The sequence below is a fragment of the Paenibacillus sp. Root52 genome (assembly GCF_001426865.1).
In the GTDB taxonomy this organism is placed as follows: domain Bacteria; phylum Bacillota; class Bacilli; order Paenibacillales; family Paenibacillaceae; genus Paenibacillus.
Window position 1 is genome coordinate 57,672 of record NZ_LMFO01000005.1, and the last position, 57,671, is coordinate 115,342.

At 45.9% G+C, this 57,671-nt stretch carries 57 protein-coding genes (2 of these 57 cut by a window edge); 37 read left to right on the forward strand and 20 right to left on the reverse strand.

The features are described 5' to 3' along the window. Positions 1–1,337: the 5' portion of an ABC transporter ATP-binding protein gene (locus ASD24_RS07780; RefSeq protein WP_235540461.1), read on the reverse strand. It extends 409 nt beyond the left edge of the window; the window shows 1,337 of its 1,746 coding nt (coding positions 1–1,337); its start codon is at positions 1,335–1,337; the stop codon falls past the left edge of the window. A gap of 85 nt (positions 1,338–1,422) precedes the next feature. Beyond that, the gene (locus tag ASD24_RS07785) at positions 1,423–3,165 is read right to left on the reverse strand and encodes an ABC transporter ATP-binding protein (RefSeq protein ID WP_056694046.1); all 1,743 of its coding nucleotides are present in this window, start codon (positions 3,163–3,165) and stop codon (positions 1,423–1,425) included. A gap of 378 nt (positions 3,166–3,543) precedes the next feature. Between ASD24_RS07785 and ASD24_RS07790 the strand changes: the two genes are divergently transcribed. The 3 genes from ASD24_RS07790 (at position 3,544) to ASD24_RS07800 (ending at position 7,008) form a co-directional block, all read left to right on the forward strand. Then, positions 3,544–4,470: an S-layer homology domain-containing protein gene (locus tag ASD24_RS07790; RefSeq protein WP_056694049.1), complete on the forward strand. Its 927-nt coding sequence runs from the start codon at positions 3,544–3,546 to the stop codon at positions 4,468–4,470. A gap of 202 nt (positions 4,471–4,672) precedes the next feature. Next, positions 4,673–5,002: an ArsR/SmtB family transcription factor gene (locus ASD24_RS07795; protein WP_056694052.1), complete on the forward strand. Its 330-nt coding sequence runs from the start codon at positions 4,673–4,675 to the stop codon at positions 5,000–5,002. A gap of 197 nt (positions 5,003–5,199) precedes the next feature. Continuing rightward, positions 5,200–7,008 (forward strand): SulP family inorganic anion transporter, encoded by a 1,809-nt coding sequence (locus tag ASD24_RS07800; RefSeq protein ID WP_056694057.1) that lies wholly within the window; start codon positions 5,200–5,202, stop codon positions 7,006–7,008. A gap of 75 nt (positions 7,009–7,083) precedes the next feature. Here ASD24_RS07800 and ASD24_RS07805 read toward each other — a convergent pair whose 3' ends face one another. After that, complete coding sequence (locus ASD24_RS07805; RefSeq protein ID WP_056694061.1) at positions 7,084–8,604, reverse strand: glycoside hydrolase family 43 protein; 1,521 nt, start codon at positions 8,602–8,604, stop codon at positions 7,084–7,086. A 204-nt stretch (positions 8,605–8,808) separates the two neighbouring features. Between ASD24_RS07805 and ASD24_RS07810 the strand changes: the two genes are divergently transcribed. Continuing rightward, a complete protein-coding gene (locus tag ASD24_RS07810) occupies positions 8,809–9,675 on the forward strand; it encodes a helix-turn-helix domain-containing protein (protein WP_056694064.1) in 867 nt (288 codons plus the stop codon). A gap of 76 nt (positions 9,676–9,751) precedes the next feature. Here ASD24_RS07810 and ASD24_RS07815 read toward each other — a convergent pair whose 3' ends face one another. From ASD24_RS07815 to ASD24_RS07830, 4 genes are all read right to left on the reverse strand, one after another. After that, positions 9,752–10,354 (reverse strand): YdeI/OmpD-associated family protein, encoded by a 603-nt coding sequence (locus ASD24_RS07815; RefSeq protein ID WP_056694066.1) that lies wholly within the window; start codon positions 10,352–10,354, stop codon positions 9,752–9,754. A gap of 18 nt (positions 10,355–10,372) precedes the next feature. Then, on the reverse strand, positions 10,373–10,882 hold the full coding sequence (locus ASD24_RS07820; RefSeq protein WP_056694070.1) for a DinB family protein: 510 nt from the start codon (positions 10,880–10,882) through the stop codon (positions 10,373–10,375). Between the two features lie 91 nt (positions 10,883–10,973). Further along, a complete protein-coding gene (locus tag ASD24_RS07825; protein ID WP_056694408.1) occupies positions 10,974–11,894 on the reverse strand; it encodes a helix-turn-helix transcriptional regulator in 921 nt (306 codons plus the stop codon). A 290-nt stretch (positions 11,895–12,184) separates the two neighbouring features. Next, complete coding sequence (locus tag ASD24_RS07830; RefSeq protein ID WP_056694073.1) at positions 12,185–13,102, reverse strand: ArsR/SmtB family transcription factor; 918 nt, start codon at positions 13,100–13,102, stop codon at positions 12,185–12,187. A gap of 548 nt (positions 13,103–13,650) precedes the next feature. Between ASD24_RS07830 and ASD24_RS07835 the strand changes: the two genes are divergently transcribed. The 9 genes from ASD24_RS07835 to ASD24_RS07875 all read left to right on the forward strand — a co-directional run bounded on the left by ASD24_RS07835 (position 13,651) and on the right by ASD24_RS07875 (position 21,695). Next, on the forward strand, positions 13,651–14,994 hold the full coding sequence (locus ASD24_RS07835; protein WP_056694076.1) for an ABC transporter substrate-binding protein: 1,344 nt from the start codon (positions 13,651–13,653) through the stop codon (positions 14,992–14,994). A gap of 176 nt (positions 14,995–15,170) precedes the next feature. Next, positions 15,171–16,061, forward strand: coding sequence for a carbohydrate ABC transporter permease (locus tag ASD24_RS07840; protein ID WP_056694078.1), 891 nt, complete (start codon positions 15,171–15,173; stop codon positions 16,059–16,061). A 27-nt stretch (positions 16,062–16,088) separates the two neighbouring features. Beyond that, positions 16,089–16,931: a carbohydrate ABC transporter permease gene (locus tag ASD24_RS07845; RefSeq protein WP_056694081.1), complete on the forward strand. Its 843-nt coding sequence runs from the start codon at positions 16,089–16,091 to the stop codon at positions 16,929–16,931. 53 nt (positions 16,932–16,984) lie between these two features. Beyond that, positions 16,985–18,406: an arabinan endo-1,5-alpha-L-arabinosidase gene (locus tag ASD24_RS07850; protein ID WP_056694410.1), complete on the forward strand. Its 1,422-nt coding sequence runs from the start codon at positions 16,985–16,987 to the stop codon at positions 18,404–18,406. Between the two features lie 59 nt (positions 18,407–18,465). Then, positions 18,466–18,732: a hypothetical protein gene (locus ASD24_RS30555; protein ID WP_056694083.1), complete on the forward strand. Its 267-nt coding sequence runs from the start codon at positions 18,466–18,468 to the stop codon at positions 18,730–18,732. A gap of 103 nt (positions 18,733–18,835) precedes the next feature. Further along, a complete protein-coding gene (locus ASD24_RS07860; RefSeq protein WP_056694086.1) occupies positions 18,836–19,111 on the forward strand; it encodes a hypothetical protein in 276 nt (91 codons plus the stop codon). Between the two features lie 14 nt (positions 19,112–19,125). Then, the gene (locus tag ASD24_RS07865; protein ID WP_056694089.1) at positions 19,126–20,109 is read left to right on the forward strand and encodes a glycoside hydrolase family 43 protein; all 984 of its coding nucleotides are present in this window, start codon (positions 19,126–19,128) and stop codon (positions 20,107–20,109) included. A 214-nt stretch (positions 20,110–20,323) separates the two neighbouring features. Further along, positions 20,324–21,169 (forward strand): EcsC family protein, encoded by an 846-nt coding sequence (locus ASD24_RS07870; protein WP_082560326.1) that lies wholly within the window; start codon positions 20,324–20,326, stop codon positions 21,167–21,169. Positions 21,170–21,206: 37 nt separating this feature from the next. Next, positions 21,207–21,695, forward strand: coding sequence for a prolyl-tRNA synthetase associated domain-containing protein (locus ASD24_RS07875; RefSeq protein WP_056694097.1), 489 nt, complete (start codon positions 21,207–21,209; stop codon positions 21,693–21,695). 480 nt (positions 21,696–22,175) lie between these two features. Here the strand turns inward: ASD24_RS07875 and ASD24_RS07880 are convergent, their stop codons facing one another. From ASD24_RS07880 to ASD24_RS07915, 8 genes are all read right to left on the reverse strand, one after another. Further along, positions 22,176–23,444, reverse strand: a complete 1,269-nt coding sequence (locus ASD24_RS07880; protein ID WP_442952585.1) for an MFS transporter — start codon at positions 23,442–23,444, stop codon at positions 22,176–22,178. A 745-nt stretch (positions 23,445–24,189) separates the two neighbouring features. Continuing rightward, complete coding sequence (gene queF, locus ASD24_RS07890) at positions 24,190–24,681, reverse strand: preQ(1) synthase (RefSeq protein ID WP_056694106.1); 492 nt, start codon at positions 24,679–24,681, stop codon at positions 24,190–24,192. A gap of 151 nt (positions 24,682–24,832) precedes the next feature. Continuing rightward, positions 24,833–25,582, reverse strand: coding sequence for a 7-carboxy-7-deazaguanine synthase QueE (queE, locus tag ASD24_RS07895; protein WP_056694108.1), 750 nt, complete (start codon positions 25,580–25,582; stop codon positions 24,833–24,835). Further along, a complete protein-coding gene (gene queD / locus ASD24_RS07900) occupies positions 25,575–26,066 on the reverse strand; it encodes a 6-carboxytetrahydropterin synthase QueD (RefSeq protein WP_056694111.1) in 492 nt (163 codons plus the stop codon). The genes queE and queD overlap by 8 nt, the downstream gene beginning before the upstream one ends. Next, positions 26,063–26,743 carry a 7-cyano-7-deazaguanine synthase QueC gene (queC, locus tag ASD24_RS07905; protein WP_056694411.1) on the reverse strand — a complete coding sequence of 227 codons (681 nt, stop codon included), beginning with the start codon at positions 26,741–26,743 and terminating at the stop codon, positions 26,063–26,065. The genes queD and queC overlap by 4 nt, the downstream gene beginning before the upstream one ends. A gap of 158 nt (positions 26,744–26,901) precedes the next feature. Next, positions 26,902–27,084, reverse strand: a complete 183-nt coding sequence (locus ASD24_RS30945; protein WP_156395374.1) for a hypothetical protein — start codon at positions 27,082–27,084, stop codon at positions 26,902–26,904. A 93-nt stretch (positions 27,085–27,177) separates the two neighbouring features. Continuing rightward, positions 27,178–27,882, reverse strand: a complete 705-nt coding sequence (locus ASD24_RS07910; RefSeq protein ID WP_056694113.1) for an AIM24 family protein — start codon at positions 27,880–27,882, stop codon at positions 27,178–27,180. 21 nt (positions 27,883–27,903) lie between these two features. Continuing rightward, on the reverse strand, positions 27,904–28,359 hold the full coding sequence (locus ASD24_RS07915) for a hypothetical protein (RefSeq protein WP_056694116.1): 456 nt from the start codon (positions 28,357–28,359) through the stop codon (positions 27,904–27,906). A gap of 318 nt (positions 28,360–28,677) precedes the next feature. On the opposite strand from ASD24_RS07915, the gene ASD24_RS30710 reads away from it, so the two are divergent. From ASD24_RS30710 to ASD24_RS07925, 3 genes are all read left to right on the forward strand, one after another. After that, on the forward strand, positions 28,678–28,845 hold the full coding sequence (locus ASD24_RS30710; RefSeq protein WP_200956140.1) for a hypothetical protein: 168 nt from the start codon (positions 28,678–28,680) through the stop codon (positions 28,843–28,845). A gap of 218 nt (positions 28,846–29,063) precedes the next feature. Next, complete coding sequence (locus ASD24_RS07920; protein ID WP_156395375.1) at positions 29,064–29,768, forward strand: hypothetical protein; 705 nt, start codon at positions 29,064–29,066, stop codon at positions 29,766–29,768. A gap of 217 nt (positions 29,769–29,985) precedes the next feature. Beyond that, positions 29,986–30,960: a helix-turn-helix transcriptional regulator gene (locus ASD24_RS07925; RefSeq protein ID WP_056694127.1), complete on the forward strand. Its 975-nt coding sequence runs from the start codon at positions 29,986–29,988 to the stop codon at positions 30,958–30,960. A gap of 194 nt (positions 30,961–31,154) precedes the next feature. Here ASD24_RS07925 and ASD24_RS07930 read toward each other — a convergent pair whose 3' ends face one another. Beyond that, positions 31,155–31,823: a 3'-5' exonuclease gene (locus tag ASD24_RS07930; RefSeq protein WP_056694128.1), complete on the reverse strand. Its 669-nt coding sequence runs from the start codon at positions 31,821–31,823 to the stop codon at positions 31,155–31,157. Positions 31,824–32,207: 384 nt separating this feature from the next. On the opposite strand from ASD24_RS07930, the gene ASD24_RS07935 reads away from it, so the two are divergent. After that, positions 32,208–34,157, forward strand: coding sequence for an FAD-dependent oxidoreductase (locus tag ASD24_RS07935; protein ID WP_056694131.1), 1,950 nt, complete (start codon positions 32,208–32,210; stop codon positions 34,155–34,157). Positions 34,158–34,595: 438 nt separating this feature from the next. Continuing rightward, on the forward strand, positions 34,596–36,368 hold the full coding sequence (locus ASD24_RS07940) for a proline--tRNA ligase (RefSeq protein ID WP_056694132.1): 1,773 nt from the start codon (positions 34,596–34,598) through the stop codon (positions 36,366–36,368). Between the two features lie 658 nt (positions 36,369–37,026). Here ASD24_RS07940 and ASD24_RS07945 read toward each other — a convergent pair. The 3 genes from ASD24_RS07945 to ASD24_RS07955 form a co-directional block, all read right to left on the reverse strand. Continuing rightward, positions 37,027–38,838 (reverse strand): 5'-nucleotidase C-terminal domain-containing protein, encoded by a 1,812-nt coding sequence (locus ASD24_RS07945; RefSeq protein WP_056694136.1) that lies wholly within the window; start codon positions 38,836–38,838, stop codon positions 37,027–37,029. Between the two features lie 179 nt (positions 38,839–39,017). Next, positions 39,018–39,434 (reverse strand): ImmA/IrrE family metallo-endopeptidase, encoded by a 417-nt coding sequence (locus tag ASD24_RS07950; protein ID WP_056694138.1) that lies wholly within the window; start codon positions 39,432–39,434, stop codon positions 39,018–39,020. 43 nt (positions 39,435–39,477) lie between these two features. Then, a complete protein-coding gene (locus ASD24_RS07955; RefSeq protein ID WP_056694141.1) occupies positions 39,478–39,924 on the reverse strand; it encodes a helix-turn-helix domain-containing protein in 447 nt (148 codons plus the stop codon). Between the two features lie 415 nt (positions 39,925–40,339). Between ASD24_RS07955 and ASD24_RS07960 the strand changes: the two genes are divergently transcribed. From ASD24_RS07960 to ASD24_RS07990, 7 genes are all read left to right on the forward strand, one after another. Then, entirely contained in the window at positions 40,340–40,822 is a 483-nt protein-coding gene (locus ASD24_RS07960; protein ID WP_056694413.1) for an ArpU family phage packaging/lysis transcriptional regulator, read from the forward strand. A 133-nt stretch (positions 40,823–40,955) separates the two neighbouring features. Further along, positions 40,956–42,635 (forward strand): GAF domain-containing sensor histidine kinase, encoded by a 1,680-nt coding sequence (locus tag ASD24_RS07965; RefSeq protein ID WP_056694144.1) that lies wholly within the window; start codon positions 40,956–40,958, stop codon positions 42,633–42,635. Between the two features lie 12 nt (positions 42,636–42,647). Further along, entirely contained in the window at positions 42,648–43,376 is a 729-nt protein-coding gene (locus tag ASD24_RS07970; RefSeq protein WP_056694148.1) for a response regulator, read from the forward strand. A 164-nt stretch (positions 43,377–43,540) separates the two neighbouring features. Beyond that, positions 43,541–44,104, forward strand: a complete 564-nt coding sequence (locus ASD24_RS07975) for an NADPH-dependent FMN reductase (RefSeq protein ID WP_056694150.1) — start codon at positions 43,541–43,543, stop codon at positions 44,102–44,104. A 25-nt stretch (positions 44,105–44,129) separates the two neighbouring features. Then, entirely contained in the window at positions 44,130–44,585 is a 456-nt protein-coding gene (locus ASD24_RS07980) for a VOC family protein (RefSeq protein ID WP_056694153.1), read from the forward strand. A 153-nt stretch (positions 44,586–44,738) separates the two neighbouring features. Continuing rightward, the gene (locus tag ASD24_RS07985) at positions 44,739–45,371 is read left to right on the forward strand and encodes a VOC family protein (protein ID WP_056694157.1); all 633 of its coding nucleotides are present in this window, start codon (positions 44,739–44,741) and stop codon (positions 45,369–45,371) included. 142 nt (positions 45,372–45,513) lie between these two features. Continuing rightward, complete coding sequence (locus tag ASD24_RS07990; protein ID WP_056694159.1) at positions 45,514–46,464, forward strand: hypothetical protein; 951 nt, start codon at positions 45,514–45,516, stop codon at positions 46,462–46,464. Positions 46,465–46,631: 167 nt separating this feature from the next. Here ASD24_RS07990 and ASD24_RS07995 read toward each other — a convergent pair whose 3' ends face one another. Further along, a complete protein-coding gene (locus tag ASD24_RS07995; protein ID WP_056694162.1) occupies positions 46,632–47,117 on the reverse strand; it encodes a hypothetical protein in 486 nt (161 codons plus the stop codon). 326 nt (positions 47,118–47,443) lie between these two features. On the opposite strand from ASD24_RS07995, the gene ASD24_RS08000 reads away from it, so the two are divergent. The 12 genes from ASD24_RS08000 to ASD24_RS08050 all read left to right on the forward strand — a co-directional run. Beyond that, complete coding sequence (locus ASD24_RS08000; RefSeq protein WP_056694165.1) at positions 47,444–49,291, forward strand: DUF4127 family protein; 1,848 nt, start codon at positions 47,444–47,446, stop codon at positions 49,289–49,291. 332 nt (positions 49,292–49,623) lie between these two features. Beyond that, positions 49,624–50,550, forward strand: coding sequence for a hypothetical protein (locus ASD24_RS08005; RefSeq protein ID WP_156395376.1), 927 nt, complete (start codon positions 49,624–49,626; stop codon positions 50,548–50,550). Positions 50,551–50,616: 66 nt separating this feature from the next. Beyond that, positions 50,617–50,817, forward strand: a complete 201-nt coding sequence (locus tag ASD24_RS08010; protein ID WP_056694172.1) for a hypothetical protein — start codon at positions 50,617–50,619, stop codon at positions 50,815–50,817. Next, complete coding sequence (locus tag ASD24_RS08015; RefSeq protein WP_056694174.1) at positions 50,817–52,280, forward strand: phage tail sheath family protein; 1,464 nt, start codon at positions 50,817–50,819, stop codon at positions 52,278–52,280. Before ASD24_RS08010 ends, ASD24_RS08015 begins: the two co-directional genes overlap by 1 nt. 182 nt (positions 52,281–52,462) lie before the next feature. Next, positions 52,463–52,870: a phage tail tube protein gene (locus tag ASD24_RS08020; RefSeq protein WP_056694176.1), complete on the forward strand. Its 408-nt coding sequence runs from the start codon at positions 52,463–52,465 to the stop codon at positions 52,868–52,870. A 210-nt stretch (positions 52,871–53,080) separates the two neighbouring features. Beyond that, positions 53,081–53,515, forward strand: a complete 435-nt coding sequence (locus ASD24_RS08025) for a phage tail assembly chaperone (protein WP_056694180.1) — start codon at positions 53,081–53,083, stop codon at positions 53,513–53,515. A 35-nt stretch (positions 53,516–53,550) separates the two neighbouring features. Then, positions 53,551–53,673 carry a hypothetical protein gene (locus tag ASD24_RS31290; protein WP_268795315.1) on the forward strand — a complete coding sequence of 41 codons (123 nt, stop codon included), beginning with the start codon at positions 53,551–53,553 and terminating at the stop codon, positions 53,671–53,673. Between the two features lie 39 nt (positions 53,674–53,712). After that, positions 53,713–55,437 (forward strand): glycine zipper family protein, encoded by a 1,725-nt coding sequence (locus ASD24_RS08030; RefSeq protein ID WP_056694183.1) that lies wholly within the window; start codon positions 53,713–53,715, stop codon positions 55,435–55,437. A 54-nt stretch (positions 55,438–55,491) separates the two neighbouring features. Next, positions 55,492–56,127, forward strand: a complete 636-nt coding sequence (locus tag ASD24_RS08035; protein ID WP_056694415.1) for a LysM peptidoglycan-binding domain-containing protein — start codon at positions 55,492–55,494, stop codon at positions 56,125–56,127. Continuing rightward, complete coding sequence (locus ASD24_RS08040; protein WP_056694187.1) at positions 56,124–57,107, forward strand: XkdQ/YqbQ family protein; 984 nt, start codon at positions 56,124–56,126, stop codon at positions 57,105–57,107. Before ASD24_RS08035 ends, ASD24_RS08040 begins: the two co-directional genes overlap by 4 nt. 31 nt (positions 57,108–57,138) lie before the next feature. Continuing rightward, on the forward strand, positions 57,139–57,510 hold the full coding sequence (locus ASD24_RS08045) for a hypothetical protein (RefSeq protein ID WP_056694417.1): 372 nt from the start codon (positions 57,139–57,141) through the stop codon (positions 57,508–57,510). Beyond that, positions 57,503–57,671 carry the beginning of a DUF2634 domain-containing protein gene (locus tag ASD24_RS08050; protein WP_056694190.1) on the forward strand. 287 nt of this gene lie beyond the right edge of the window, so 169 of the gene's 456 nt are visible here — the first part of the coding sequence; its start codon is at positions 57,503–57,505; the stop codon falls past the right edge of the window. The genes ASD24_RS08045 and ASD24_RS08050 overlap by 8 nt, the downstream gene beginning before the upstream one ends.

A 57,671-nucleotide genomic window follows, 5' to 3' on the forward strand; every position in this document is an offset into this window, starting at 1 on the left:
CGGCAGGCTTCAATTGCTTTTTCCCGCGAAATATCCTCGCGGAACATTCGTACATTATCGATAATCGTTCCCGAGAATAGAAAGGGCTCCTGCTGAATTAAGCCAACGATTCGATGAAGATTGGCTTGGGGGATTCGCCGGATATCTGTACCATCGATTTCAATACGACCTGCCTGAACATCATAGAAGCGATTCAGTAGAGAGATCAGTGTGCTTTTGCCTGCTCCCGTTGTCCCTACAATGCCGACCATTTCTCCAGGATACAGATGCAGATTCAGATGCGCTATCAGTGGACGATCTGGTTGGTATCCGAACGATACATCGTTAAAATCAACTTGACCCATCACATGCTGTGGCTCAAGTGTATGTGCATCTTGGGGCATGGGATCCGCGACTTCAGGACGGGTGCTTAGAATTTTCCAGATGCGATCCATGGATACCGTAGTAGATTGGAACGTGTTCCATTGCATCGTAATCTGGTTGATCGGCTGAAAGAACTGGCGGATGTAGCTGATAAAGGCGTAGAGTACACCTACCTGTAATGACTCGCCAAGGACTGCCCGACCTCCTAACCAAACCATCATGACCAGTGCGGCATTGCCCAGAATATCAAATGTACGGTTGAAAATGACATTGGAACGAGCCTGAGTAATGTTGGCTTGCAGGTGATCCTGATTTTTTTCCGAGAACCGTTTCTTCTGTTCTTCCTCCTGATGAAAAGCTTGAATGAGGAACATGCCGGACAAGTTCTCAGCGGTAAACGCAATCAGACGAGAGAGACGTGTGCGTGCGTTCTGATAAGCTTTTCGTAGTCTGCTTCGAAATAATACGGCAACTATAGCGATAATCGGTAACACAATGAGTGAATACCCTGCTAGTACCGGGTCTAGTTGAAACATGAAAAAGATAATGAGAACGAGCATCATGCCATCCCGAATCAGACTGAGCAGCACTTGCGTGAAGAAACTGCTGATCGTTTCCGTATCGCTGGAGACATTCGTAACCAGGCTGCCAATATGAAACCGATCAAAAAATGACATCGACATTTTGGAAATATGCCGGAATAGGTCTTTGCGAATACGAGAGACGATATTCTGGCCAACATGTTGCAATAGATTATTTTGTACATAAGTAAAAACAAAGCTGATGACAGCTAAGCCTAAATAAATGGCTGCGAGTTGAACCAGAAAGGCAACACTTGTTTGACCTATCGCAAGATGGTCATCGATCGCAATTTTGACTAAATAAGGCTGAAGTAAGTCAGCAGAAATGCCGAGTAGTGAGCACAAAAAGATTCCCAAAAAGGTAAGTCTATGCGGTTTGGCATATGCCATCATGGCTTTGAAGGAAGTGCGCTTACTCTGATCTGGTTCCGTTGTTGTTGTGGTTGTTGTAGTTGTTATATCTGCATCAGGTTTATGGTCACTCAAGATGTAATCCCTCCTCCTGCAAACGATACGTTGCGGCATATAACCCATTCGCTGCCATCAACTGGGAGTGGGTGCCTTGTTCTGCGATACGCCCCTGGTCAAGCACAATGATATCATCTGCATGACGGACCGCGCTGATCCGATGTGAAATAATCAAAGTTGTTTTGCCTTTACCGATCTCACGTAGACTTCGCAAAATGCCACTTTCAGTAACGGCATCCACAGCACTCATGCTGTCGTCCAAAATGAGCAACTCGGCTTTCTTAATTAATCCCCGAGCCAAGCTGGTACGTTGGCGCTGTCCACCAGATAGGGTAAGTCCGCGCTCGCCGAGTAAAGTATCAAAGCGGTCTGGGAAACGTGTGATATTATCGTAGATCATCGCTTGCTTCGCGCTGTGTTCAACGGTACCGAGCGACGCATTACGGTCGCTGAAGGCAATATTGTCTCGAATGGTGGTGCTGAATAAGAATCCATCTTGCGGAACATAGGCAATGCGGGATCTCAGGCTCTCCAGTGATAAAGCACGAATATCTGTACCATTCATGCGAATCGTGCCCTCTGGTGGTTCGTATGTACGAAGTAACAACTTGACCAAGGTGCTCTTGCCTGAACCAGTTCTGCCTACGATGCCAACCGTACGACCTGTACGAATATTCAGTCGAATATTACGGAGCGAAGGAGAAGAACTTCCTGGGTACGTAAAAGTCAGATGGTCAATAGAGATATCGCTTACCTTATCAAGCGGCTGAGCCCCTGAACGTTCCCGTACATCTGGTACTTCTAGGAGCAGATCATTGACTCTCTCCAGTGAAGCTCCAGAGCGTTGCACGGTATTAATAACATTACCGATCTGCTGCAGCGGCCCCATAATAATACGTAAATATAATGTCAGCGCTACAAAACTACCGAGCGTGATGGAATTCTGCATCGTTAGTATGCCGCCAACGAGCAGTGATACAACGAGTGAAATGGCACCGAGTAGCGGAAGTAGAGCCTGGAATAGAGACGACAGGCGTACTAAGCGCAATTGTTTTGCTTTGATTGCATCAACGGTTGTGCCAAATCGCTCCTGAGCAACGTCTTCAATCGCAAATGTTTTGGTAACCCGGATGCCACCCAGCTGTTCTTCGGCAGCTTCGGTCATATTCGCCAGAGCCTCTTGCACGTCGCGGGAGCGCTTTCGAATGCGCGGACCAAAAAATACGACCAGAAATGGGATGGCTAATAACGGAATTACACTGATCAGAATTAAGCTCAAAGGAATTCCACTGAGCAGCATCATGACAATGCAGGACAACAACAGGAATGTTGCATTTGTCATCAATGTCACACCGTTGGAGATGGCTTCACGTACTGATGTGACGTCGTTCATTACATAGCTGAGCAGCTTGCCATTACCTTGTTTCGAAAAATAGTGCTCGCTCAGTTCGGAAAATTTGCTGAATATTCGCTCACGTGTCATGAATTCAAACCGACGGCCAAGCTTCATAATCATGAATTGTCCTGTACCAAACAGTAAATTATAAGCGATGGCAATAGCCAGTAAGGAGAGGCTGTACTGAACGACGGTGTCCATCTGAATTTTATGTTGCATTAACTGATCCGTGAAGCTGCCCAGAATTCGGGGCAAAGATGCCTGACCTACATTGGAGGCAATGATTAGAAGGATCGCGACCAGATATACAGGCCAGTTGGCAACCACATAGCCTCGTAATAATCCTGTCTTGGACATAAGATAGGTTCTCCTTTGTTCAAATAAGAAGTGTCTTCGGAAGCGAAGTCAGCAAAAGGGCCGACACCTGAGATTAGCGCGCCGTGCCCTCTTACTGTATGCAATCTAGTTTGTAATTTATCCGTCATTCAATGAATTTCTCTATACTTATTTTTGCTCTATTCCGTACGGATGTCAACAAAGCAAGTAAGCATGGACGCAGGAAAATGGGGCGAAATAGAACGGATATAAAACGAATATGGAAAGGATCAAGGAACGTTGTGTGTCTCTCATTATTCATCCTAAAGTCGATTTGGTGAAACATTTTTGAACAGTATCCCGTCTGTAGGATTGAACAGGTAAAAAATAGGCTTTACTAATCATAGGAGGTGCCAAGGCATGAAACATAAAAAAGGATTGGCGGCAACGCTTGCACTATGCGTGTCATTAACGGCAGGAGGTGCTTCGGTACTCGCTTTTTCAGATGTGAAGGATGAAGGACAAAAAACAGTGGTAGATACGTTGAAATCCAAAGGCATTGTGAACGGTGTGACCTCAGATCTATTCCGTCCAGATCAGGCGTTGTCAGAGCCACAAGGTGTGCAGTTAATTGTGAAGGCATTTGGTTTGAAAAATGAATATGCTGCTGCTTCCGCAGCTCAAAATAAAATTAGTCCAGACACATGGTATGCTGATGCTGTACAGGCTGCAACGCAGAATGGTCTGTCCATTCCGGTGGAGTTGAATCCGCAAGGGGAGATGACGCGTGAACAATTTGTCATTTTACTCCACGAAGGTATTAACACAACGGGCAACTATCCAGTGATCATGAAGTATAATCTTGTGAATGACGAAGATAAAATTGGTAAGGACGCCAAATCTGCGATCCAGAATCTGCTGAATATGAACATCATTGAACTGGATAAGGACGGTAATTTCCGTCCAGATCAGTCGCTTACCCGTATGGAGGCTGCAAGCATGATCTTCAATGCACTTGAATTTGTGGATTCGCATGGGAATGGTGGTTCGTCTGAACCTGCTCCAACCGATCCGGATCAGGGTCAACAAGGAATCGTACCAAGCGTGACAACGACGAAGGTTGATGATAAAACGACGAAAGTTAAGCTGACGGCTGAAATGCCGCATCCTGGTTATGGCTTGAAGATTGATGATGTGAAGCTGGAGAAGGATGGACGTGCGATCGTGCTCTACACCATTGTTCAGCCTGATCCTGACATGATGTATCCAATGGTTATTACGAATGTAACTGCTGAAACAGACATTCCAACAGGCTACACAGCAGAAGTACAGCCATCAGGTAAGTAAAATTAGAATGTTGCTATTCTGTAGTTCAACTTATAGAGATAGGAACATAAAAAAATAGGAAATTCGTTGAAGCTGCTGTCTGTATTATACAGGCGGCAGCTTTTACCTTGTTCATTTTGTGTTATTTGTATAGTGAAACTTATGATCATATCTATGTTATGATCTTTGTATATTCAAAAGTTTGAATGAAGGGGTATAACGTATGAATCAGAGCATACAACAGTTTAAATCGGACTTTTTCAAAGCTTTAGCTCATCCTATGCGAATTCAAATTCTGGAGTTGCTGAGCGAAGGAGCGAAGAATGTTAACGAGCTGCAAAGTATCCTGGGATCAGAAGGCTCCGCCGTTTCCCAACAGCTGGCTGTATTACGTAGTAAAAATGTTGTGCAGGGTCTGAAAGAGGGGACTACGGTCATATACTCTCTGCGGGATCCTTTGATCAAAGACTTACTGGAGGTTGCCAAACAGATTTTTGACAATCATTTGGTGGATGCCATTTCGATGTTGGAAGATATCCGCAAAGAAACATAAACGTGTTAGGGCAAGTTTTCAGACACGTCTTAAACAAGAGGAACCTGAAGTTGAAGTAAGTTCGGGAACTTCTTGTTTTTCTGCATGTAATCAATGTCTCAGGTGTGAGCAGTACGATTGACAGCATGCTCACAGGGGCGTAGTCTTTTTGTTATATTCAAATATTCAAATATATGAAGAAAAGAAGGTTAAGCCAGATGAAATGGATGGGGAGATATGCAGGGTATAATGGATCTTCTTTTCGAAAGGATATGTTATCGGGATTAATTGTAGGTATCATTGCTATTCCACTCGGTATGGCGTTTGCTATCGCTTCCGGAGTTAAACCGGAGTATGGTTTGTATACAACTGTGATCGCAGGGATTCTTATTTCCTTGCTAGGCGGATCCAAGTTCCAGATTGGCGGGCCGACAGGGGCTTTCATTCCCATCCTCTTCGCCATTGTGATGCAATATGGGTATGAGAATTTATTGATTGCCGGAATCATGGCCGGAGTGATGCTTGTACTAATGGGGCTGTTTAAGCTTGGGGCGTTAATCAAGTTTATCCCACGACCCGTAACCATTGGATTTACGGCGGGGATTGCCGTCATTATTTTCAGTGGGCAGATTGCTAATTTTCTAGGACTACATGGGATTGAGAAACATGAAGATTTTTGGTCCAATATGAAAGAAATCGGAACGCATATTTCAACCGTTAATATATATAGTCTGCTGACAGCAGGCAGTTGTCTGGCTGTTATTCTGCTTGTGCCTAGATTTGCGCCAAAGGTGCCTGCGTCACTGGTAGGTCTGATTCTATCGACTGTAGTCGCAGCATTGTTTTTTGAAGGACAGGTGACTACGATTGGATCGTCCTTTGGTGCGATATCAAGCTCTTTGCCTCAATTTCATGTGCCTGAGATTACTTGGGAGCGAATCGTGAACTTGCTGCAACCCGCTTTTGTCATCGCCATGTTGGGCGGAATCGAATCGTTGTTGTCTGCTGTTGTTGCCGATGGTATGACCGGAAGTCGACATAACAGCAATCGGGAGCTTATTGGGCAGGGGATTGCTAATATGGTGACGCCATTATTTGGTGGTATTCCTGCAACAGGAGCGATTGCACGTACAGCGACGAATATTAAATCTGGAGCTGTGTCACCATTGTCTGGAGTTATTCATGGCGTAGTAGTCCTACTGGTAATTGTTCTGTTCGCACCATATGCTTCCCACATTCCACTTGCCAGTATGGCTCCAGTTCTGATGATGGTTGCCTGGAATATGAGTGAACGGAGATCGTTCATGCATGTAATGAAAACCAAAACGAGTGATTCGCTCGTTCTGCTCATTACCTTTTTATTGACCGTATTTACAAGTTTAACGACGGCTGTAGAGGTTGGCTTGATTATGGCTGTCCTTTTATTTGTTAAACGGATGAGTGAGATGTTGAAGGTTGCCAAAGTGCTTCCTGATCCCAATCATAAACATGAGAAAGTCATGGACTACATGGTTCGCGAAGGACATGATTGTCCACAGATAAACTTGTATACGATTGAAGGGCCGTTATTCTTTGGTGCAGCAGATAGGTTTGAGAAGTCGGTCATGGATGCGATTCAACGGCGACCGGGTATTTTGCTGTTGCGCATGGGTAAGGTACCCTTTATGGATACGACAGGTGAATCCAATCTGGCTCATGTTGTAAAACATATGGAGAGATTTAGGGGAACGGTTTTACTTTCAGGTATTCAGGCACAACCATTGGAGATGCTGAAGAAAACAGGCTTGATAGAACGGATTAGTCCTGATCATATGTTTGAGCACACGGGTGAAGCCATCAATTATGCATTAACGCATCTGGATGATCAGAAATGTAAGGGTTGCAAACATTTTGCCTTTCGTGAATGTGCTGCATTGGCAAGCGCTGGAACCGATTCAGAACATATGATTAAGCTGAAATCAGGAAAGCGTGTCGAAGCAAATAGCCCTATTAATCCACTGAAGATAGATGAAACTATGGGACATTGAAGCTGCTGTCTGTATTGTATAGACAGCAGCTTTTTGGATTGAAATTGTACACTTAAAAACAAAAAATAATACCGATTACACTTCCTCCAATGGTTCATAATCGAACCAATTGAAGCTTGCAGGTGCGCCATTTCCTGATGGACTGCTGGCATACATCGCAGCGATGACTCCTGTGAAACCGCCTGCTACTTCAGTGGAGAGCAGATGTGTCTCACCTGAGCCAACCTCCAGTTCTGGAGATGAATTTTGCTGAATGGAGAAAAGGAATTGCTCAGGCTTAGTGTGAATCTTCAAAATTACGGGGCCAGCCTCACAAGCAACCCATTGCTCGGTTCTTAGGGAGCCGACTGTGCGACGGAGTAGGATCTTTTTCTGCCCGTTTACCTGTTTGATCGCCAGATCATAATGATATTTGGGATTCATATACAAGGTTAAGCCGGCTTCTTCACCGTCCTCTTGTGGCTCAAATGTTAATTCAGTTGCAATATGGGACGTAAAATGTGTCAACCGGCGACCGACAAAAGCAGGATTACCTACATCATCAAGGGAAACTGCGGTTCCGCGCAGCACGAGCTGACCAGGTTGTTCCTCTAACGACCAGCTTCCGGGTGCAGGGTTACGCAAGAACATCCATTCCAAACCAAGTGTTGGTTCCTTAAAATCATCACGCACGCTTGGTGCTGCCCATTGTACTTGAGGTAGCTCAGGCGCATCCATAACAGGTTTGATGTTCCCATTGTCCCCAATGATCGGCCAGCCTTCATCCGTCCAAGTCACAGGTGCAAGAAATGTCTCTCGTCCCAGGTGATGGCGCATCGGATAAGAAGGGGGACGGATACCAAGGCAGACAGCCCACCACGTTCCATCCTGTGCCTGAACCAGATCTGCGTGCCCAGCGGCATGGATGCTGCTCTTCATACTGCGATTCGATAGAATTGGGTTGTGAGGACATGCATCAAATGGTCCGTATGGATCGGTGCTCCGTGCGATGGTTTCCATATGACCATATTCGGTACCACCTTCGGCAAGCATGAGATAATACAGATCGTTAATTTTGTACAGATGGGGCGCTTCTGGGGCAGCTCCGCCTGTTCCGCGCCAGATGAGTCGGCTATCTGTTAGCTGCTTCCCGGTAATGATGTCGATCTCGCACTGATATATTCCTTCGCCTTCATCGCCATTTTGCGCGGATTGGAAATACACACGACCATCATCGTCGAAGAGCAGGGAAGGATCTATGCCTCCCTGTGCAACAAAAATCGGATCAGACCATGAGCCTGCTGGATCTTGGGTGCGCACAATCAGGTTTCCACCCGCGCCGATATTGGTCGTTGTCATGTAGAACCAGCCCTCATGGTGACGGATGGTTGGTGCATATATGCCGCCGGAACTCCACGCTTTACTTAGAGGGAGTTGTGTTAGCGAGGTTAGACAATGTCCAATTTGTTGCCAGTGGACAAGATCCTTACTGTGGAAAATAGGCACACCCGGAGAGTATTCAAATGTACTTGTTACCAGATAATAATCTTCGTTTACGCGGCAGATACTCGGATCGGGGTAAAAACCTGGAATCACCGGGTTCGTATATTTTGTCATGTTAGGCTCCTATTCATATGAGAGTTATGGATAACTTACGGCACATTGACGGATCTGAGCTACCGTCTGGCGTGAACGCCTCATTCGCAGTGCCTTGTTATAAGGAAAAGTATAGCGGTTACAACCGCCCTTTACCTTGATTTTTCGGACTTGGAGTAGCATGATATAGACATACGAACCCAACATTGTTCGGAGGGAATGCTTTTGAGTAATGCATATCTGAGATGGTTTACGTCAGATAAGGAATTCCCGTTTTTCATTCAGTATGGTGGGCATGAGACAGATATGGAGCTTCACAATCATATGGATTTCACGGAGCTTGTGATTGTTTTGAATGGTCATGCGACCCATGTTGTGAGTAACGAGGAGTTTTTTATTAAGAAGGGAAATGTATTTGTCATCAATGGCGTGACACATCATGCGTATATCGACCCTCATGATTTTAGAATATGTAACATTATGTTCAAGCCTGACATGCTTTCATCAACGGGGCCTGATTTGAGGAAGTCGAATGGATTTCAAGCGTTGTTTGTGTTGGAACCGTTTTATCGTCATATCCACTCGTTCCCCAGTCTGCTTGCCTTACCTATTTCTAGTCTGGAATATATTGAAGCGCTGATTTCATTCATGGTTGAGGAATATGAGGCGAAGCAGCAAGGGTATCAGACGATGCTGATCGCACGTCTAACGGAGATGGCAGTGTACTTGTCGAGGCAGTATGATACCCAGGAGAAGGGTGGCAGGGGCAATAATCTGATGCATCTAGCCAATGCCATTTCCTATATTGAGGATCAGTATCTGAAGCCATTATCGCTGGAGGATATTGCGGGAAAATCAAACATATCGATCAGGCATCTCAATCGGATCTTTCGATCCTATTATCAGATGACGCCTATTTCGTATGTACATAAGCTGCGTCTAGAGAAGGCATGTCATCTGCTGAAAAATAGTAATCTGTCCATCACCCAAATCTCGTATGATTGCGGATTTAACGATAGCAATTATTTTACTCGTCAGTTTAAGAAAGCCTATGGTGTGTCTCCCAAAAACTACAGGCAGAATTTGAACTGATCAACGAAAAAGATCTCCCATAGTACGGGTTCAAAAGCGGACTTTATGAACAACCTCTTATGGGAGATTCTCTTTTTTATATTTTCGTGATATTGGTGAATTCTTCATAGTGATAATCTAAGAGCCGTCCATGATCATGCCACTGACCGTACATCTGGTTTGCCTCCGTATGGGCGATTAATTTGTCCAATCTGTGCTGGAATAACACGGACTGATGCTTCACGCTTTGGATTGTATCGATTCGAACCCGCTGGTAGAGAGCCGGGAATGCCAGGAAATTGGTATATATCATGGGACTCACTTTCAGTCTTCGCTCAATAACATCATCAATGATGAACGCATTGGGATCCATCTCAGGTAGAACCTTTCTACCTTCGTCATGCATGAGTCCCAGCGTTTCAAGGCGACGAACACGTTCTTTGTTTAGCTCAGTCCACGAGCTTTGCTTGCTTCGGGGAGATAAGCGTTGCACTAGATGATGCTCGGATATTTTTTTCTTAATTCCATCAATCCAACCATAACATAGCGACTCTCCTACGGCATCCAAGTACAACAGTGTATTTGGGCTTGGTTTGAGACTAATGGTTACCCAGCAACACGTCTGAGTGCTACCATGCTCATGTAACCAGGCTCTCAATTCTTCTCTTGATGTAGCAGCCAGATGATTATTAATTTCCACAGTTCATTCCACCACCATCTAATCTATAGCAGGTTTAGCATACCAGAAAAGACTGTAGTCATTCATAATAGAGGCATGGCCTAACTGACGAAGCATCGTAGAGATGTTCCCCCGATGGTACGTTCCGTGATTAATCAGGTGAAAGACAATCTCTGCAAGGCTCGTATCTCGAATTCCCGCGAATGGATTATCCAGCAGAATCGTCTGTTCCAGATCGATGTGATCGTGAAACCACGTTGTATATTGCTCTGATAACTCTGCATATCGCTGGCCATAGTCCTCCACTGAATCGTATAGCTCTTCATTCCGTGGCATGCACATTTGTAGAGCTTCGGGCATACTGACACCTGTTAAGACTAGATACCACATTTGATCAACAGCATACATATGACTTAGTGCGTGAGCAATGGTGGGAAATGAACTATTCACCTCCTGATGTAACACGCTGTCTGGCAATTCTTGAATCCTCCCCAGAATGGTGTGTGTGGCCCATGTGTGATATTGATACATTTCTTGCGGATGGTTCATGTGATCATCTCCTTAGAATAGTCGTGAAGTGCAACTAACTTACTGAGATGATTATAAAAAAAGAAGTATGACAACAGCATGTCATACTTCTTCAATGTGATTTTTCATAAGGTTTAAGCGCGTTTTGAAGCTCTTCTCTTAGGATATCTCGCAGTTCAACAGGTTCAAGTACCTCTGCACCACTACCTAAACTTAACAAGATCGAACATAACCAACGAGCTTTCAATGGCTGGTGAACTGCGATTCGCATCGTCATGCTTCCATCATCATGAAACTGTTTGTCCGCTTGTTGAAAGTGATCCATGGCTTCCGCGAGTGCTTCAGGATTAACCTTGAACACCACTTCTGTTGTCTGAATTTGCAGCGAGTCATCCCATCTAGTCGTTGGTTCATCCCTAGTAGAATGCGGTTGAAAAGTGTCAGAACTTAAGCTCACATTCATCATCCGAGAGAGTCGGAACTCCCGATAATCCTGACGTGTCAGACAGAATCCATATACGTACCAATTGCGATATTTAAAGTGTAGTCTGACAGGTTCCATTCGACGCGTGGTATGTTCGTTTTTCGTATTAATGTAATCGAATTGGATAATCCGATATTCTGTAATTCCTGCTCGCAGATATGGTAGGGCATCAGGTTCCGTTCGGCGTGTTTCCAGATCTATAGATAAACTTGATATCTGATGCTCCGGCCCAATTGTTTGCAGTCGCTCAATCGTTCCTTGGACGCGTCCGTCATCGAAGACAGTGGAGAGACTGCTGAGTACTGTAATAAGGGAATTGACATCGTATGAGCCGAGTAAGCTTTTGTCCATTTTATATCCATCAATGATGCCATATCCGCCTTTAAGTCCTTGATGAGAGACGACCGGGAAGCCAGCTGCACAGATGACATCAATGTCTCGATAGATCGTCCTTGGAGAAACGTGAAACTCTTCCGCTAATGTAGAAGCAGACAACACCTCATGGTTCAAGAGCTTGAATATGATCGAGATTAAACGTTCCAATTTCATCATGTATCCCCGCCCATTATCCCAGTTTGTTATTGCAGGCCATATTATATCACAGTGACATGAACAAGAAGGGATCTGCCTTCTACAGACCTCAAGGTAAGTCATTAATTGCTGATGCGCAAACTTAACTTAGCTACAACGTGAGATGAAAATAACAAAAAAAGAGTGCTGTTACGCACTCTTTCTAAGCCGCGATATTCCTGTGCTGATCCGTGATAATAAGCAGTAATACCAAGCAGTGATAGTAAGGAAGCTGGAGCTTTTTCTATCGGTGTTCATTCAAGCTTGTGTTAGTCTTCTTGTACGTTATAGAGCACACGGGCGAGTAGACCTTGGCCGTAATTGCCGAAATGTTTGCCAAAGATCGTGAGTCCCCGTTTGTTAACAGGTTCTTCTGTCACCGCAATGCGGAAGAGGATATCACTTTTGTAGTCCAGCCCAATATCATCTAACGTCACATCCGAAATGCGACAGCCGTCGATATAGCTACCTTCCTGCGTGATGCGAATCAGCTTCAGCATGCCATACTGATTAAGGTGAGGCGGCCACCAGTCTGGATTAAACGTTCCACGTGTATTGCCGAAATCACCTGGACTCGTCCAGCAGCCAATCTCGATACCGTTGATGTGAAAGTAAATATCCGAAGGGTAGTTATCGCAATAGCCGGGTGATTCCGAACCGAGTTCCATGGAGAGTTGAATCTCACTAAATGACTGATTCGGTTTCAGATAATTGGGAATGCGATACTCCAAATAACCTTCCGCAAGCCAGATCATCTCCGCATCAATCCGTAATGGATCTGCGAAATAACGTGGGTCATCGAATTCCCCAACGATACTGTCCCGAGTCGCAAGTCCACAAGTAGGAGCAGCCTGATAATCACTATAATGTCCCACTTGAATCTCTACTTCATAACGGTTGTTAATCTCCTGCGAACGCAGATCCACCATCAGCTTCTCCTCATTGAGATAGCAAATTTTCTGGATTCCATGTTTGCCGACAGCGGTATTTATTTCGATTAAACCGCTCTCCTCCAGCTTTTTGATATGCATTGTAATTGCTCCATTGCTAAGTCCCAGCTTATTCGCAAGATCATTGAGATTAAGGCTCTGGTTCTTCGCCAGTAGTTCAATGATCTGTATCCGAATCTCCGAACTGAGGGCTTTGAAGATGTTCACACCCGACTTCAGATCCTTAATATAAATCATATGTGTTGGTCCTTTCCCCGTTCACTGTTAGATAGGTTAGTGCACATTTCTATATTTTATTTTAGATAAGTATAAATGATTATAAGATAGATGGGAAGGGTAGAGCCAAGAAGCCTATCTTCTTTATTATCGTACGATTGATTATTAAAATGAAGGTTCGTTTATCAATGTAGTGTTACATAAAAACATTTAAATTGTTTCATTAATCTTTGAAATAAACCATTGAAAAGTATTGTAACCGCTTTTATAATTCTATTATACCTAAAATACTTTAACACTTCATGAATCAAATGCACCATTTGATTAAGAAAAGATCAAAACTTCCCTCTATCACCTTCCTGGTGTCAAAATTTCAAACGATGAAAATCATAGGTTAATCCACGGTTATGAACCCTAAGGAATGCTCCCAAACTTATTTTATTTCACAAAAATATAAAATGTTTTAATAAAGTATTGACTAAAGTGATTAGTGTTTGATAAATTTAACAACAGAAATCTTATTTCACGCAATTGAATACGGTTACAAATTCAGATCAGGAGGGGTTCAGATGTTAAAGAAAAAGAGTTGGGTCACGTTTATGCTTCTTATGCTGGTTACTGCACTTGTCTTAGCAGGTTGCGGTGGAGATAGCGGTGGGGCGAGCGGTAACAAAGAACTGACATTTATGTTCCGAGGCGGTACAGATGAACAGAAGGCTTATCAAGCGGTTGTCAAAAAGTTTGAAGAAGAGAATCCTGGTATCAAAGTTAAATTGATTGTAACGGCTGCAGATCAATATGCTACTAAGCTGAGAGCAGCGATCACGGGCAATAGCTTGCCAGATATTTTTTATTTTAACCCTGGTGACGTGAAAGCGTATGTGAACAGTAATGTATTGATGAATCTGACTCCTTATGTTGAAAATAACCCGGATGTGGATTTAAACAATATATGGAAATACGGTGTGGATCTATATCGTTATGACGGCCAAATGGCAGGACAAGGAGACCTTTACGGTATGCCGAAAGATCTTGGTCCATTCGCACTTGGTTATAACAAAACGTTGTTTGAACAAGAAGGCATTCCACTCCCAGACAAGGACAAGCCATATACGTGGGATGAGTTCATTCAAGTGAATCAGCAAGTAACGAAGGATACGAACGGAGACGGCAAACCGGATGTATTTGGTACAGGCTTCAACGTAAACTGGGCACTTCAATCCTTCGTATGGAGTAATGGTGCTGACTGGTTAGATGAGACCAAAACGAAAGTAACGATTGACGATCCGAAATTTGCGGAAGCGCTACAATTTTTCGCAGACATGCAGAATAAATACAAAATCACACCTTCTATTGAAGAAGCACAAACCCTGGATACGTACCAACGTTGGATGAAAGGGGAAATGGCATTCTTCCCTGTTGGGCCGTGGGATATGAGTACGTTTGAAGGGCTGCCTTTTGAATATGATCTGTTGCCATTCCCAGCTGGTTCTAGTGGTAAGTCCGCAACGTGGATTGGTTCCCTGGGTATCGGTGTTTCCGCCAAAACGAAATACCCTGAAGAAGCAGCTAAACTGGTAAATTACCTTACAGCTTCTAAGGAAGCAATGCAACAGCTTGTCGATGCCAAAGTACAAATTCCGAACTTGCTCGATATGGCTGATGAATGGGCCGAAGATACATCAACGAAGCCAGCGAATAAACAGGAGTTCATTGATATCGTTGAAGATTATGGTCGATCCCTTCCAGGGAACTATACGTATAACGCAGAGTGGTACGATTTGTTCTTCACAGACGTTCAGCCTGTGCTGGATGGCAAGATTACAGCCGCAGAGTATGTGAAACAGCAACAGCCGAAAATGCAGAAGTTGTTGGATAAAGCGGTAGAGCAAGAGAAAAAATCTCAGAAATAAGTTAATCAACGAGAGATTGCTAGAAAGCTTCGAGCGAGAAGCGAACTACACAAGGTGAATCAGAGTTAAGTTGGTAAGTTTCGTGTTGCATAGAAAGCGATGCCAGCAGCCTGCTATCACGCTGCTGGCATCATTTTTGGATTCCATACTTGATATTAGAAACAGGGGTGAGCGCAGTGAATACAAAGTCTAGCTTGTATCGCAAAGAGAGGCTGTATGGATATTTGTTTATTACACCTCCAATTCTCGGTCTGCTGATCTTTGTTCTGTTCCCTTTCTTATATTCGTTGTACGGTTCGTTCACGGATTGGGATGGCTTGGGACAGATGAACTTTATCGGTTTAGCCAATTTTAAAGATTTGCTCACAGATGATCTATTTTACAAAGCGATGTTTAACACCTTTTATCTGATGCTGGGGATTCCAATTGGATTGTTACTTGCACTCTTGCTCGCAATGGGCTTGAATCGCAAAATTCCTGGTACAACGACGTTCCGCGTGATCTATTATATTCCCGTTATTTCTTCTCTTGCAGCCGTTTCCATCATGTGGAACTGGGCTTATAACGGAGATTATGGATTGGTCAACCAGTTCCTTGCGCTCTTCGGCATTGAAGGACCTAACTGGTTGGCTAACAAAGATACAGTCAAACCAGCTCTTATTATTATGACGGTGTGGAAAGGTCTGGGGTACACCATGTTGCTGTACCTAGCTGCCCTACAAAGCGTATCACGTACATACTACGAGGCGGCTGAACTGGACGGAGCGAACGGGTTCCAGATCTTCCGTAACATCACCTGGCCGATGGTGAAGCCAGTGACCTTCTTCCTCGTGGTTACCAATATTATTGGTGGCTCCCAGATCTTTACCGAGATGAACATTATGACCCCTACAGGCGGTCCTGAGTACTCATCAGCGTCGATCGTTTTCTACATCTGGCAAAAAGCGTTCAGCAACCTGCAAATGGGTTACGCCTCAGCGATGGCCATGATTCTAGGTATTTTCATCTTTGTCATTACTTTGGTGCAATTCAAATTAAACGAAAGATCAGCCTATGATGGGGATTGATGGTCAAGGGAAAGGAGTGAACCGGAGATGTCTTACAGTCAAAGAAGGAAAGTAACGAACTCGATTATTTTTATCATACTCGCGATTGGTGCTATTGCGATGGTTGCCCCATTGATCTGGATGCTGTCCACGTCGTTGAAGGAGAAACAGGATGTATTTGCACTTCCTCCTGTGTGGATTCCAGAAGTGTTCCAATTTGAAAAGTATAAAGAAATCTGGGAAGCTGGCCCGTTGCTAAGCGGGATCAAAAATAGCTTGATCATTGCATTGAGTGTCACTGTGGTCGGTACGTTTACGTCCAGTATCGCCGCTTTTGCTTTTGCTAAATTGAGATTTCCACATAAAAACAAACTGTTTCTGGCTCTGCTTGCATCCATGATGATTCCTTATCCAACTGTCATGATTCCACAATTCATGATGTTCTCTAAGCTTGGTTGGGTAGATACACTACTGCCGCTGATTGTACCCGGGTTGTTCGGTAACGTTATTATGATCTTCTTCCTGCGGCAATATCTGCTTAGTGTGCCAGATGCAATAATAGAAGCGGCCAAAATTGATGGAAGCTCTTATTTCCGGCTCTATTCTAGCATCACCTTCCCATTGATCAAACCTGCGATTGCAGCACAGTTAATTCTGTGGTTCATGGGAATCTGGAATGATTATCTGGCTCCAATCATCTATCTGAACTCGCCAGAGAAGCAGACCTTACAGCTTGTTATCGCAAACTTCAATGCGACCTATGCGATTCAGACGGATTATCCGCTTATTATGGCTGCATCCATCGTTGCGTTGCTCCCAGTACTCATTGTCTTCTTAGTCTTCCAGAAGCAAATTATTGAATCTGTTGCGATCTCTGGAGTGAAGGGATGATCTCGTTGAAAAAGCGTGGCTGGAACATAAACAAGAGAGGAGTGGTTGCTTCAATGCTATTGTTCCTGTTGATTGGTGCGACGGGTTGTTCTGGAGAGGGGGCAGAGGCAGATGTGCCTCGCCCAACCTTTCCTGCGGAACCACAAGATACCTTGCTGTATGACAATTCCATATTAGATGATGAGTCTCGTTGGACAGTAAATAATGCTCATGATCCAGCAATTATCAAAACAGATCAGGGTTACTATGTATATTCCACGGACGTTCGTGTTGCCGGAGAGCCTAAGCCTGGCGTGATGGTGCGAAAATCAGAGGATCTCATCAACTGGACATGGGTTGGTCAAGCCCTGCCAGGCATTCCGCCGGAAGCATTGGACTGGACAGGAGCCGTGAATTTATGGGCACCTGATGTTACGAAGGTAGGAGATACGTACCGCATGTATTACTCGGCTTCTACTTTTGGAAGCACGCGGTCAGCCATTGGTTTGCAGACGGCCACTTCTCCAGAAGGACCTTGGAAAGATGAAGGACTTGTAGTGAGCACATCGGAGAACGAACAGGATAAACTAAATGCCATTGATGCGAATCCTGTGTTGGATGCCGACGGCAATTCGTGGATGGTGTACGGCTCATTCTTCGATGGTATTTATATTGCGCCACTCGATCCAGATACGGGCAAGTTCAAGGAAGAGGGTTATGGTACTCGCATTGCCGCACGTGATCGGGCAACCGAAGAGGGTGCAGTAGAGGGACCGTACATCGTATATCATCCTGAATTCAAAAAGTATTATCTGTTTGTCTCATATGACTCCTTATTCGAGGATTACAACGTAAGGGTCGCGCGTGCTGATTCAATTACAGGCCCATACACGGATATAAACGGCATGAACATGCTGGATACAGATCATCTGCCGCAATACGAGATTGGAACAAAGGTGGTAGGGGGTTATCGCTTTACAGAGGGCGAGGGCTGGGTTGCTCCTGGTCATAACTCAGTACTGCAAGACGGTGACGATTATTACATCGTGCATCATGCTAGAGGTGAAACGGATAAAAATTGGCCGTACCTGCATGTGCGGAAAATGTTATGGACGAAGGCCGGTTGGCCGGTCGTCTCTCCCGAACGTTACGCTGGCGAGACGGTACAGGATATTCCTAAGTCTATGATTGCTGGGGAATGGGAAGGTATGGAGCTTGATCCGTCTGTCGACGGACAGGTTCAAGCGTCTCCATTCACCTTGCAGCGTAACGGCAAAGTCACAAGCGAAAACGATTCAGGTACGTGGACATTCGATGGCAAACACATACTCACGATTGAGTGGAAGGAACGTAACTCGAACGGAGCCTCCACAGAGGAGTTACAACTGCTCCCGTCGTGGGACTGGGAGCTGAGCAAGCCAACCCTTGTGGTCACAGGTCTGAATGACCGCGGCATTGCCGTATGGGGGAAACAACTGAGCGAAGAGAAAGAATGAGAACCTTATAGAAGCGCGCATGAATAAGCGCAAAGCTTCGCCTGGAGGGGCATCAAGCAGTGAAGGGGAAGGAAGGAGCCGAAGGAGCGTGTTTGTCATCGGATTTCAACTGCTGGAGAGCAGGTGGGAGGAAATCGGAGGACAAGAAAGGTGAAGGGGAAGGAAGGAGCCGAAGGAGCGTGTTTGTCATCGGATTTCAACTGCTGGAGAGCAGGTGGGAGGAAATCGGAGGACAAGAAAGCGACGCAGGCCCGTCATTCCCTGGAACGTCCGCGCTGCCCCTCACGCCTAGATTTGTTACTCATGTGCAGTCGACAGGAAGGTAGTCGACTATCCACAACCAATCGAGCCACAACAATGGTTCGATGAGAACCTTATAGAAGCGCGCATGAAGAAGCGCAAAGCTTTGCCTTGGAGGGGTATCAAGCAGTGAAGGGGAAGGAAGGAGCCGAAGGAGCGTGTTTGTCATCGGATTTCAACTGCTGGAGAGCAGGTGGGAGGAAATCGGAGGACAAGAAAGCGACGCAGGGGAGCGTGTTTGTCATCGGATTTCAACTGCTGGAGAGCAGGTGGGAGGAAATCGGAGGACAAGAAAGCGACGCAGGCTCGTCATTCCCCGAAGTGTCAGCGATGCCCTCACGCCTAGGTTTGTTCGTTTTCACCAGCTTATATTGTTCTCTTCGAACCAATGCATATTACATTTGAAAGGAAGCAATCTTATGACACAATCCATTACATTTACCAATCCTATTCTAGAACAGCGTGCCGATCCGTGGGTGTACCGCCATACGGATGGTTACTATTATTTCTCCGCTTCTGTACCTGCATTTGACCGGATCGAAATCCGGCGTGCGCGCACAATTGAGGAGTTGAAGGATGCGGAGCCAGTGACGGCATGGCGCAAGCGCGACACAGGACCGATGAGCGCCAACATCTGGGCGCCTGAGATTCATTTTATCGACGGGAAATGGTATATCTATTATGCCGCGGCACATACGAGTGAGACGAATGAAGGTTTGTTTGATCACCGGATGTACGTACTGGAAAATGAATCTGCGAATCCACTAGAGGGTGAGTGGGTTGAGAAAGGGCAGACGCGGACACGTTGGGAGAGCTTTGCTTTGGACGCGACGACGTTTGAGCACCGAGGCATCCGCTATCTCGTCTGGGCACAGAAAGATCCGGATATTCCAGGTAACTCTAACCTATATATCTCCGAGATGGAGAATCCGTGGACACTGCGCGGAGAACAGGTCATGATCTCTACACCTGAATATGATTGGGAGATCATTGGTTTCAAAGTCAATGAAGGTGCGGCTGTATTGCACCGAAATGGACGTATTTTCATTGGTTATTCAGCCAGCGCCACAGATTATAATTATTGCATGGGATTACTCACAGCAGATGAGAATGCCGATCTGCTCGATCCAGCAAGCTGGGTGAAATCGCCTGAGCCGGTATTCCAGACATGTGAAGCGAACGGCCAGTATGGCCCAGGCCACAACAGCTTTACCGTAACACCGGATGGGCAGACGGATATCCTCATTTATCATGCCCGTAACTACAAAGAGATCGAGGGAGATCCACTCTATGATCCTAACCGTCATGCCCGTGCTCAAGTAATCCACTGGAGAGAGGATGGTACACCTGATTTTGGTGTTCCTGTCCCCGATGGTAAAGCTGTAGCTGAAGTGGAACAATAATTAGATAGAATGTAAACGATAGAAGTAGCCCTTAGTCAGTATAATAGCTGATTAAGGGCTTCTCTCGTTAATGAAGGAAGAGGCTGAACTAACATAACGCATGAATTGAATCCGTTCTTGCACCTTTCACGTATACAACGTATAGATGAAGTTAATATGTAAATAGAACAGCTCTTGCTATAGTTCAATTGATATCATGCTAGGAGGACAATATATGGATTCGCGTGAAACTTTGGATCAGGAACTGCAACTGATTCATAAATGGGAGAAAGAGCAGAAGGACTTGTTCATTTGGGACAAAATCGGTCGTCTGCCATTTGCAATGCTGGATAAAGTTATGCCTAAGGCATTGAAAGATAAGATTGGAAATTCGCTCAATGAAGTAGGACAGTATGTACAGCATGGTGGTAAGTTTCTTGTTCAGAAGAAGAAGGTAGCGAAGCTGCTACAGGAGGAAGCTCAGCGAACAGGTCATTCGATGTTAGGTCATACGGATCGTCTTGAACGGGAAGCTGAGGAAGAAAGCACAACGAAAATTCACAGTGTCGAGAACCTGCCACTTGAAGTATTGGATCGTGTAGCTGATAACATCGCTGAGAGTCGTACCAAGTTTGCAGCAGCGCAAGGAGCGGCAACAGGCATTGGTGGAATTGTGACGATTGCTGCGGATATTCCAATGGTGATGGGACTTTCTTTAAAAGTATTACAAGAGATGGCGCTATGTTACGGTTATGATCCGGATGAGCCACAGGAACGCATTTTCATTGTGAAGTGTCTGCAATTTACATCGGCAGATATCGTAGGTAAGAAGGCAATCATTGATGAACTGGCAGACTACGAGAATCCTGATAAACAGGTTGAAGTGATGTCGCAAATGCAAGGATGGCGAGAGGTGTTTGAATCCTATCGTGAATCCTTCGGGTGGAAAAAGCTATTTCAACTCATTCCGATTGCTGGTATGATCTTTGGTTCAGTGAGCAATAAAAACACAATTCGGGATGTGGCTGAGACGGGGAAAATGCTGTACAAAAAACGGCTGATTCTGCAACGTTTGAAGTAAAATGGTTAGAAGGTCTGCCTGAAAGAGAGGAACAAACATGTTAGACAAACAAGGTTTCTATCACTTATTAGATAGCTATAATATAAATTACGAAAGTATTGAACATCCAGCAGTATATACGATGGAGGAAATATTCTCTTATCAAATTCCGCATACAGAGCATATCGTGAAAAATCTATTTCTACGTGATGATAAAAAACGAAACTATTATCTAGTGACTATAGCTGGAACGAAGTCCGTTGATTTGAGGAGTTTAAGCGAAACGATCCCTAGCCGCAAACTGAGTTTTGCTAGTGAAAAGGATTTGTTGGAACTTCTCAGACTGGAAAAAGGACATGTAAATCCGATGGGAGTCTTCAATAATATTCAGCAAAACGTAACCGTAGTCTTTGATAAGGATTTAGTCGGTCAAAAAATAGGGATTCATCCCATGGAAAATACAGCGACTGTATTCCTTGAATTTGAAGATGTTAAGGCATTGATTACAGCTCATGGAAGTAACATCGTAATGTGTGACGTTGAATAAAACGTTGATTGTTGGCTCTCGATACCCCGCCTTATGACAAAAGTGGTCAGCCCACATGTAGAGTACGAGAAACAGACATGAGAGAAGGAAAGAAATAAAGTAAAGTAAAGGGTTCCTGCCAGACTGTAAATACAGCGTTGGCGAGAACCCTTTTGTTGTGGTTAGACTAACCAGCACAGATCTAGGGATTCTAACGAATCCATTAGACGCTATTCGGGAATATTGTGCTCATTCGAAATTCTAACGAATCTCAGACGCTTTATTTTACATAATGAACACCGTTCTGAAGGATAATCGACCCAGTATTTGTAAATAACGGCGCTCAGATTCGTTAGATTGGGAAATCGACGGTAATTGTGAATATAAGAATTGTCAGGTGCGTTAAAGCAAGGACAGACGGATTTAGACGCTCAGGCAGCGATATCTAAGTCCAAGCACGTAACCAGCCCGCTCGCTCGCATCATACCATTTGCACTTTCTTTACTCCTCGCTACCGTTCTCATCTGCCCAACGCTTCAGCAGTTGATCTGAAGGAAGCAAGAAGGTCAGTATTCCGAGTAATGGCAAGAAGCTACACACCTGCATCACAGGTGATACGCCGAACACATCAATCCAGTTGCCCAGTACGAGCGCACCTAGACCGCCCATACCAAAGGCTAGACCAGTGATCAGACCAGAGACGGTACCGATTTTACCTGGGATCAGCATCTGTGCGTACACTACAGTAACCGAGAAACTCGATAACATGATGAAGCCGATGATGGTTAACAGTACACCCGTCCAGAACAGATTAGCGTATGGTAGTAACAGCGTTAATGGAGCCGCACACGCCATAGATAGGAAAATAAGATTGCGTTTGCCGAATCGGTCGGCAAGTGGCCCCCCAAAGAAAGTTCCCAGCGCTCCTGCTGCTAGGAATAGGAAAATGTAAATTTGTGCGTCAGGTGTTGAAAGGTTGAAGCTTTCTATGAGATTAAAGGTATAGAAACTTCCAATAGCTGCGATATATAGGGAGCGGACAAAAACAAGCAAGATCAGAATTGTAATCGCTGCAGCGATTTTCTTACGTAATGCCGGGTTAGGTACTCGGCGTGCTGCCGCTTGTTTTCGTAGATAACTGCCTGATCTCAGCATCCGACCGTACCAACGTGCAATGTAGATCTGTACGGCAATACCTGCTGCAGCAATACCTGTAAATCCAATAGCACCGAATAGGCCAAACGGAATGAAGATCCAACGGGTCAGCAGTGGAGCCAGAGATTGTCCTGCATTGCCTCCAACTTGAAAGATCGATTGTGCGAGACCACGACGTGCGCCGGCGGCCATATGAGATACTCTAGAACCTTCGGGATGGAAGGCAGCCGAGCCAAGTCCGACAAAAATAACAGAAATGAGAACGGACATATAGCTGTCAGCAAAGGCTAACAGGAGCATCCCTGTAAATGTAAAGCCCATACCGATCGGTAGAATGGAAGGTGTTGGTTTCTTATCGGCAAACCATCCAATGACAGGCTGCATAATGGAAGCGGTGAAATTAATGGCGAAGGAGATCCAGCCAATCTGCGTGTAGGTGAGATGCATGGAATCCTTCAGAATCGGGAAGATCGCCGGAATAACCGACTGAATAGAATCGTTGAACAGATGCACCAGACTGATGGCAATTAATATCCGGTATACGGTGCGTTGAGCATCCAATCCGGAAGGTGCCTGAGATCGAGCTGTTGCGTCTTTGGGTAAAGAGGTTTGCATGGACATGTTCATGTTCTCCTTTGGTCGCGGTCACGAGGGATCAGCGCCTGTTGATGTAATTTAAGCATATTGTTACATAATAGGATAGATTTAATAGGTGGGCAAGGGGAACAAAACAAATCGATCGTACCGTTTCTAACGTTATATTCGTGAAGAGGATGATGGATTGAAATATGAAATGGATGCGAAGAATTCATTCTCAAAATGTTGCTTTGCCTTGTGGTGGGGGAAAGATGGTTAATCTGTTATAGGATTACCTAATATAGTGGGCTGCTTTATATATAGTAGAAAAGTACCCTTTTACCCTATTTACCTTCAAAAAGGTGTTGGCTTCATGTAACGTAAAGTAGTCGAGTGTAACGCTGATCCAACGGCACTATTCCAAAATGCTGGGAGGATGAATCAATATGAAGCAGCTGAGCCCCTATGTTCTTGCCAGGCGAAATGTTGTAATGACTATTATCTATATGGCCGTGGCCACTTTTTTTGCGATATATGTGGCACCTAAATCTTTGACTTTTGCGATCGTACTTTTTGTTACTTATCAAATGTTTAATGTCTTTATGTTACGGCACTATATTCGGAAGATGAAAAGTTTGAAGGAGGAATGAGCTATCCGAATGTGAAGTAACTCCTTGTGCACTCCCATCCTCTACATGTCTCGAAAGTCCCAAAAAAATCCAAAAAAACTCAAAAAAGGCGAGCTCCTCAATCATTGAAGAACTCGCCTTTTGATGTTTTACCATTAACGATTATCAATTGTCTCTGGATACATATCATGGTTCATCATACGGTGTTCGGCCATTTGCTCATATTTCGTTCCCGGTTTACCGTAGTTGGTGTACGGGTCGATGGAAATGCCGCCGCGCGGTGTAAATTTACCCCATACCTCAATGTATCGCGGATCCATGAGCTTGATCAGATCGTTCATGATGATGTTCACGCAATCCTCGTGGAAACCTCCATGGTTGCGGAAGCTGAACAGATACAGCTTGAGGGATTTGCTCTCGACCATTTTTATATCAGGAATGTAGCTGATATAGATTGTCGCAAAATCCGGTTGACCCGTGATAGGACACAGGCTAGTGAACTCCGGGCAGTTGAATTTAACAAAATAATCGCGGTACGGATGCTTGTTATCGAAGTTTTCCAGAATTCCTGGATCGTATTCAAATGTATATTTTACGTTCTGGTTACCCAGTAGCGTGATATCTTGCATTTCATCAGGTTGTCTCATCGGTTTATAACGCTCCTTATTTCCGTCAAAGCCCGTAGCCTCGCGGTATATCTTAACAGACGAATCTCGCTGTACAACTCCGTTTATATAGAATGATTACGACGGAGTCCGTTATTACATCATGCCGCCCATTCCACCCATAGCATCCATCTTAAACGCCGCGTTTGTTCCCCCACACCAATGTATGAAGCTGAGGAAGCACACGGACGTTATTCAGATCATCGGAGGCACTGACTTGGTCAATCAGCCACTCATAACGAGTGAGCAGGGAAGCCGCAAGGTCAGGTGTATCCATCGATGTCACATTCGGATTACCTGTCTGCAAAAATAAATCGGTTCCCGGATAACGTGCATGCACACGCTGGGCATAGTTCAGGTCTGTCTCGTCGAAAATGACGATTTTTAGACTATGACTTCGTTCTGGAGAACCTGCGGCAAGCCTCGCGATCACATCATCCAGCACGTTCCAATCTGTATCCATGCCGGAGCTTGGAGGCTTAGGCGAGACGGTGACTTCGTCGATGTCTGCCAGCCATGGCTGCCAGCGAGATCCTTGCGTTTCTACGGCTGTGCGGATGTCATGCTCACGCAATAGCTTAACTAAGCCATCCAGCGAAGCGAGCAGAGCTGGATTACCACCAGAGATGGTGACATGGGAGAAGCGTGATCCGCCAACGTGGCGCAATTCCTCCCATACCTGCTCAGGTGTCATTTTCTGAATCTGATCTTTGCCGGTGCCGTCCCAGGTGAAAGCAGAGTCACACCATGAGCAACGGTAATCACAGCCAGCGGTGCGGACAAACATCGTTTTCTGCCCGATGACCATACCCTCCCCCTGAACGGTAGGGCCGAATATTTCCATGACGGGAATGCGCATAGCTTGACTGGGACTGCTACTCATCGATCATCCACTCCCGTCTCGCTTCGGCATAACTGGTTGGTGTCTCATAGAGTCGTACAAACTCCGTACGTCCGCCTTCAGTGAGTGCCGCATATGGCTCCGTCTGAAGCGCTTGTTCCATCTGTTCGAACAGCCATACGACCATATTTTCCGCCGTTGTGTTCATCAGAGGCAGTGTTTCATTAAGGTACTGGTGATCCAGATAACCTTCGATTTGTGTTTTCCATATATCTTTAATATGTCCAAAATCAACCGTCAGCCCGGTTTCACCCGGATAACCGCTGATGCCGAAAATAACTTTATACGTATGACCGTGCAGGTTTTTGCACTTACCTTCATAGCAATGCAGATGATGTGCCGCGTCAAAAGTAAACTCTTTGCTGACCAGTACACGTTTGCGATGATATCTTAGCTGTGTAGGCAGAATATCCTCGTCAATCCGTTGCAACCGCTCAACAATACGGAATGTTCCAGGCTCTCTCATCGCACATCCACTCCCGTGTGACCTATTGCTGTGCGTTGCTCCACGTACTGATCCAATCCAGCTTTGCGCAATTTACATGCAGGGCATTCTCCACAACCATCCCCAATCACACCGTTATAACAAGTGAGTGTACGCTCGCGTACATATTCAAAAGCACCCAGATCATCTGCCATTTTCCAAGTCTGGGCTTTGTCCAGCCACATCAAGGGCGTGTGAATTACGAACGGATAATCCATCGACAGATTAAGAGTGACATTCATTGATTTAACAAATGAGTCGCGGCAATCCGGATATCCACTAAAATCGGTTTCACATACACCTGTGACGAGATGACGTGCCCCTTTTTGTTTGGCAAGAATAGCGGCGAAGCTAAGGAACAGTAGGTTACGTCCATCCACAAAAGTGCTGGGCAGTTCGCCTTCATTATGTGTAATTTCTACATCGTTACGAGTTAATGCGTTAGGGGCAAGCTGGTTGAGCAGGCTCATATCTAGCACAGTCTGCTGCACACCGAGATCCTTAGCAATAGCAGAGGCACATTCAATCTCCAGCTTATGGCGCTGTCCATAATCAAACGTAACCACCTCAACCTCAGCAAATTGCTGTTTGGCCCAGAATAAACAAGTTGTACTGTCCTGACCGCCGCTGAAAACAACGACTGCTTTTTCTTCGTTCAACATAAAAAAACCTCTCCATCTTCTTAAGATCACGCCATGCATTTAGGCATAGGGTGTCGGAAGAACAGAGAAGTCCATGAACTAACATCCATCAAAAAACACACCTTCTTGCAAATCGCTTCAAAAAAGCGGATTTCCAATCCAGTGTCCTTAGTTTTTTACGTACATGCTGTTTGTGTTATTAACACAAAAGTAATGAACTGCTGTACAACAGGTGCATAACACGGTGTCCACAAGATCAATTCAATGTACGCAAGACTGTGCTGACCCGTTGGATCAAGTCTTGTAGAGGGAGTTCGCGAACCTCTCCCATGCCAGGCGGCATGGATTTTCTTCTTCAAATGTCTGATCCATTATAACACGAAACCGCCTGGTGGCTACCTCACTTCAATAAAGTGGCATAAGTCCCCAGACGGCTTGGTCGTGAAATTTCATTATTTAATTAAAACGTTCCCGAAGGGAATCACTTCTTTCAAGATTCGCTTGAACAGACCTTCATCGTTCACATCCCGTTCCAGTCTGCTATTCTCACGTCCTGCTTGAAATAGAACCGAGCCGTGTCCAGTCATCTTCCAATGATAGTTCATATGCTGGCTCGCCAGATGGTTCCCATATACGGTGAGTTCCAAGTGTGCATTCTCAGGGTAAGCGATAATGCTGCCCGCATCGACATAGAGCGGAGCGGTGGGATGTAGCTCCTGTTGGCATACCTGGCCTTGAGTTAACAATCCGATCTTGCCTTTTCCCGAAAACTTCATTTTGACCGCATCTTGGGTGATGAGCATATTTTTGATTTTCTGAATTTTGGTATGCATGGTGACGCCATCGGAGTAAAAAAAGAGATGTCGGAAATCGTATAACAGATCACTCTCTTCATCCAGCTCGACCTCTTTCATCGTAAAGCCGGGAGGGAGTGCGGCTACAAACTGGCAGGGACCAGAGATTTCCGATTTAATCAGTTTCTTTTTGCGGACAATGCCTGAAATGTTCATAAACTTATCATTACGGCTATTGCTAGAGCCTCGAAATGCAACAATCTGCTGTGGATGCAAAATATGAAGCCGGTCGTTCTGAACAAGCGAGAATGTAACGACTTGTCCAGCGCCACCAGCTTCAACGGTATTGAGGTGTATGTGCATGCGGCTGCTCCTGTTCTCGTTTTAGATTCGGCCTGAGCGACGACGCATTCCCAAACGCATAAGGCGAATCAAAATAAAGTAACCCAATATAAGAGCAACGATTGTAATAATCATCGTCTGAATTCGTTTGGCGGTAGTGTTTTTGGCATTTTGATCGTCTTGCAATTGGCTGACCATTTCAGTCAGTTTTTGATTTTGTGCGATTAACTGATCATTCTGAGCTTTGAAGGCTTCGACGTTCGCCTGGGCTTGTCCCAACTGGGCGGAAGTTTCATTGAGCTTGTTTAACGTCTCTTGATAACTTTGCTGTAGGGCATTCACTTCTCCTGGAAGTTCAGCTACCCGTTCCCATCCGCTGTATATATCTGAAAATATATTGGCATTTGCTGCATGTACTGTAGAAGTTAACGAGGCAGTAAACAAAATGCATGTGGTGAATAACACCCGAATTAGAGCATGATGAATCGATTTTGGCATTCATGACACCTTCTTTCGATGTGGTAGATTCGTCAGACGATTTATGTCTTTATTTGTTTCATTAAATGAAAACATGGCTCTTACATTATACGTCAAAAGTAGCGCAATGGGTTCAGGGTATCCACATTTTTTGCAAGTAATATTTAGTTTCGTTCACAAAGTGTCAGGGTAATAGAACGATAAGGAAGCACACGAACAGGTCTGACTTATAAATATTACCCCAGTTCAGGGAGCTTACTCTTCACAAAGACGAAAATATAATGAAAATAATATATCCGATTTCGGAAGAAGATCGTATACAAAAAGGAGTAGAAAAATATGCATACTACAGAACGTGGAGCACCAACCAAAACAATTATGATTACAGTCAATGGTGAGCCTATTGGACGCAAACTAATTATTGATAGTGTGACGTACGCGCCGATTGCCGAAACGGAATGGAATGAATCAATACCTCAAATTTTAAATAATTCATCGGCAATGTGAGTTAGGTCTTGTCAAAAATAACCCCTTGAAAAGCATGGTAATTTGCCAGGCTTTTTTGTCGTTTATTGTCGTAATTAGACGGATTTAGAAAGAATAAACCATCTATAATTATTTTTGTGTAAATTTTATATACGAACATATGTTCCGTGACAATATAGTGTCCATTCACCCTGATAACTTAGAAGATAATACATAAAAATCGGGGGGGAGACGACGTAGTGAACTCAGTCTTTGAAGTATGTTATTCGTGGAACAAAGAGGCCATACCGACGGGAGGAGCCGACCCCGTGTATATGATGATTGAATGGCGCAACGGTTCCCCTGCCAAAAGACTCAGGAAGTTAGCACCTAAAATTGTGTCTAGAGACTTGGAATTATTGCTCAAACCGGAATATGGGATCGAGCTTAAGGGCATTTACGGATGCCGCTCCAAAGAGACAGATATCGGTTGGGTGCTACGACTTGGAGATGTCTATAAAGGCGAGAGTAAACAGATCTTACTCGAATTTGCGATGGGATCCAGATTATCAGGCAAAGCTTCTGTATGTTCAGCCTATTGGAGTACACGCAAACTGAAACAGAGCCAGCGAGTGTTGCTCCGAAGAGAACAGTTGTACATTCAATATACGAGTCATTTGGGTATGTTGAGGCAACCGGAGGATCCGAAGGTCGAAAAGACCATTAAGCTTAGTGAGACAGTACCGTTGATTAAACAAGCTCTACGAGCTTATGAAAGAGGGCGTGTACAAGAAGGAAGTAATCTACTGCGACGACATGCGGATGCCCTGCTGATTGAAGCAGCCCGCAAACAAGATTTGGATTATTATGAAGAGGCCGAAATGGTGGAGAAACTGCGCTATCACTATGGAATTACGTATGCTAATCCTTACCAAGTTCGTGGAAAAACGATGTTTGGCGAGTAGGGAGAAAGAACCATTCATAACGTGATACCAATAACTGTTTCTACATAGATTTTAAAGGTGAAGTTAAGAATTAAGTCGAATTTACTATGAATGTGATAATGGATATTGCAAAAAAACAGAAGTAGTAAATAAGTTCAATCATGCAATGTCCATCATCATAAAAATGGATGGAGTTGTCACAAATTTATTGAAACAACATCGTGGAGGATCCGGCAAAATGACAGACCGACTGATCCGATTAATGCGCATTATCACGCTTGTGCAGGCCAAACCTGGAATTCTGGCTCGTGAGCTAGCTGAGCGGTGTGAGACAACGGAAAGAACGATATACCGTGATATGGAGGCTCTCAGTGCAATGCATATTCCGATTGCGAATATGGGACACGGCCGAGGGTATATGTTTATCAGCCAATTTGCGATGTATCCCCTGAATTGGTCAGATGATGAAGCGGCAGCTTTTATGCATTTGGCTGAGGTTATGGAACATATCCGCCCGTTGTTGAAGCCAGCTTTTGAGAGTGCATATGAGAAGGTCATCGCTTCAAGTCAGAAAAATAAGACGGAGCGGGTGGAATGGTCGGAGCACATTAGTGGGTTGTTTAAAGTTGGGATACCCGTCTGGCAAAATGAAAATTCTGATATGATGAATAGTACACTAGTCACCCTTCTTGAAGCTAGTATTTCTCAGAACACGATTGAAGCAGAGTACCTCACCGAGGGGAAAAAAATCGTCATTCAAATAGATCCGTATAGTCTAATTCCTCGAGAGTACAGATTTGATCTGCTCGCTTATTGCTATCAATCGGAGAAGCTGAGGAGATTTCAAGTGGGTCGTTTACAGAACATACGAATTTTGCCTCGCACATTCCGCAAAGATGACTTCCTATTACAGAACTATTTCCGAACCCCAAGGGATGGTAAAGCTACCGAGTGGATTGCGTTTAAAATTCGATTTTCTCCAAATGCCGTAGAGCATGTGATGCAGCAGCAATATTTAGTACGTCCTCTGCTGACGAGCGAGCCTGGGGGCACGCTATTATTTGAAGTGATTTTGAGTGATGACCAAGAGTTACTAACATGGTTAACCCAGTATGGTCCCAATGCAGAAATTCTTGAACCCAAAGAATATAGAAACCGAATGAAGGAATGCCTAGAGCGCTGGCAGCAAGTTTACAAACAAGCCCCTACCTAGGGTGTGTCTCAGAACTCGCTGAAGTACATCTTTCACCGCCTTTTGGCCCCCTGCTGCGTACTTTCCTTTGACGTGCCCCGGCACGCTTGCGGAAAACTTCCTTGCTTGGAACGAAAATTCGGCTAAATCTGCTTCCTTCGGAGTTCTAAGATACGCTCTAATAAGCATTCCTTGTGTTGGTCATACAAGTGTGATTATTCTTTGCTCTTAAAGAGATGAGCCAAGTTTCCAAAAGGTGACTCGTGATCATCATCCATACTACTGGAATAGACCACCTTGGATGTAATTCCTTCATCATCTGCGGCGCAATTCGTCTCAAGATTAAAACTCTCAAATTGATGAATGAATACTTTGGCTGTGTTGATCGCATCATCAAGTGCTCTGTGCTGCGTACCATCGAATTCAATCCCGCATAGTTCAAGTGCCTGAGCAAGTCCGAGCTGACGGAACTTACCTTCTTTGCGTACAGTGCGTGACCATTGCTGCTGTAAATCGTTATGATTCGTGATCCATGCTACATCGAGCTGATGTGTCCGGCAATGAGAGATTAACTTACTGCGATCATCCGGGCCCCATGAGCACATGTAGTATGGGTCGTTACCCATCCATGCAATGAAGTTTCGTATCGCTTCCGGAAAGAGCGGGGCTGCATCAATGTCTTTCTGAGTAATGCCTGTGAATTGAATCGTATCGGTAGAAAGTACCGATTTGTTAGAAGGACGAACATAGGTATGGAACGTGTCGGAAACGACCAGACCGTTCTCACCTTCTGTAACTTTTACTGCACCGATATCAATAATTTCGGAAGAGTAGCGAGCATTACGACTTACGGTAAATTCCAGATCATAAATGATATATGGCATTGGATGAACTCCTTTGTGAAATGTACATGTATAACATAGCGGATTAACGAACTGATTGTTATTTCTCTATATTACAGGTAAGAATCCAACATGTCAGCCACCAGGGCACATTTCATAGCAGAGAGAAGATGGGTTTGGAGTGCAGAATACGAAGGGCGATAGGCTATTCATTTGAGGCCTCATGCCACTTTACATTAGAAAAAGCGAACTTTATAATGGGTAAAGTTAGGGTGAAGTTCCAAGTTTTTGTTATATGCATGTTCAAGTGGATAGACCGTTTGAGCATACAAGATCGATGTATAATTAACATTTCCTGACATGGTTGAAGGCCATTGGGAAATGTTTTTTTTAATGACATCAGATTACATATGGGGGTTAGGTTAGGTGGGGAAAAGTAAAAAGGGAATACTAGCGCTTATTGCCGCGGCTGTATTTATCGTTGTATGCAGTGCTGCCTATGGGGCGTTCTATATCTGGAACAAGAACTATAAGTTCAACAATAATTATGTATGGCAGCCGTTGGAGGCTGTGCAATCGACGACAGAGCTCGCTGACTCTTACGATGTTATTGTCGCCGGAACCGATCCGGAGGGCATTGCTGCAGCATTATCAGCGGCTCGAAACGGCATGACTGTGTTGCTCACGGAAGCTCGTGACCGGAAGATGCTTGGGGGATTAATGACAGAGGGTGGACTGAATACGCTGGATTTGAACTACTCTCCTGATCAGCCACAATGGTTAAGCAGTCTGAGGCAGGCTGACTTTTTGAACAAAGGTATTTTTCAAGAATGGTTTGATCAGATCGAGGGAAGTTCATTTGATACCCATACTGCTGCGAACGTTTTCTACCAAATGATTCGTTCCGAACCCAACATTGATCTGTTGATGCATGTGAAGCATATGGAACCGTTAACTGAGTCTGCTTCGGGTGACCAGAAGACCATTACGGGAATGAACATCACAACAGAGGAAGGAACAACTGTACAGATTGCGGCGCGTTCGATCATTGATGCGACCCAAGATGCAGATATCGCCGCAGCTGCTGGAGTGCCTTATTCCATAGGTAGACAGGATATTGGAGACGGCAAGTCTAAGATGGTATCCACCCTCGTCTTTAAGTTAAGTGGTGTTACAGATGCCGTATGGCAGAAGTTCAGGGACAGAGAAGGAACAGGTGTGGATAAAATGAGTGCCTGGGGTTACGGAGATGCGCGAAACTATGAATCAACCGATCCAGAGCGTGTGAAAATTCGTAGCCTGAACATCGGCAGACAGAATGATGACACCATTTTGATTAACACGATGCAGATCTTTGGAGTCGATCCGTTAGATCCTGACTCTGTGCAGGAGGGTCTACGAATAGGTAGGGAAGAGGCTCCGAGAATTGTAGACTATTTGCAGAAAAATTACCCCGAATTCGCAGGTCTTCAATATGAGGGGACTGCCGATGAACTTTATGTCAGAGAATCACGCCATATCTATGGCGAATATCGGTTGACACTCGCTGATCTCATGGAAAACCGGGATCATTGGGATGCTGTCGCCTATGGCTCTTACGACATTGATATCCAAAGCACAAGTGCCGGACTGCCAGGTACAATTATGATGAGTCCGATTCAGTATGGGGTGCCTTTTCGTGCATTGGTACCTTTGAACGTAGATGGTCTGTTGGTTGTTGGACGAGCTGCGAGCTATGACACCATTCCTCACGGAAGCGCGAGAGTTGTGCCATTAGGAATGGCAACAGGGGAAGCTGCCGGAGCAGCGGTCAAGCTGGCCGATCTGCATCAAGAAACGTTCCGCGAGCTGTCTGCTTCACAAGAACGTGCAACCGAACTACGTACCATGTTGGAGAAGCAAGGGATGGATTTATCGATGCATCCATTCGAACAACCCGACTATATGAAGCATAAGGATTACCGAGGTCTATTAGCTGCTGCAAGTATGTACATGACCTCTGGTAACTATAATAATGATGGATGGGACTTGGATGTTGCCATGAATCCTGAGCGCTTCTTGAGCAAATTAAAGCGGATGCAGGCGATGTTCCCGAGCAGTTACCCGGGACAAGCTACTGAAGCTATCGCAAACATAACTAACCCGGCTTCCACGCCGCTATCACTCAATCAGGCTGCATACATGATATGGCTAATGATCGAGCCTGTTGGAGCATCCATAGCGCCTGAGCAAGCTATAGCTGAATTGCAGCGGGAGAATCTCATCAGTGATGCTACGCTGGATGGGATTGCAGACCAAAACGAGCTCACGAATGGAGATGCATACATGCTTCTCCGTGATGTGGTCGAATATCATTCAGATAAGGTATTTGAATGAGTTATAAGCCACGCCCTAGTTGACAATTTTTGAGTAATGAACTAATGTGATCAAAAATGGTAACAGCGATCAACAAGGACATGATTACGACGGTTGGCTTCAACAGAGAGAGAACCAATGGTGTGAGGTTTTCGTTGCTGCTTCGTAATTCCCGCCTTGCTAGCTGCGGAGGAGAAGGTCGATGACTGCAACTTCCGCCGGATGAGCCCGTTATGCTCTGAAGGATTGCATGACTGCTACTCGCCCTTAGGTGCGAGCGGCGTTGACTATTCAGTGAGCTCAAGTTCAAGAGAACTTCGGCAAGGTAATCAAGCTGAATTCATGCAGTTAAATAAGGGTGGTACCACGACACATTCGTCCCTTGACGGATGTGTCTTTTTGCTGTTTATCCAATGATTATAGTGTGCGTCAGATTACAAAAAGAAGAGGTGTATCCACATGCGACAAAGTGAAATTCTAATCCCTACATTACGGGAAGCGCCAGCCGAGGCAGATGCAGCAGGACATCGCTGGTTGCTGCGCTCCGGCATGATTCGCCAATTAGCATCGGGGATCTATAGCTATCTGCCAATGGGGCGACGTGTTCTGTTAAATGTTGAACGCATCGTTCGCGAAGAGATGGATCGTGCGGGATGTCAGGAAGTATTGTTGCCGATTATGCAGCCTGCCGAGCTCTGGGAAGAGTCCGGAAGATACGACCAGTATGGGCCGGAGCTTATGCGCTTGAAGGATCGTCATGCGCGAGAGTTTGCTCTTGGGCCAACTCATGAAGAAGTGGTGACTGCATTGGTACGCGATGAGGTCAATTCTTACCGGAAGCTGCCATTCACGTTATACCAGATCGGAACGAAATTCAGAGATGAACGCAGACCGAGGTTTGGTTTGTTGCGTGGTCGGGAATTTGTGATGAAGGATGCGTACTCCTTCGCTTCCAATTGGGAAGAGTTAGACCAGACGTATCAGGCGATGAATACGGCATATTCACGCATTCTCGAACGCTGTGGCTTGAACTATATGCGCGTTGAAGCGGATGCAGGAACGATTGGGGGACAAGGGGCGACACATGAGTTTATGGCGCTTGCCGATGTGGGTGAGGATACCATTGTCTCCTGTGGGAAATGTGGCTATGCAGCCAATCTGGAGAAGGCAGGGTACCAAGCTTCCAGCTTGAATTCTTTAGGTGAAAAAGGCGCAACGATTCTGGCTGGCTCCGAATTGAAACACGATCTTCAGCCAGATTCTAATTCAGGTGCAACGTGGACTCGAATAGAAACACCGGGCATTCGTACGATAGACGAATTAAGCTCATTCTTGAACATTGGGGCAGAAGCGATCATCAAAACATTGATATATCAGGCGGATGATAAGTTGGTTGCGGTACTTGTTCGTGGGGATCATGAAGTCAACGATATTGCATTGAAGCAGATATTAGGTGTGGAAGAGCTGGATTTAGCTGATGAAGCTGCGCTCGCAGGCCATCCTGAATTGGCCGTAGGTTTCCTAGGTCCCATTGGATTGAACATACCTCTAGTTGTGGATCGGGATGTGGCTGGAATGGAAGCGGCGATCACAGGAGGCAACCAGGCAGATATACATCTCTCAGGAGTGCGTCCAGGTAGAGACTTCCCCGTGAGTCGTGTCGAATCCGTTCGTTTTGCAACAGAAGGTGATGGGTGCCCTTCATGCGGAGAATCACTTTCGTTTACGAAGGGAATCGAGGTGGGGCATATTTTCAAATTAGGGACGAAGTATAGTGATGCTATGGGCGCGTCATTCTTAGATCGTAACGGTCGTCAATGCGCACCTGTGATGGGATGTTATGGTATCGGTGTATCACGCTTAATGGCGGCGGTAGCTGAACAATATGCAGGTGAGGACGGTATACAGTGGCCTGCGTCTATTGCTCCTTACGATGTACATCTCATCACGCTGAGTTGGAAGGATGAACAGCAACAGAAGCTGACGCTTGAGTTGGAACAACAGCTTATGGACGCCGGATACAGCGTATTATTGGATGATCGAGATGAACGACCTGGCGTCAAATTCAAGGATGCAGAGCTGATTGGATTACCTGTGCAGATCGTCATTGGCAGAGGAGCAGCTGAGGGACAGGTTGAACTGGGATCACATGTGCTTACGATATCTGGGAATTCCAAACGGATCAGTATGGCCGCGCAAGAGGCTGTAGATCTTGTGAAGGAACAGCTATAATCTTGTAGCCACCATGTGCGTAGATATAGGTCCAGTTATTATGCGGTAAGCTGAAATTCAGTTATGATGGCACCCAAAAGCCGGAAAAAGAGGGCTAGAGTCATAGAAAAGAATTTAAAATTTTGCATATTGTCATCCGTGAACACTATATTGTTGTATGTTGTATTCTGTATACAATAGGTTTGTGTTAAAGGAAACAACTAGCGAAGTTTTTTCTCGGAGTGACTGTGCAAATACGCAACATCTAAATGCAAGAATGGACAATTGAAAATACAAGGAAGCCTATGATAATGGCAATTTTGGGGATATTTACTATAGTCCACTGCGGTAAATGAAGGAAGATCTTTTTGCCCAGTGCACCGCTGAAGATGTGTTTTTGGCGCAGAGTTTGGAAAATGAAGCAGGTAGAACCGGGGCAAGGTTGTTAAGTAAGAAGGCCAGCATGGTAAGCATAGTGGTGCCATCCATATTGCCGATTCGTTCCGTATACTAATTCTTGAGTCTGCCCAAATAACATAAGAGAAAGGGTGTTCCATCAGCCGATAGTGGCTCTGAGGAACACCCTTTTGTTGTTAAAACTATCGTTCAATTCACTAGCTTAGGTTACACTCACATGCAACGCTAATCCTGTCTGCACGCTCTTGCTCTGGAATGCAGTTTAAGAAGCGGCTGGCAGTTTCAGTGATTGACCTGGATAAATCCAGTGTGGGTTTTTGATTTTGTTCAGCTTTTGCAATGCCTGCCATGTTGTGCCGTATTGTTTGGAGATGGAGTACAAGGTATCTCCCGATTTAACAACATGCACTTTAGCTGGTGCTGGCTTGCTTGGTGTAGGTTTAGACGGTACTTCTGGTTTCGGTGTTTCTGGTTTTGGTGATTCTGGCTTCGGTGTAACCGGAGCTGGTGTTTCTGTTACTGGAGCTTCTGGTTCAGCTGCAGGCAATGCAGCTTCTTTGATCCGGCCGTCTGTTTTGATATCTACAGCGCCGAGTTGTTGCATGTATTCAATCAATGCTTCATCCAATGCACCGTACATGCCAGTTGTTGGGTATTTCGTGAACATCGTGTATTCGTCACCACCAACAGCTGTGAAGTCATTCGTAGCCAGTGTATACGTAGCTTCTGGATCCAGCGCTTGATCTCCAACCATCACGGAATGCACGCGGCTTCCTTTGTCTTGGGAAGGATCAATGCTGAATGTGATACCAGATACTTGCGGGAAACCACCACTTGGTTCAGGGTAGGAGCCTACGCCGTTTTCAAGAGCAGCCACAACATCGGAGCCCTTCACATCAATCGTTACAACTTGGTTACCAAAAGGAAGAACGGTAATAACGTCACCTTTGGTTACAACGCCTGCTTCAATGGAAGCACGAATGCCGCCACCATTTGTCAGCGCAATATCTGCACCACTTACGTCACGAATAGCATCTGCAAGCAGGTCGCCAAGGTTTGTTTCCCCTGCACGAACTTGTTCACGCTTACCGTCCAGCAGAACAGCTGTGTTAGCTACTTCTTCTTTCAGGATTGGTTCTTGTTCTTTCTGAATGGAGTTCACCAAAGTGGCAACTTTCTCATTGGGTTTAATATCTTTTGCTGCTGCTTCATCAATCAATGCAGCTTGTTTTTTCGTTACTTTACCAGCATCTACCCAGAGGTCAATAACCCCTACGTAGTTCGTATATTCCCCTGCACTAGCGATCAGTGTTCCATGATCGGAAACCAGACCATCTTGCAGTACAGTGTGGCTGTGACCATCGATGAATACATCAATGCCAGGAACTTCTTTCACTACTTTGAAACTCGTATCTGTACTGGAAGCATCTTGTCCAAGGTGTCCCAATACAACGACAACATCTACTTTGCTGCGAATTTCATTCACAAGCACTTTAGCTTCCGCAGTTGGATCTGTGATATCAAGACCTTCTACATTTTTCGGATTCGTTTTGTACATTGTTTCCGGTGTAGTCAGAGCAATGATACCGATTTTCACGCCATCTACTTCTTGGATGAGGTACGGTTCAAAAAGACGAGTGCCGTCTTTCTTCTTCACGTTAGCGCTAAGCATTGGGAAATTCATCATGTCCGCAAGCTCAACGAGGCGTTCGGAGCCGTAATTGAATTCGTGGTTACCAGGTACGATTGCTTGGTAGCCCATTTCGTTCATGACTTTGACGATGCTCTCACCGTTAACCAGTGTGGCAAATGTTGTGCCGTGTACAGCATCTCCAGCATCAAGCAGGAGGGTATTTGGGTTTTCGCTACGGTATTTGTCCGCAATTCCAGCTACTTTAGCAAAACCCATCGCAGGTGAGGATTCAACTGCGCGTGCATGTGTATCATTCGTATGTAGAATGGTAATTTGCTTGCCTGTGCCCGGAGTGGTATCCGCAGCCGCAGCCATGCCTACACTGCCAAACAGCAAACAGACCGTTAGCAGAAGTGAAACGTAATTCTTCCAGATTTTCATATGAATCCGAAACCTCCCAAAATAGTAATCTACTTGAGCGTGTATAGCTCATTTGCTATTTTAGCAGACAATGATTAGGAAATCTCGCGATTTACGTAAAAATAGGTAACCTACAAGTGACATCATATTGTATGAATGCAAAAAGAAAATAAATTTTAACAACTAAGGAACGTACGTTCTTATTTAGAGTAAAAAAAATGCTGCACTTCACGAGGCAGTCCTGTACGTAAGCAATATTTTTCAAGTGATTCATCGGGCTCTGGAGTTACCCCTGAGGTTAAGAGCTGAATGGCAAAAAGATTCGCCTGTCTTTCCAGTTTGCCAGGTGCAAAATAGGAGTGCTCCTCTAAAAAGAAACGGTTGATGCCTTTATGCAATCGGTCATGCCCCAGTTCGTGAGCACATACAAAACGTTGCCATTCTGGAGCCAGGTCATTGTGAATCACAATAAATCTGCGTCGCAGCTTACGAAAATACAAACCTTTGGTGGACTTTCCGAGATTGGTGAAACGGATATGTATCCCAAGGGCTCTCGCAATGCTGAAAGGGCAGTTTGTCCGGTGCTTTCGAATCAGCTTTGTTACAATGTCATCCATATCATCTCACCCGCTGCTTCAATTTGGTTCACCCTGTAATGTTTCATTGCTTCTTATCTGGATCGGTTGTTTTCTTGCGTTTGTTCATCTGCTTAGCTTCCCAGAATAGTCCTGTAAGAACATCCTTAATACGCTTCTTGTCCTCGTCATCCAGTGGTATGCCATCAAACATGAGATCATCCTCATCCTCCAGCATTTTCTTAAAGTCTCGACGATCCTTATAAGTTGCCCATTCAGGTGTGACCCGTGCATCCGTTGTGGTATTCATTTCTTCCATATATCCAGCTTGCTTCATCATCTCTGCATAAGGAACGGAGAGGGCATCTGCCAATTTGCGAATGGTTGCAGGTTTGGGAACACCACGAACCCCATTCTCAATGCGTGAAATCTGTGAGTTACTAATTCCTGCGGAATCTGCTAGCTGATTGATACTATAGCCTTGCAACTCTCGCAGTTGTTTGAGGTAAGATCCAAAAGCATGCTCCACAATTCATGCCACTCCTTCAATTAGTCTATCGTAGTCTACATCTTAATTCGAATTCGTAGAAGACGACTTGGATGGAACTCGTTCATTATTTGTACTATATCGTATATATACCATTAGGTAAAGAGATTTGAAACAATTATGCCAAAAGGTAAAGGAAATGAGAGAGTGAGTTTTATTATTCGCTCAAAATGACCCAAAATGAGGGTTTACTCCAATCTCCAGAAAGTGGTATCCTCGAATAGAAATACGAACACTATGCGAACAAAATGTAAATTAATGATAACTGATGCCTATTAAAAATACCATTGTTTTTGGTCTATTCACGCTCGAACGGATTCCAAAAGGCAACAAAGGAACATAGCATATGCCGCTCTAGTGCAGAAAACAAAATGTTTAGTATATAAGGAGGAGAATGATGATGGAATTATTGTTACCCGAATTGGATCGCCGAAAAACACAGACTGCGGTTGAAGCTGCTCTGGAGAAGTATCGCATATACAAAACCATTGCGTTTGAAGAACGAGAAGTGATGGTGACTGCGAGCTATGCAGAACGCTTCCATGGTGCAACGAACGTAACCGGAGATTCAACGGCTCGAACAGCAATTTATAATGTGGATGTCCAGCGAGCACGCCAAGCCTATTGTGATACGATTGATTTTATTGTCTCTCGTCTAAGTGAGAAAGAGCGTCTGCTTGTGTACGAACGATATTTGAAAGATGAAGATGTGTTCGATTATAAAGTGTATAACCACGTGTTCGAGCCTCCTGTAAGTAAGGATACGTATACGAAGATTCGAACGCGTGCCTTCTATAAGTTGGCTCTTGCTCTATCCGATCGAGGGTTAATTAATGTAGAGCCGTTATCGGCAACACGCAAGGAGCGTAAGAAGCTGGGGTAAGGGCGGCGAACTTCATCCTTTAATATCCATGCCTGATTGGATACAATAATGAACAATACATGGTTTAGTTAAATTACGTGTTCAAAAGGTGCGGTCGGAATTTTTGAACAACCTCTTAAAGGAGAGAATCTGCATGTCTGAAGAAGGTAGGATGCAGGAAATGTACACCCTGAAGACGATTGCGGAGACGTTGAATACCTCGAACGACCTGAGTACGATGCTCGATACCGTAATAGGTAAGTTATTGGGTCTTACAGGACTGACAACAGGATGGTTATTTCTGATTGGTGAACGCGGAGAATATTCGTTCATGGCAGACTATAATTTGCCTCCTGCACTTCAGCGTCAAGAGAAGCAACCGATGCGATGTGGCACGTGTTGGTGTCTGAATCGCTTCTGGGATGGACGACTGGACAATGCTGTTAATGTTCTTAATTGCAAACGACTTGAGGATGCGCGTGAATATCAATGGGGAGATACCTATGATATCACCCATCATGCAACGGTACCTCTTCGATCTGGTGAGAAGATGTTAGGGCTGCTCAATGTAGCTGCCCCGAACAAAGAGCACTTTAGTGAAAGTGAACTGGCACTATTACAGGCAGTAGCTTATCAGATCGGCAGTGCGATTGAGCGGATGCGGTTATATCGTGCTGAGCAGAGGCGAGCAGATCTATTTGCAAAGCTAGGCGGATTCAGCAGTGCGTTAGGACTCGCGGTGAATGAATGTAAGCATTTGGATTCGCTGGCTGAGACAACGGTTAGTCTGCTAGGGCAACATTATGATTGGCCATTTGCAGCATTGCTGAAACTCAGAGAGGATCGTTTGGTTGTACAAGCTGCACATGTTGTGGGAGCCTTGCAGCAACGATCATTATATGAAGATTTTTCTTCAGATGGGTTGAACGGGCTACAGCGTGCTATTGATCTTCATCGAATTACGAAATTATCCGCCTCAGAGGTTCAAGAGATAGCTACAAGCAGTGCACGGTCGTTACCTGTACCTGTTCTATCTTCGGGTCTCGCCGTCCCCATTCTGAGTATTATTCCAGGAGAGGCAGGCGTATTGGTCGTTGGTTATGCTGAGTCTAGCATTCTCCCTCAGGCGGATCATGAGGTACTTGAGGCAATTGCTGAACACATTACTGCGTCGTGGGAAAGCTTGAAGCTTGCTGAACAACGGCGTGAGTTGGCTCGATTGGAAGAACGGAATCGCTTGGCACGGGATCTGCATGATTCGGTCAACCAGATTCTATTTTCCTTGTCCCTGACGGCGAGGGGAGCTGAGAGCATGATGTTGGGCTCTGCAGAGCATGAGCCTATTAGAGAGGCAATGAAGGACGTTCGTTCTCTCTCACAGGAAGCGCTGAAGGAAATGCGAGCACTGATTATGCAGCTGCGACCTGCCGGCTTAGAGAAGGGGCTAATGAGTGCATTGCAGGAATATGGTGCAGGACAGGGACTGCAGGTGGCTGTCCATCGTTCTGGTATGGGAAATCTGCCCCGAAGTGTTGAAGACGGGCTATGGCGAATCGGACAGGAAGCCCTTAATAATGTACGTAAGCATGCTGGCGTAAACGCAGTTGAGATCATCCTACATTTGAGTGATCGTGAGGTAACATTAAGCGTAACCGATCGTGGGAAAGGCGGAGCCAAACGGCGAGGAGCTTTGTCCACACGTTCTCTCGGATTGTCGATTATGAAGGAACGTGCTCAAGCGTTGGGAGGTCGATTGGAACTTGTAAGCTCCGCTCGCAAAGGAACAATGGTAACGGTGATCGTCCCGCTTACGTCTGGAACGGTAGAGAATTAAGGAGGAGAAGAGATGCCGATTAGGATTTTGCTTGCGGATGACCATGCGATGGTCAGGCGTGGGCTTCATGTTTTTCTATCCACACAGTCCGATATGGTTGTCGTTGGCGAGGCGTCTGATGGACAGGAAGCGTTGCAACAAGCGGCAGAGCTCGAGCCGGACGTGGTGTTAATGGATCTGCATATGCCTGTACTTGATGGAATAGAAACAGCTAGACAGCTTCGAGTGCTTACGCCTAGTATTCGGATCATTGTGCTCACATCGTTCTCAGACCAGGATCATGTTGTACCTGCTGTACGTGCTGGGGTCAAAGGATATTTGTTAAAAGACATTGAACCAGAGGATCTGGCGGTGGCGATCCGCAATGTACATGCAGGTCAGGTGGAGCTTCATCCGGCGGCGGCTGGTCAACTCATGCATGTCATGGCTTCTGCCGAACTATCTATGAATGAACAGCAGTTATCGTTGAAGCAGACAGAGCAACAGCCTGTACAAGAGCAACGTCAGGATAAGGATAAGGAAGCACAAGCATCCGCACAGGAACTTGATACGCTGACCCGTCGTGAACGGGAGGTGCTGGGGCTTATCGCTCAGGGGTTGAGTAATAAAGAAATTGCAGCCCAGTTAGTCATTACTGAGAAAACAGTAAAAACACATGTTAGTCATCTATTGGATAAATTAGGGCTATCTGATCGTACACAAGCTGCGATCTATGCGGTTCGCAAAGGATGGGTGGTCTAAGCATCATGACCACACCTCAGTCCAAAGTCGTAGAAACTCAGCCGAAAGGTTGAGTTTTTTGGTGCTGGAAGTTAAGCCTTTCTGCTGACGCATCTAAGGATGAAGAAAGATATGCTAGTAATACATAAGACGAGAACACGAAATGAAAAAAGGAGCGTGACCCAATGAAATTTATTGTTGTGGCAGGAAGTAACCGTAAAAATGCGACCAGTACACGTCTGGGAGAATATGTGATTCAAGCTATTCATGGTCAAGGACATGAAGCGAGCCTGTTCGATTTATATCAAACACCGGTTCCTTTCTACGCGGCGGATGAGAAACTCGACGGTGATCTACATTTGGCTGATCTGAAGGCCCGAGTGCTCGCGGCTGACGCCATTATTTTAGCTACGCCAGAGTATCATGGAAGCATAAGCGGTGTGCTCAAAAACGCACTGGATCACCTAGGTCAATCCTATTTCAGCGGGAAGCCGGTGTTGTCCATTAGTTCATCGGGAGGTGCTGTAGGCGTAAGTGCGCTACTACAGTTGCAAGCGATTGTGCGGAATATGCATGGGATCAATGCATCAGAATGGATTTCCATTGGCGGAGCGCAACGTAGAAGATTCGAGGCAACATACGATGGATACGAGGAATACGAAGGTAGTCAGGATATTGAGGAACGAATTCAACGTGTGCTTGGTTCATTTTTGCATCTAGCAGAGGCCATCACGTCTGCACGTAAATAACACTTGATAGAGAGGGGGATGTCGCATGATTAAAGGTATATTTGAGACACATCTGAATGTAACGGATCTGGAGAGATCCCAGCATTTTTACGAACAGATTATGGGTCTGGAACATGCATATGGACAGCCAGAGCGAGGGAACTCCTTTTACTGGGTCGGTGGTAGAGGAAACGCAATGTTAGGCATCTGGCAAAAGGAACCTGATAAAGTTCAGCGGCAGCATTTCGCTTTTCATGTGTCCTTAGAGGATATGAAACAAGCTGTCCCTTATCTGGAGGCTAAAGGGATTGCGGCGCGTAATTTCTTAGATGATGACATTGGCGAATTGTATGTGTTCGGCTGGATGCCCGCCGTGTCGGTGTATTTAACCGATCCAGATGGGCACTCGCTTGAGTTCATATCCATGCTGCCAGACGAAGCGAAGCCTGAGCTGGGCATGGTACCGTGGAGCACGTGGGAACGCATGCATGGACGTATGTAGATCCTCATTTGATATAAACCACAGGAATCTGGGGTGACTGGCGATCAAAAGGTTATTCTGTCATCACAGTGACCAGTGTAACTAGGGTTTAGTTCGATTTATATAGTTATATCTTATGGGCGTGTCCCGTGAGAGGCAGTAGGAGGAAACGAGATGGTGTTTGAAGAGGTTACGTTATACACTGCACAGTTGAAAGATCTTAAACCGTTCTATAAAGATACGCTCGGCATGACAATTGTCGATGAATCTGAGCGTTCATTTACGATTCAAGCTGGACAGACAAGAATGGAATTTATGCAAAACGAGACGAATGAGAAGCCCTTCTATCACTTTGCATGGATGATACCTTCGAATCTCTTTCAGGAAGCAAAGGAATGGGTAGCTTCTCGTGTTCCGCTTAGTCGGCAAGATGGTCAAGATCAGACGTACTCTATGAATTGGAACGCCCATTCACTTTATTTTGAAGACCCCGCAGGTAATATTCTAGAATTCATCGCCCATCATTCGGCGCATAATGAACGGCAACATGCTTTCTCAACCGCTGATATATTGAAGGTATGTGAGGTAGGCATCGTATGCGAAGATGTGCTGGCAAAAGTGAATGAATTGCAGCGGATGGGGATCAAGCGATGGGGAGAGATCAGTGATACCTTTGCGCCGATGGGAGATATGGATGGTCTATTCATTGTTGTGAAAAAAGAACGCGTCTGGTTCTTCTCAGAGAAAAAAGCACAGGTACATGCACTTGAGGTCGTCGTCCAAGATGTCGGAAAGCTGCAAATGTAGTTAAATGCAAGCAAGTGAAGTGAAAATGGAACCGGTCAACAAGGGTGTGCATATCTTCACGATTTGGCTCATTTAATAGAAGTATCCGCAATGTAAGCGGTATATATGGGGGAACACTTATGCGATGAAGGAGGGATGAATTATGGATCGACGTTTGTTAGAAGAGGGTCTAATGATCATCGTTTCGAGTCGGGAGCACACAGGGGATCTGTGGCACGCCCATTATGGGGCGGCGGCGATTGCGGCTTACTTCTGGGTGAGGGAGAACCGCCTAACCTCTCTGGCTGCTGGAAGTGTCACAGCTGAAGCCAAGGCAATGCTCCGTAAACATGGCGTACACTCGGGAGAACCTTCTTTGCGAGGTGAAGTGTTGCCAATGGAAGAAGCGGAAGCGCTTATCACCCAGGCGCTGGATCGTACCATTGGTGAACTGCACTGGGTTGGGCATCAGGCCATCTATGGAGCGCTAAGCTTGAAGGCCATTCGCGAGCTGGAGGGGTGGGGGACTGCCCGTGATGTGCAACAGTTAGTTGAGCTGATGGATTCATTCGAGCGGACTGTGCCCGGACGATCGTGGATCAATACGACAGTCAAAGAAATACGCACGCTGCGTGTAGATGAATCTGACGGTTTTCCCCAGATTGAACGTCCGGAGGATCTGTCGCGTCTCATTCTGGATGAGCTTGGGGCATTTGATACCATCTATCAAGCAGAGGCTCATCATGATCTCATCGGACATATGTTAACGTATGGACATGCACTTAATATTTTGTATGAATTAGGTTATCCAAGCTTGTTCCATCAAGGACTGACACCGTTCTTAACGATGGTAAAAGCATTGCGACTGAGCCGTAACGTTGATCATGAACTAGATAGGCTAACATTACAATCTCCAGTGGATCGACTACCCTTGGTACGTGCTGAACGCTCGATTGCACTGCCGCATGAACTTGAATACTGGCTAACAGACCGACGCTCACAAGATTGGAACAGCGGACATGTATTCAAATTCCCATTCAGTTTCTATCATCACGCAAGAAACAGCAATTCGGTTCCAGAGAGCTGGGAGAACTTCCGGTATATTATTGCTTAATGAGGCTACGAAAGAAACATTCATTCCATGCGTGGATTGAGTGATTAGATATATAGAATCAATGGACATATGTAAGGAACGAGGAAATAGAATGAGAAGAGCACAGCCTGTGAAGTATAGGGGCGTGTGCTCTTTTTTGGTATGTGGATGTAAGCTGATCCTTAGATCTAACGGACTCCTATCCAAATGATGAAAAGAATGAATGTGACTCGCGATAACAACAAGAAGAGGGGCTTCGTCGATGGATTACGTACTACCCATACACCCCAAGAACAGGTCAGGGCTGTGCTTGTCCAAAAAACAAGGAAAGGCAAGCCTTCGGCTGTGAAAGGGAATGATATTGGCGGCAGAGAGGAAAGACCTGTGCCAAGGAACAACCAAGCTGTCATATAGACAGTAAGGAAGGATGTTAATACAAACATAATCGTTTGAGACCAGAAACGATATAGACCGACTAAACGTAGGAAAAGTACAGAAAGTAGATACAGCAGCATCACACTCGTTAAATACATCACCGCAGTCCATCCAATAAACGAGTCAGTTACTACGTCAGCCTCTCTATATAGAAGGAACAGGGTCATCATGTACATAACGTAACCTGTCAGATAACCACTTATGATCACCCAGAGGTAGAACCAATCTGATCTTTGCATGCATGTCACTCCTCTTGATCCTATAAATCTTTTATTTGAAGTATAAACGTTAGCAGAAGTATAAAAGTTGAATAAAAGTTAGCTTTCACAAGAAACCGACGCTGAGCCGACGTATTAGCTTCCACAATTGGTCTTAATTCAGGCGGTTAACCGTCAGCGCAGACGTTTAAAAGAGGTAAGATGGTATTATCGGATCAGAAGGAAAGCAACCATATCGATATCATCTATGAATCTACTGGCTAATGGCCAGTTTTTTTAATAGGGGCTAATCGTTCTGATCAGATGCTGAAGAAAAATCTCATTCTTGGAGCAGGAGGTAGCATGATATGAAAAAAGTATTGTATGTCCCACTTGATGATCGTCCAGCCAACCTGGATGACGTCATTGTACAAGGTAAAGCAGCCGGTCTCCATATCGTTACACCGAACCGGAAGGACATCCGAAACCGTTTGGATTCGGAGAAAACGGTAGATGGCACTACATTACTTGGTACATCTACACCTCAGTATGGCAAGCCGTCCAATATTCACGATTTTATTCTAGAGCATGCTGCTGAAGTTGAAGGCTTCATTATTTCAAGCGATATGCTGGCTTATGGTGGTCTGATTGGTAGCCGCGAGCTTCGTGAGAACGGGGGCGGTGACTATCCGAACTATGATCAGGAGATAACGCGGTTGTTGGATGTAATTCGTGTTATCAAAGAGAAATACCCATGTAAACCCGTTTACGTAATGGATACAATCATGCGACTTGCGACCACTTCATTTGCAGATGGACTTGCGCTTGATGCTTATAATGAATCGCGAGCATTAATGCAGCAGCCTCGTCAGACGTTTACTGCTTTTGAAGATATTATCCAGGGGTATAACTTGTCTCCTGATTCTACAGAGTATGGTGAGACGACCTATTTTGACAAAGAACAATATTACAATACCAGACAGCATAAATTCAAAACGAATCTATACATCCTGGATCAACTGGCACGTAAGGGATATATTGACTTTCTCGCGGTTGGCGTGGATGATGCCAATACACAAGGCGTACAGATTAACGAGATCCGTTATGTGGAGAATCAAATTAACGAATGGCTTGGCGGAGTAGCTGGGCAGAATCCAGACCGTGCGATCATTCTTCCGGATGCCGATGGTTTGGGACATTCGTTGTTAGCTCGTATGGCGAATCAATTGCTTCGTGATGGCGCAAAAACACGTTATGCAGTTACCTACTTTGGCCCGCATGGTAATACCATCGTGAACACCTACGAATATATGAATGTGCATGAGAATGTAGCCCGACATATTGATATCGTGGGTGGCGTGCTTGTTGCTGATTCTGCATATCCGGTTCTAGAGGAAGAGACGGATACTGAACTTGTCACAGGCGAGAACGTTAGGCAGGATGGTGCTGCGCTTCAAGCTGCAACGTTTGATGTTACCTCAGAACTCGATCGGATGACCAGCCATTCTCATAAGAACAAACCAGAGCCTAACTTAGAAATTGTGGCGATTACGGCATTGGAAGAGGTAGAGGCTGCTGTTGAGCGAATTAACGCCAATAGTGAACAAGGTATGCCCACGGTTGTGATTGATTTTGTAGGTAAAGGCCCGGCGAATGTAGATGTTGCTGAAGCGCTATTGAATAGCTCACACACTGGTCGCGTACTAGGGTATAGTGCTTGGAATACACCAGGCAATAAGATCGGGATTGCGGTTGGTATGGGACAATCTCGCTATGCCTTTATTGCGAAAGAAACGAATGCTTCTGCACTAGAGGAAGCGATGAATGCTCATGGATCACTATTGTTTAAACGTTTCCTGAAGGATTATTACTACAAGGCGGTTGCGATTGCAGATATTCGCACATATTCCCGTGCCCATGCCCTCTATACCAACGTGGCTACGCTTGCGGATCAGAATATGCTTTTGTTCAATTCCAGTGAGGACTACGAACATCTACAATCGTTGCTGCGAGATTTAATGCAGACATACACAACGACACTAGCCACTAAACCTGCCTTTGCCCAAGGTAACGATGCGGTGGTTCAGTTGGAAGATGGGGAAAGCTCCTATGCTGCGTATGAAAATGCAGAGCTCGAGTATACCAATCCGGACTTTATCTGGGGACGTGCGTTTGAAATTACGCTGAATCCCCAAGTTACATTGGTGTCCGTCTAAAAGGGATACAAGTTTAACGTCGTCTTTTTTCCACCCAAGATACACTCTTAATCGCACCGAAGTCATGCCAATCACCATCCGCGTTAGCAATCAACAGGTGTAAGATTGTATTATCGGATCAATCGCACAGGGACACACCGAAAGCACATACGCTAATGTACAGCAGACCGGCCATTGAGCCGGTCTTTCTTATGCGGTGATGTTGTCTAGTTTGGTTCGATCATAGATTGTACTGCAGACGGAATGTTAAAGGGGGAGTTTCATGACTGCTGCATTGTCGCTGCACAATGGGGGCAGATCATACATTTGCAGCCGAAGGGGGCGAAATGAATGTGTCTATAAGAAATAACGCTGATTCTACTGCCAGTATGAGCAGAATGAGCACGCTCATGAAACAGACATTGAAGCAGAAGCTTGCTGAGCTTATCCCAGCATGGCAGGGTCAGGTGCGTGATGCACTTGCACCGGGCGAGCCGATAAATGAGCCTTGTGCGGTCATTGCTTTTGCCGAAGAAGTACCTAAGTTTAGCTGGACAGGATACCGTCGAATCATCCGCATTGCTCCGTATGCGAGACTCACAGAGGGTGGAGCGGAGCAGGTGGAGATCTGGTCCAGTAAGTTGGTGGAGGGATTACACCAGGTTCGATTACAGGATACGGAGGGCAATGCCTTTACCTGTATCTACCTCGGATCTTCCGATTGTGATCGAATAGACTCAGGTGCAGGCTTCATTACACGTAGTCTTCGATTTGGAGTCTATATACCTGAGGTCATTGAACATGATCTTGCCATCGAAACGCAGGACTATTCGATGCTTGCACTCCAGAACTGGACACAAACTGAGCTTGATTCAAGTTGGTCTGTCTATCGTGATGCGTGGCCTGGGGGGTACGAGTCTCCTTCTGTTTTGTGGCGACTTGCGAGTTGCGATATCGCTGAGGCAGGTGCCTCTACACTGGAGATTCACAAGAAGCTCGTGGGACATGTCATGACTAGAAGTCCAGTGGCGACACGTAACACTGTAATTCGGCTTGTGGAACAGCTAGGGGTACAAGCACGAATCGCAATTACTGATGCGGGGGGCGAAGAGACTAACGAGAGCAGGAGATATGTCACGGTTGATGACGTCTCTGCCGATTTACAGGCGGACGCCTACCTGAATGGACAGATCCGTCTGACCTTACAGGAGCGGATTCGTCGCCCAGGAACAGACGTACCTTTCATTCGTCAGGTGCATCATAGCAGAGGAATAGAATAAGCATGAGTCACAATAAATTTATTAATAATGCGTGTTGAACTTATAACCAAATGAGGTGAGATAGCGTTGACAAGCTCAATTGAACATAACCAACAAGGCGATGCGAAGTACACGCAAGCCGAGCTAATCAATCATACAGAAGCCCTCTTTGCCGTTAAGGCTGAGGTGCTGTATGGGGCGCTGAGCGAAGCAACGGCGCAGACGTTTTCCATTGCGGAAGCACAAGAACGAATCAACCAATTTATGAAAGCGAAGGTGAAGGGCTAATGGCAGGCGGAACATGGGAGCAGACGAATCGTCCGGTACTTCCGGGCTTATATATGAATTTTCAGGCGGCAGCAGCATCGTCCATTCAGGCAGGAAATCGTGGAACTGTTGTAGTACCAGTGAAGGCAAACTGGGGGCCGGCGGGGACTTTTGTAGAAGTGGGCAGCGAATCAGCGATTGAACGGATTTTCTCAGCGGGTGCACGGGACAATGGGACAGCATATACTTCCCTGAAGCTTGCGCTACTCGGTGGACCGAAGAAGCTGTTAGCCTATCGGGTCGTGGGGGAAACGGCGAAGGCGGGAAGTCTTACGCTCAAGGATCGGAACGACGAAGATGTGCTGCGATTGGATGCCAAGTATGTAGGGGATCGGAGTAACGATTTCTACGTCACGATTCAACCTGGCATCATCGATAATACGAAGCATGAAGTGCGCCTTTTCGAAGGCAATCGCATGTTGTACGCGTTGGTGACAGCAGATATCACAGGTGCAGCTCTGGCAGAACAGATCAATGCGGATGAGAACAACGTATGGGTAACAGCAGTAGCGATTGGAGATGGTACGGGCGAGGTTGCCACCGTTGCAGGTGCATCATTCAAAGGCGGTTTGAGCGGTAACGACAGTCTGACCAATGCGGATTACATTGCCGTACAAGAGGCGCTCGAGGGTGAACAATTCGATGTATTGGCTCTGGATCAAGCCGCGGATGCCCCTCTGCTTGCAAGCTTTGGCGCATGGATCAAGCGTGTACGTAATGAGGGTAAACCGGTTATTGCTGTATTTGGCGGTTCCGCAGCAGATGATACATCGGCGAATGCCGCTCAGAAGGCATCGGCTCGTTCAGCGCAGTTGAACCATGAGGGTGTCGTTAACGTGGGTACGGGGGTGCGTTTGGGAGACACCTTCTATAGCTCGGCTGAGACATCTGCGTATGTTGCAGGTCTGATCGCAGGTCAGCGTTTGAACGAATCGACCACGTATGCATCAACTCCGTTCGATGATGTAACACGTCGCTGGACACGGGCTGAACAGGAGCAGGCTGTGCAGAATGGTGTGTTTATTTTCTTCCACGATGGTCGTCAGGTTAAAGCACTACGTGGTGTGAATACGCTAGTTGCACCCGTGGCTGGACAGAATAATGCATGGAAAAAAATCCGTTCCATTCGTGTGATGGATGCCATTAACGTAGACCTGCAGCGTTCTGCGGAGGACACGTACATCGGTAAAGTGAATAATACGGAGGAAGGTCGCCAGGCATTGATTGGGGCGATGAAAGCCTATCTAGCCTTGCTCGCGCAGAGCAACGTGATTGAGGCATCAGGATACGATGTGCTTCTCGATCCTGCATATTATGGAACGGCTCCAATTCTGAAGCCGGAAGCAGATCAGGTGTACTTGCAGTGGAATGTGAAGCTGACGGATGTAATGGAGCAATTATTCGGCACTTTTTATGTGCAATAAGATTTGTTAGGAAGGCAATTTCTAGTTTGTGTATAGAGTGTGCTGTTTCAAGATAAATGAGTTTAGCCGGATGTGGAAGTAAGCGAATGAGGCAAAGTTCAATTATATCCATAAATAAAAATATGTGAACGGATATGGTTCACGCGAATCGATACGTTCAATGATCCCAAGGAGGAATATTCATGTTAGATGCATCACGAGTTATTCTCGGTACCCACGGTCAGCTGCATATTGATGGTACGTGGCAGACCAATATTAACAAGCTGGAAGCGAGTGTAGAGATTGAGAAGCGTGAGTTGAATCTGGTCGGGAACGACTGGAAGGTGCACAAGAATGGAGCAAAAAAAGGAACAGGTACGATGACAGGGTACAAAGTTACCTCGGATATGATTACACGTGGATTCACAAAGTTCCAGATTATCTCCAAGCTGGATGATCCAGAGTCCTATGGACATGAGAGCGTACTGCTGAAAGGCTGCATGGTGGACAAAATCCAACTTGCCAACTGGACAGCCGGCGAAGAAGTGCCGGAGGAAACGGGTTTTACCTTTGAGGGATTTGAGTTGCTCAATCCAATTGTAGCGAACTAAGATTCGTAGGTTAGCAAGACGAAGGACGATAAAGGAATAGGTAAAGCAAGGCATCAGCAAGGATAAGGCAAAAATACAGCAAAGTAAAAGCAAGGGTAAGGCAGAGAAAAGAAGCAAGCAGGCTGAGGGGGACCCGGTCTGCTTCTTATGTTTGTGCAGATTTTTTGTGATGCTAGTACATTTTAGGAAGATAAAAGGAGACATGCCTCGATGAGTATGAATGAAAAGCTGTCAGAAGAGCAAATTTTGGACCAGCTATTCGAAGCGGCAGAGCGATTGCCAGAGGAAAATGTGCGCATTCAGCGGTTGGATCTGCTGCTTACGTTGCGTGGATTGACATCCTCCAAAGTCGATCAAATACGTGAACGCTGTACAGTTCGCAAAACGGTCAAGGGTCGCACCGAAGAAAAGGTGGACACTGAAACGTTCAATGCGCTGCTTATCTCCGAAGCGACCGTGAAGTTGCAAGTACGCAGCCTGGAATTATCTGGCTGGGGCGACAGCCGTATTACTGGGCGCATGAAGTTGTCTGGTGGGGAACAAGCGGTTCGCCGGATGCTGCTTGCTGGTGAGCTGGATGCGGTGGGTGACAAAGTGCTGGAGCTATCCGGGTTCGGCGTGGAGATTGAAGACCTAAAAAACTAATTCACTCCGGCGGGATGACAACGTTCCTCTATCACATGTGGGTGCGTCATCATCTAAGACCCGGAGAGTTCTGGTCTCTACCCCGAGGCGAACGCTCGTTGTTGCTTGCTTTCTCGGAAGAGGAAATGGATGCAATTACGAAGCAAAACAATCGGTAAGGTAGAGGAATCCATATTGAATGACAGGAGGTGAAAGAGATGGCTGAAATGATTGTAGGTCTAAGTAAGTCCAATGCAGAGATGCGGACAACCCTTCGTTATCTGGATCAGATTCAGCGTTCAACCGAACGGCTTGGCAGAGTGCGATATCAGAGTCTAATCAAGACAAATAACGAGCTGCGAACGACCGGGCGCAGGCTGGAGCATGTGTACAGTACCGCAATTCGATTAAGTAGATTGCGCATCACTCCAACGATTGGGCTAAACGATCAGCTAAGTCCTGCTTTGGATCGGGTATTGGCGAAGCTGAACCGAGTTCAGGGACAGATGGTTAAGGCATCGGGAACGGTGTCTGTCGAGGTGCGCCAGAAGGTTGAAGTGGCGATGGGTAAGATGAATCCGGCGAGCGGATCTTCAATGTCAGTTACTATTGGAAGTCATAATACTACAGTCAATAATTTGGCTAAAGAAGAAGAAAAAAATGGGTTTGAGAAAGGATGGGAATTAACAACCAGTATCTTGGATGCTGCTAATAATTTGACCGATTTATTCGGAAAAGGTAAGGGAGCTTGGGATAAAAAGTTTAAAAAAGATAAGAGCCCCAAAGGTAAAAGTCAAACCCGTACTACTTCTAGAACTGGAAACGCCAATCCGACAAGTGTACCTTCCCGAAAAGTGTCAGGAGGACGTCGCGGTAGAAGCTACCAAAACTCTACTCCAGCACCCGCTCCAACTAGTCCTAAAATTCATAAAGACGTATCACCGAAAGGGATTCGCGAAGCTCTGTCTACTAACAAGCTTTATAAAATGATGCGAGGTGGAGGAAAATCCGGTTTTAGCTCAGGCATCCTGTCAGGTTCACCTATGGGCATGCCCAATCTGTTATCGGGTAACGGCATGTTTAGTAAATTAAGCGGTGGTTTAGCGAAAGGAGCAGGCAAACTGCTCGGACCGATCAGCATGCTGGCAGATGTGGCGAATGTGGCTTCCGCTCCAGCTGGAGAGCGTGGCCGAGCCGTAGGCTCCATGATTGGCGGGACAGCGGGCACCGCAATTGGCAGTGCCATTGGAAGTGTGATTTTACCTGGGATTGGCACGTATGTGGGCGGTGCAATTGGCGGCTGGGCAGGAAGTGCTGCGGGCGAATGGATTGGCGGTAAAGCGAAGGATATTGGCAATTTCATGTCGAGCGCAACCGAGAGCGTGGGCAATGCTGTATCTGGTGCGGTAGATTATGTCGCTGAGAAAACGAAAAATATCACGAGCGGCATCTCCAATTTCTTCGGGTTTGGCTCGAAGGAAGAAGAGAAGGTTCCGCCTGCACCTGTGCCTCCAGCCCCTTCAGTGCAACCTGCAATAGCTCCGCCTTATATTCCTTCCGGGCTCTTGACCACAGGCCCGTTGGCGTATATGACATCGATGGGAGTTCAACCCACTTCGGCGGCATTTCAAGGTTCGAGCATGATGCAACTGCAGGCAATGAATGCGGGCAATGGATCACAGTCCACAGCGGGAACTAATGGCAAATCATCCCCAATGACCGTACAGATCTCGGAAGATCAGATGAGTAGTTTGTCGAGTTACCTCAAGGATTTCAAGACGGAGACCACAAACCAGATTGCTGTAAATGTTCCTGTAGGTGCAGTGCAAGTTACCGTTCGCGAGAATGCTATTGACTACGATGGACTTGCCCGACAAGTCGGACAGCGTGTGGTAAGTGAGGTACGACGCGCGATGGAGAACCGCAAAACGATCATGGCCTAGGATGAAAGGAGGTCAGGTATGAGTGTAATTGAAGACCGAGTGAAAGGGCTGGAGATGGAGTTTACGTTAAAAGACGGAACGACATCATTTCAATTCCCTGTAAATCCGGAAGAACTGAATATTTCCCGTACCAAAGGGTATGAGACGATTCAGATGCTGGAGCATGGCGAGTTTGATTTTGCACAGGGAGAGAGGGTGAAGGAGATCACCTTCTCTTCTTTTTTCCCAAAAGAATACGATGCATCCTACTGCACGTATGCAGATATCCCTGATCCACGTGTAGCGATGAACATATTAAACACGTTTCTGGTATCGAAGAAGCCGCTGCGCTTCATTATTACGAACACAGGTGTGAATGTGCCTGTCTATCTCGTGTCTCACAATACGACCTTCCGGGGTGGGGAGAGTGGGGATATTTATTTTGATCTCACCATGCGTACTTGGCGGGACTCGAAAGTAGAGAAGATGAGTGCGAAGACAGCAGGCCAGGCAGGCAAGACGAATACTCGCACAGATCTGAAAAAAACAAACAAGACGTACATCGTTAAATCTGGGGATTCGCTGTCCAAAATAGCTAAGCTGGAGCTTGGGAGCAGTTCCAAATGGAACGAGATCTACAAGCTCAATACCAAGACCATCGGCAGTGATCCGAACCGGATCAAGCCGGGACAGAAGCTGGTGATGCCGTGACATATCAAGTCATTATTGATGATCAATATGACGTGACCAAACTGGTGGAGACGATTACGCTGAAGGATTCGCTCGAACAGATTGCCTATCAGGCCAACATCCGGCTGGCGGTGTCTGCATCTTCGGGTCTGCCTTCGATATCTCCGGGGATGCCGGTGCGGATCAGTGGGGTTCCTTTTGGCGAAAAGTCGAAGGTTTCTTTAGTGCATCCTGCTGTCATCTGGGAGGTCGAAAGCTCCAATAGTGGCACGAAGCGATTGTTTCTTACGGTGTACGACCGAATGATCTATTTGGAGAAGTCAGAGGACGAGTTCCTGTTACCGAAGGATCAGACCGCGACGCAGCGGCTCAAAACGTACGCTAAGGAATGGAAAATTCCCTGTGCTACGCTGCCAGATACGAAAACCAAGCTCGGTAAGGCGGTGTATCGGGCGCAGACGATTTTCTCGATGATGTTTGCCGATCTGAAGGAAACTGCGAAGTCAGGTGGAGACATGTATCATCCTCGAATGACTCCTGGCGGGTTGCAGCTCTATAAGGTGGGCAGTAACACGAAGGTGCACGAGCTGGATCGGCTCATCGATCTGACTCAGATGCGGACACTCGAAGGCGCTGTTACAAAGGTGAAAGTCATGGCGGCTTCAGAGTCGGGGAGCGGGAAAGAGGCTCCCTCCAAAGTGCTCGCCATTGAGCAGGACGGTGTAGCTGAACTCGGTACATTGCAAAAGCTGGTCGAAGACGATCAGGTGAAAACAGCGGCTGCCGCCAAAAAACTGGCGAAGAGTCGTCTGGCTGGGATTCAGGAGACGTTTACCGTAACTGCCCCAGATATCAATACCATTCGTGCCGGGGATGCCGTGTTATTGAAAGGGCTGAAGCTAATCGTCATGTCGGTGAGCCGAGATCTATCTGGAGCTGGAACGATGACGTTGGAACTAGCTACGGCGGAGATGGTGAGAAGGAGGGTTTACCTTGAATAACGATGATCCATATGGACAGTTTGCCGATGTGATGCGTGGTGCGATGAGCAATCATTCTCGTCAAGCCGTTAGTGGAATGGGTGCTGTGTTGGGCACGGTGACGTCATCGGGTGTGAAGCTGGATGATTTCAAGCATGAGGTGCAGGATTATCTTGTTGCTGAGTTTCCCGGAACATTGACGCTGCCAGAGCGTGAGGTTGTTGGCGCAATCTCAGGAATCGGTGATGTGGCGAATGGCGGGACGACGAGCGTAGGACGGTTTCTTTTGCAGGAGAGTGAAGTAGATGAAGCCAATTGGTCGCTGGGAAAAGGCTTGAAACCTGGGGATCGTGTACTTGCCATGCGCGTGAATAGCGGAAACGACATTGTAGTGCTGTGTAAGGTGGTGAGTGCGAATGCCTAGTCTGTTTCCTGATCGAGGTGTGGTCTGGGGCGATGAGGAGGATCTGTCAGGTTTGGCTTCGGAAGAGGTGACCTTTGGACGAAGCTGGCGATTCGACTATGATACGGGGGATTTTGTGCTGACTCCGAGTGGGAAGGTCGCTGTGGCAGATGCTCATGAGG

Coding starts and splice junctions, on each gene's coding strand:
- ASD24_RS07785 (WP_056694046.1), bottom strand. CDS start 3,165: ATGTCCAAGACAGGATTATTACGAGGCTATGTGGTTGCCAACTGGCCT.
- ASD24_RS07790 (WP_056694049.1), top strand. CDS start 3,544: ATGAAACATAAAAAAGGATTGGCGGCAACGCTTGCACTATGCGTGTCA.
- ASD24_RS07795 (WP_056694052.1), top strand. CDS start 4,673: ATGAATCAGAGCATACAACAGTTTAAATCGGACTTTTTCAAAGCTTTA.
- ASD24_RS07800 (WP_056694057.1), top strand. CDS start 5,200: ATGAAATGGATGGGGAGATATGCAGGGTATAATGGATCTTCTTTTCGA.
- ASD24_RS07805 (WP_056694061.1), bottom strand. CDS start 8,604: ATGACAAAATATACGAACCCGGTGATTCCAGGTTTTTACCCCGATCCG.
- ASD24_RS07820 (WP_056694070.1), bottom strand. CDS start 10,882: ATGAACCATCCGCAAGAAATGTATCAATATCACACATGGGCCACACAC.
- ASD24_RS07825 (WP_056694408.1), bottom strand. CDS start 11,894: ATGAAATTGGAACGTTTAATCTCGATCATATTCAAGCTCTTGAACCAT.
- ASD24_RS07830 (WP_056694073.1), bottom strand. CDS start 13,102: ATGATTTATATTAAGGATCTGAAGTCGGGTGTGAACATCTTCAAAGCC.
- ASD24_RS07835 (WP_056694076.1), top strand. CDS start 13,651: ATGTTAAAGAAAAAGAGTTGGGTCACGTTTATGCTTCTTATGCTGGTT.
- ASD24_RS07845 (WP_056694081.1), top strand. CDS start 16,089: ATGTCTTACAGTCAAAGAAGGAAAGTAACGAACTCGATTATTTTTATC.
- ASD24_RS07850 (WP_056694410.1), top strand. CDS start 16,985: ATGCTATTGTTCCTGTTGATTGGTGCGACGGGTTGTTCTGGAGAGGGG.
- ASD24_RS07865 (WP_056694089.1), top strand. CDS start 19,126: ATGACACAATCCATTACATTTACCAATCCTATTCTAGAACAGCGTGCC.
- ASD24_RS07870 (WP_082560326.1), top strand. CDS start 20,324: ATGGATTCGCGTGAAACTTTGGATCAGGAACTGCAACTGATTCATAAA.
- ASD24_RS07875 (WP_056694097.1), top strand. CDS start 21,207: ATGTTAGACAAACAAGGTTTCTATCACTTATTAGATAGCTATAATATA.
- ASD24_RS07880 (WP_442952585.1), bottom strand. CDS start 23,444: ATGCAAACCTCTTTACCCAAAGACGCAACAGCTCGATCTCAGGCACCT.
- queF (WP_056694106.1), bottom strand. CDS start 24,681: ATGAGACAACCTGATGAAATGCAAGATATCACGCTACTGGGTAACCAG.
- queE (WP_056694108.1), bottom strand. CDS start 25,582: ATGAGTAGCAGTCCCAGTCAAGCTATGCGCATTCCCGTCATGGAAATA.
- queD (WP_056694111.1), bottom strand. CDS start 26,066: ATGAGAGAGCCTGGAACATTCCGTATTGTTGAGCGGTTGCAACGGATT.
- ASD24_RS07910 (WP_056694113.1), bottom strand. CDS start 27,882: ATGCACATACACCTCAATACCGTTGAAGCTGGTGGCGCTGGACAAGTC.
- ASD24_RS07915 (WP_056694116.1), bottom strand. CDS start 28,359: ATGCCAAAATCGATTCATCATGCTCTAATTCGGGTGTTATTCACCACA.
- ASD24_RS30710 (WP_200956140.1), top strand. CDS start 28,678: ATGCATACTACAGAACGTGGAGCACCAACCAAAACAATTATGATTACA.
- ASD24_RS07925 (WP_056694127.1), top strand. CDS start 29,986: ATGACAGACCGACTGATCCGATTAATGCGCATTATCACGCTTGTGCAG.
- ASD24_RS07930 (WP_056694128.1), bottom strand. CDS start 31,823: ATGCCATATATCATTTATGATCTGGAATTTACCGTAAGTCGTAATGCT.
- ASD24_RS07940 (WP_056694132.1), top strand. CDS start 34,596: ATGCGACAAAGTGAAATTCTAATCCCTACATTACGGGAAGCGCCAGCC.
- ASD24_RS07945 (WP_056694136.1), bottom strand. CDS start 38,838: ATGAAAATCTGGAAGAATTACGTTTCACTTCTGCTAACGGTCTGTTTG.
- ASD24_RS07950 (WP_056694138.1), bottom strand. CDS start 39,434: ATGGATGACATTGTAACAAAGCTGATTCGAAAGCACCGGACAAACTGC.
- ASD24_RS07960 (WP_056694413.1), top strand. CDS start 40,340: ATGGAATTATTGTTACCCGAATTGGATCGCCGAAAAACACAGACTGCG.
- ASD24_RS07965 (WP_056694144.1), top strand. CDS start 40,956: ATGTCTGAAGAAGGTAGGATGCAGGAAATGTACACCCTGAAGACGATT.
- ASD24_RS07970 (WP_056694148.1), top strand. CDS start 42,648: ATGCCGATTAGGATTTTGCTTGCGGATGACCATGCGATGGTCAGGCGT.
- ASD24_RS07975 (WP_056694150.1), top strand. CDS start 43,541: ATGAAATTTATTGTTGTGGCAGGAAGTAACCGTAAAAATGCGACCAGT.
- ASD24_RS07980 (WP_056694153.1), top strand. CDS start 44,130: ATGATTAAAGGTATATTTGAGACACATCTGAATGTAACGGATCTGGAG.
- ASD24_RS07985 (WP_056694157.1), top strand. CDS start 44,739: ATGGTGTTTGAAGAGGTTACGTTATACACTGCACAGTTGAAAGATCTT.
- ASD24_RS07990 (WP_056694159.1), top strand. CDS start 45,514: ATGGATCGACGTTTGTTAGAAGAGGGTCTAATGATCATCGTTTCGAGT.
- ASD24_RS07995 (WP_056694162.1), bottom strand. CDS start 47,117: ATGCAAAGATCAGATTGGTTCTACCTCTGGGTGATCATAAGTGGTTAT.
- ASD24_RS08000 (WP_056694165.1), top strand. CDS start 47,444: ATGAAAAAAGTATTGTATGTCCCACTTGATGATCGTCCAGCCAACCTG.
- ASD24_RS08015 (WP_056694174.1), top strand. CDS start 50,817: ATGGCAGGCGGAACATGGGAGCAGACGAATCGTCCGGTACTTCCGGGC.
- ASD24_RS08020 (WP_056694176.1), top strand. CDS start 52,463: ATGTTAGATGCATCACGAGTTATTCTCGGTACCCACGGTCAGCTGCAT.
- ASD24_RS08025 (WP_056694180.1), top strand. CDS start 53,081: ATGAGTATGAATGAAAAGCTGTCAGAAGAGCAAATTTTGGACCAGCTA.
- ASD24_RS31290 (WP_268795315.1), top strand. CDS start 53,551: ATGTGGGTGCGTCATCATCTAAGACCCGGAGAGTTCTGGTCTCTACCC.
- ASD24_RS08030 (WP_056694183.1), top strand. CDS start 53,713: ATGGCTGAAATGATTGTAGGTCTAAGTAAGTCCAATGCAGAGATGCGG.
- ASD24_RS08035 (WP_056694415.1), top strand. CDS start 55,492: ATGGAGTTTACGTTAAAAGACGGAACGACATCATTTCAATTCCCTGTA.
- ASD24_RS08045 (WP_056694417.1), top strand. CDS start 57,139: ATGCGTGGTGCGATGAGCAATCATTCTCGTCAAGCCGTTAGTGGAATG.